Origin of the sequence: Rhodobacter xanthinilyticus (assembly GCF_001856665.1) — a bacterium.
Classification (GTDB): Bacteria; Pseudomonadota; Alphaproteobacteria; order Rhodobacterales; family Rhodobacteraceae; genus Rhodobacter; species Rhodobacter xanthinilyticus.
Genome location: NZ_CP017781.1, coordinates 1675494 through 1731024, shown reverse-complemented (window position 1 = coordinate 1731024; position 55531 = coordinate 1675494). Strand labels below are relative to the sequence as shown.

At 67.2% G+C, this 55531-nt stretch carries 52 protein-coding genes, 6 tRNA genes and 1 other RNA gene (2 of these 59 only partly in view); 32 read left to right on the top strand and 27 right to left on the bottom strand.

The annotated features are described in order from the left end of the window. Together LPB142_RS19030 and LPB142_RS08565 are read right to left on the bottom strand one after the other, a co-directional pair. On the bottom strand, positions 1-34 hold the 5' portion of the coding sequence (locus LPB142_RS19030) for a hypothetical protein (RefSeq protein WP_156894353.1). Its footprint begins 212 nt before the window's first position; the window shows 34 of its 246 coding nt (coding positions 1-34); it begins with the start codon at positions 32-34; its stop codon lies beyond the left edge, outside the window. Between the two features lie 78 nt (positions 35-112). Continuing rightward, positions 113-2362 (bottom strand): hypothetical protein, encoded by a 2250-nt coding sequence (locus tag LPB142_RS08565; RefSeq protein WP_071166120.1) that lies wholly within the window; start codon positions 2360-2362, stop codon positions 113-115. 390 nt (positions 2363-2752) lie between these two features. Here LPB142_RS08565 and LPB142_RS08560 point away from each other — a divergent pair, with 390 nt between their 5' ends. The 8 genes from LPB142_RS08560 (at position 2753) to LPB142_RS08525 (ending at position 12688) form a co-directional block, all read left to right on the top strand. Further along, positions 2753-3208, top strand: coding sequence for a DUF2924 domain-containing protein (locus LPB142_RS08560; protein ID WP_071166119.1), 456 nt, complete (start codon positions 2753-2755; stop codon positions 3206-3208). Continuing rightward, the gene (locus tag LPB142_RS08555) at positions 3205-4527 is read left to right on the top strand and encodes a recombinase family protein (protein WP_071166118.1); all 1323 of its coding nucleotides are present in this window, start codon (positions 3205-3207) and stop codon (positions 4525-4527) included. The genes LPB142_RS08560 and LPB142_RS08555 overlap by 4 nt, the downstream gene beginning before the upstream one ends. Beyond that, on the top strand, positions 4524-4910 hold the full coding sequence (locus LPB142_RS08550) for a hypothetical protein (RefSeq protein ID WP_071166117.1): 387 nt from the start codon (positions 4524-4526) through the stop codon (positions 4908-4910). The genes LPB142_RS08555 and LPB142_RS08550 overlap by 4 nt, the downstream gene beginning before the upstream one ends. A gap of 86 nt (positions 4911-4996) precedes the next feature. After that, entirely contained in the window at positions 4997-5200 is a 204-nt protein-coding gene (locus tag LPB142_RS08545; RefSeq protein ID WP_071166116.1) for a type II toxin-antitoxin system Phd/YefM family antitoxin, read from the top strand. Further along, complete coding sequence (locus tag LPB142_RS08540) at positions 5197-7299, top strand: class I SAM-dependent DNA methyltransferase (RefSeq protein WP_071166115.1); 2103 nt, start codon at positions 5197-5199, stop codon at positions 7297-7299. The genes LPB142_RS08545 and LPB142_RS08540 overlap by 4 nt, the downstream gene beginning before the upstream one ends. Continuing rightward, positions 7296-8453 carry a restriction endonuclease subunit S gene (locus tag LPB142_RS08535; RefSeq protein ID WP_071166114.1) on the top strand — a complete coding sequence of 386 codons (1158 nt, stop codon included), beginning with the start codon at positions 7296-7298 and terminating at the stop codon, positions 8451-8453. Before LPB142_RS08540 ends, LPB142_RS08535 begins: the two co-directional genes overlap by 4 nt. Then, positions 8450-9244, top strand: a complete 795-nt coding sequence (locus LPB142_RS08530; protein ID WP_071166113.1) for a hypothetical protein — start codon at positions 8450-8452, stop codon at positions 9242-9244. The genes LPB142_RS08535 and LPB142_RS08530 overlap by 4 nt, the downstream gene beginning before the upstream one ends. An 18-nt stretch (positions 9245-9262) precedes the next feature. Further along, the gene (locus LPB142_RS08525; protein WP_071166112.1) at positions 9263-12688 is read left to right on the top strand and encodes a type I restriction endonuclease subunit R; all 3426 of its coding nucleotides are present in this window, start codon (positions 9263-9265) and stop codon (positions 12686-12688) included. A 279-nt stretch (positions 12689-12967) separates the two neighbouring features. Here LPB142_RS08525 and LPB142_RS08520 read toward each other — a convergent pair. After that, a tRNA-Ser gene (locus LPB142_RS08520) sits at positions 12968-13057 on the bottom strand. A gap of 289 nt (positions 13058-13346) precedes the next feature. Between LPB142_RS08520 and istA the strand changes: the two genes are divergently transcribed. The 3 genes from istA to LPB142_RS08505 all read left to right on the top strand — a co-directional run bounded on the left by istA (position 13347) and on the right by LPB142_RS08505 (position 16844). Continuing rightward, the gene (gene istA, locus LPB142_RS08515; protein WP_071165182.1) at positions 13347-14834 is read left to right on the top strand and encodes an IS21 family transposase; all 1488 of its coding nucleotides are present in this window, start codon (positions 13347-13349) and stop codon (positions 14832-14834) included. Next, positions 14831-15595, top strand: a complete 765-nt coding sequence (gene istB, locus LPB142_RS08510) for an IS21-like element helper ATPase IstB (protein ID WP_071165181.1) — start codon at positions 14831-14833, stop codon at positions 15593-15595. The genes istA and istB overlap by 4 nt, the downstream gene beginning before the upstream one ends. A 259-nt stretch (positions 15596-15854) precedes the next feature. Continuing rightward, entirely contained in the window at positions 15855-16844 is a 990-nt protein-coding gene (locus tag LPB142_RS08505) for an AI-2E family transporter (RefSeq protein WP_232230998.1), read from the top strand. A gap of 29 nt (positions 16845-16873) precedes the next feature. On the opposite strand, the gene LPB142_RS08500 is transcribed toward LPB142_RS08505, so the two are convergent. The 7 genes from LPB142_RS08500 to LPB142_RS08470 all read right to left on the bottom strand — a co-directional run bounded on the left by LPB142_RS08500 (position 16874) and on the right by LPB142_RS08470 (position 25690). Further along, the gene (locus tag LPB142_RS08500) at positions 16874-19384 is read right to left on the bottom strand and encodes a DUF3772 domain-containing protein (RefSeq protein ID WP_071166110.1); all 2511 of its coding nucleotides are present in this window, start codon (positions 19382-19384) and stop codon (positions 16874-16876) included. Further along, entirely contained in the window at positions 19381-20412 is a 1032-nt protein-coding gene (locus tag LPB142_RS08495; RefSeq protein WP_068767849.1) for a cysteine synthase A, read from the bottom strand. Before LPB142_RS08495 ends, LPB142_RS08500 begins: the two co-directional genes overlap by 4 nt. 218 nt (positions 20413-20630) lie before the next feature. Then, complete coding sequence (locus LPB142_RS08490) at positions 20631-21821, bottom strand: NUDIX domain-containing protein (RefSeq protein ID WP_068767848.1); 1191 nt, start codon at positions 21819-21821, stop codon at positions 20631-20633. A 46-nt stretch (positions 21822-21867) separates the two neighbouring features. Further along, complete coding sequence (locus tag LPB142_RS08485) at positions 21868-22344, bottom strand: TrgA family protein (RefSeq protein WP_071166109.1); 477 nt, start codon at positions 22342-22344, stop codon at positions 21868-21870. A 58-nt stretch (positions 22345-22402) separates the two neighbouring features. Then, entirely contained in the window at positions 22403-23821 is a 1419-nt protein-coding gene (locus LPB142_RS08480) for a cryptochrome/photolyase family protein (protein WP_071166108.1), read from the bottom strand. A gap of 53 nt (positions 23822-23874) precedes the next feature. Next, on the bottom strand, positions 23875-25299 hold the full coding sequence (locus LPB142_RS08475; protein WP_068767845.1) for a pilus assembly protein TadG-related protein: 1425 nt from the start codon (positions 25297-25299) through the stop codon (positions 23875-23877). Further along, a complete protein-coding gene (locus LPB142_RS08470) occupies positions 25286-25690 on the bottom strand; it encodes a TadE/TadG family type IV pilus assembly protein (RefSeq protein WP_071166107.1) in 405 nt (134 codons plus the stop codon). Before LPB142_RS08470 ends, LPB142_RS08475 begins: the two co-directional genes overlap by 14 nt. Positions 25691-25894: 204 nt before the next feature. Between LPB142_RS08470 and ssrA the strand changes: the two genes are divergently transcribed. From ssrA to LPB142_RS08440, 6 genes are all read left to right on the top strand, one after another. Then, positions 25895-26249, top strand: a transfer-messenger RNA (tmRNA) gene (gene ssrA / locus LPB142_RS08465). A 104-nt stretch (positions 26250-26353) separates the two neighbouring features. Further along, the gene (locus LPB142_RS08460) at positions 26354-26779 is read left to right on the top strand and encodes an ester cyclase (RefSeq protein WP_198037881.1); all 426 of its coding nucleotides are present in this window, start codon (positions 26354-26356) and stop codon (positions 26777-26779) included. 93 nt (positions 26780-26872) lie between these two features. Then, positions 26873-27331 carry an SspB family protein gene (locus LPB142_RS08455; RefSeq protein WP_071166105.1) on the top strand — a complete coding sequence of 153 codons (459 nt, stop codon included), beginning with the start codon at positions 26873-26875 and terminating at the stop codon, positions 27329-27331. 130 nt (positions 27332-27461) lie between these two features. After that, a complete protein-coding gene (fumC, locus tag LPB142_RS08450) occupies positions 27462-28856 on the top strand; it encodes a class II fumarate hydratase (RefSeq protein WP_071166104.1) in 1395 nt (464 codons plus the stop codon). Between the two features lie 207 nt (positions 28857-29063). Then, the gene (locus LPB142_RS08445) at positions 29064-29258 is read left to right on the top strand and encodes a DUF4169 family protein (protein WP_071166103.1); all 195 of its coding nucleotides are present in this window, start codon (positions 29064-29066) and stop codon (positions 29256-29258) included. Further along, on the top strand, positions 29255-29479 hold the full coding sequence (locus LPB142_RS08440; RefSeq protein WP_068767839.1) for a ribbon-helix-helix domain-containing protein: 225 nt from the start codon (positions 29255-29257) through the stop codon (positions 29477-29479). The genes LPB142_RS08445 and LPB142_RS08440 overlap by 4 nt, the downstream gene beginning before the upstream one ends. On the opposite strand, the gene LPB142_RS08435 is transcribed toward LPB142_RS08440, so the two are convergent. The 3 genes from LPB142_RS08435 to LPB142_RS08425 form a co-directional block, all read right to left on the bottom strand. Beyond that, positions 29469-30290: a lysophospholipid acyltransferase family protein gene (locus tag LPB142_RS08435; protein WP_071166102.1), complete on the bottom strand. Its 822-nt coding sequence runs from the start codon at positions 30288-30290 to the stop codon at positions 29469-29471. The two genes, LPB142_RS08440 and LPB142_RS08435, sit on opposite strands and share 11 nt — an antisense overlap. Then, complete coding sequence (locus LPB142_RS08430; protein ID WP_071166101.1) at positions 30287-31072, bottom strand: GNAT family N-acetyltransferase; 786 nt, start codon at positions 31070-31072, stop codon at positions 30287-30289. The genes LPB142_RS08435 and LPB142_RS08430 overlap by 4 nt, the downstream gene beginning before the upstream one ends. 113 nt (positions 31073-31185) lie before the next feature. Then, entirely contained in the window at positions 31186-31365 is a 180-nt protein-coding gene (locus LPB142_RS08425) for a DUF3553 domain-containing protein (RefSeq protein WP_071166100.1), read from the bottom strand. Positions 31366-31391: 26 nt separating this feature from the next. Between LPB142_RS08425 and LPB142_RS08420 the strand changes: the two genes are divergently transcribed. Next, positions 31392-32009, top strand: coding sequence for a histidine phosphotransferase family protein (locus LPB142_RS08420; RefSeq protein ID WP_071166099.1), 618 nt, complete (start codon positions 31392-31394; stop codon positions 32007-32009). Positions 32010-32109: 100 nt separating this feature from the next. Here LPB142_RS08420 and LPB142_RS08415 read toward each other — a convergent pair whose 3' ends face one another. From LPB142_RS08415 to lon, 9 genes are all read right to left on the bottom strand, one after another. Next, entirely contained in the window at positions 32110-33375 is a 1266-nt protein-coding gene (locus tag LPB142_RS08415; RefSeq protein ID WP_071166098.1) for a glutamate-5-semialdehyde dehydrogenase, read from the bottom strand. A gap of 68 nt (positions 33376-33443) precedes the next feature. Further along, positions 33444-33662 carry an RND transporter gene (locus LPB142_RS08410; RefSeq protein ID WP_071166097.1) on the bottom strand — a complete coding sequence of 73 codons (219 nt, stop codon included), beginning with the start codon at positions 33660-33662 and terminating at the stop codon, positions 33444-33446. A gap of 24 nt (positions 33663-33686) precedes the next feature. Then, positions 33687-33763: transfer RNA gene (locus tag LPB142_RS08405), tRNA-Asp, on the bottom strand. 31 nt (positions 33764-33794) lie between these two features. Then, a tRNA-Asp gene (locus LPB142_RS08400) sits at positions 33795-33871 on the bottom strand. 183 nt (positions 33872-34054) lie between these two features. Beyond that, entirely contained in the window at positions 34055-34993 is a 939-nt protein-coding gene (locus LPB142_RS08395) for a pirin family protein (RefSeq protein WP_071166096.1), read from the bottom strand. Between the two features lie 128 nt (positions 34994-35121). Further along, positions 35122-35197: transfer RNA gene (locus LPB142_RS08390), tRNA-Val, on the bottom strand. A 112-nt stretch (positions 35198-35309) separates the two neighbouring features. Further along, a tRNA-Val gene (locus tag LPB142_RS08385) sits at positions 35310-35384 on the bottom strand. A 19-nt stretch (positions 35385-35403) separates the two neighbouring features. Beyond that, positions 35404-35796: an HU family DNA-binding protein gene (locus tag LPB142_RS18445; protein WP_198037880.1), complete on the bottom strand. Its 393-nt coding sequence runs from the start codon at positions 35794-35796 to the stop codon at positions 35404-35406. Between the two features lie 209 nt (positions 35797-36005). Beyond that, the gene (lon, locus tag LPB142_RS08375; protein WP_071167187.1) at positions 36006-38423 is read right to left on the bottom strand and encodes an endopeptidase La; all 2418 of its coding nucleotides are present in this window, start codon (positions 38421-38423) and stop codon (positions 36006-36008) included. A 343-nt stretch (positions 38424-38766) separates the two neighbouring features. Between lon and LPB142_RS19025 the strand changes: the two genes are divergently transcribed. Then, positions 38767-38907 (top strand): hypothetical protein, encoded by a 141-nt coding sequence (locus tag LPB142_RS19025; protein WP_156894352.1) that lies wholly within the window; start codon positions 38767-38769, stop codon positions 38905-38907. Between the two features lie 117 nt (positions 38908-39024). Here LPB142_RS19025 and LPB142_RS08370 read toward each other — a convergent pair whose 3' ends face one another. Next, positions 39025-40374, bottom strand: coding sequence for an ATP-binding protein (locus tag LPB142_RS08370; RefSeq protein WP_071166095.1), 1350 nt, complete (start codon positions 40372-40374; stop codon positions 39025-39027). A gap of 40 nt (positions 40375-40414) precedes the next feature. Here LPB142_RS08370 and LPB142_RS08365 point away from each other — a divergent pair, with 40 nt between their 5' ends. Both LPB142_RS08365 and LPB142_RS08360 read left to right on the top strand, forming a co-directional pair. Further along, on the top strand, positions 40415-41305 hold the full coding sequence (locus tag LPB142_RS08365) for an MBL fold metallo-hydrolase (RefSeq protein ID WP_071166094.1): 891 nt from the start codon (positions 40415-40417) through the stop codon (positions 41303-41305). A 63-nt stretch (positions 41306-41368) separates the two neighbouring features. Continuing rightward, positions 41369-41443, top strand: a tRNA-Asn gene (locus tag LPB142_RS08360). Positions 41444-41481: 38 nt separating this feature from the next. On the opposite strand, the gene LPB142_RS08355 is transcribed toward LPB142_RS08360, so the two are convergent. The 4 genes from LPB142_RS08355 to nikR form a co-directional block, all read right to left on the bottom strand. Continuing rightward, positions 41482-42435: an NAD(P)-dependent alcohol dehydrogenase gene (locus LPB142_RS08355; RefSeq protein WP_071166093.1), complete on the bottom strand. Its 954-nt coding sequence runs from the start codon at positions 42433-42435 to the stop codon at positions 41482-41484. Positions 42436-42492: 57 nt separating this feature from the next. Further along, on the bottom strand, positions 42493-42921 hold the full coding sequence (locus tag LPB142_RS08350) for a YqaA family protein (protein WP_071166092.1): 429 nt from the start codon (positions 42919-42921) through the stop codon (positions 42493-42495). A 136-nt stretch (positions 42922-43057) separates the two neighbouring features. Beyond that, entirely contained in the window at positions 43058-44968 is a 1911-nt protein-coding gene (locus LPB142_RS08345) for an elongation factor G (RefSeq protein ID WP_071166091.1), read from the bottom strand. Between the two features lie 68 nt (positions 44969-45036). Continuing rightward, positions 45037-45630, bottom strand: coding sequence for a nickel-responsive transcriptional regulator NikR (nikR, locus tag LPB142_RS08340; RefSeq protein ID WP_071166090.1), 594 nt, complete (start codon positions 45628-45630; stop codon positions 45037-45039). Between the two features lie 158 nt (positions 45631-45788). Here nikR and LPB142_RS08335 point away from each other — a divergent pair, with 158 nt between their 5' ends. The 11 genes from LPB142_RS08335 to LPB142_RS08285 all read left to right on the top strand — a co-directional run. Beyond that, on the top strand, positions 45789-46547 hold the full coding sequence (locus LPB142_RS08335) for a DUF4198 domain-containing protein (RefSeq protein ID WP_068765255.1): 759 nt from the start codon (positions 45789-45791) through the stop codon (positions 46545-46547). Between the two features lies 1 nt (position 46548). Then, positions 46549-47199 carry a cobalt transporter CbiM gene (cbiM, locus tag LPB142_RS08330; RefSeq protein WP_068765254.1) on the top strand — a complete coding sequence of 217 codons (651 nt, stop codon included), beginning with the start codon at positions 46549-46551 and terminating at the stop codon, positions 47197-47199. Further along, positions 47196-47720 (top strand): hypothetical protein, encoded by a 525-nt coding sequence (locus tag LPB142_RS08325; protein WP_071166089.1) that lies wholly within the window; start codon positions 47196-47198, stop codon positions 47718-47720. The genes cbiM and LPB142_RS08325 overlap by 4 nt, the downstream gene beginning before the upstream one ends. Next, positions 47717-48430, top strand: coding sequence for an energy-coupling factor transporter transmembrane component T family protein (locus tag LPB142_RS08320; protein ID WP_071166088.1), 714 nt, complete (start codon positions 47717-47719; stop codon positions 48428-48430). Before LPB142_RS08325 ends, LPB142_RS08320 begins: the two co-directional genes overlap by 4 nt. Then, positions 48427-49128 (top strand): energy-coupling factor ABC transporter ATP-binding protein, encoded by a 702-nt coding sequence (locus LPB142_RS08315; RefSeq protein WP_071166087.1) that lies wholly within the window; start codon positions 48427-48429, stop codon positions 49126-49128. Before LPB142_RS08320 ends, LPB142_RS08315 begins: the two co-directional genes overlap by 4 nt. Positions 49129-49184: 56 nt before the next feature. After that, positions 49185-49862: a class I SAM-dependent methyltransferase gene (locus LPB142_RS08310; RefSeq protein WP_071166086.1), complete on the top strand. Its 678-nt coding sequence runs from the start codon at positions 49185-49187 to the stop codon at positions 49860-49862. Positions 49863-49952: 90 nt separating this feature from the next. Then, positions 49953-50972: an NAD-dependent epimerase/dehydratase family protein gene (locus LPB142_RS08305; RefSeq protein WP_071166085.1), complete on the top strand. Its 1020-nt coding sequence runs from the start codon at positions 49953-49955 to the stop codon at positions 50970-50972. A gap of 46 nt (positions 50973-51018) precedes the next feature. Then, on the top strand, positions 51019-52413 hold the full coding sequence (locus LPB142_RS08300) for a phosphohexomutase domain-containing protein (RefSeq protein ID WP_068765249.1): 1395 nt from the start codon (positions 51019-51021) through the stop codon (positions 52411-52413). 198 nt (positions 52414-52611) lie between these two features. Continuing rightward, positions 52612-54045 (top strand): mannose-1-phosphate guanylyltransferase/mannose-6-phosphate isomerase, encoded by a 1434-nt coding sequence (locus LPB142_RS08295; protein WP_071166084.1) that lies wholly within the window; start codon positions 52612-52614, stop codon positions 54043-54045. A 3-nt stretch (positions 54046-54048) separates the two neighbouring features. Continuing rightward, positions 54049-55215: a nucleotide sugar dehydrogenase gene (locus LPB142_RS08290; protein WP_068765247.1), complete on the top strand. Its 1167-nt coding sequence runs from the start codon at positions 54049-54051 to the stop codon at positions 55213-55215. Between the two features lie 52 nt (positions 55216-55267). Further along, positions 55268-55531, top strand: the 5' portion of a protein-coding gene (locus LPB142_RS08285) for a glycosyltransferase (RefSeq protein WP_083392629.1). 891 nt of this gene lie beyond the right edge of the window; only the first 264 of its 1155 coding nucleotides appear in the window; its start codon is at positions 55268-55270; its stop codon lies beyond the right edge, outside the window.

Below are 55531 nucleotides of genomic sequence, written 5' to 3'. Positions count from 1 at the left end.
GGGCTGCCTGGCGCGAGGGGAAGGGAGTCGGCATGAAAAAGCTCCTCTATGTGGAGCCCTTCCAATAATCAGCGGTTTGTTAGACCGTCCCCCGTCGCATGTTAGACCGTTGTTAGACGGTCGCTTCCTCGGCTGGCTCGGCTACGGCTTCGGTCGGCTGCGCAGTGAGTAGCAGTCGCCAATATCCGTTCTTCGCACCCTTGCCGATATAGACGTCCCGGATGCTGTCCCAGGTCTCCTTCCGGAACGCCTGCTGGGGGCTTCTGGACTCGAAGCCTTCCATCAGCGCCTTTACCTGAACGTCGGGACTGCCTTTCGCGGCCGCGACCACCAGGCGCTCGAAGATCGTAAGTTGATCGTTCCCAGCGAGGTGAAGCGGCTCCCTGCCAGGAATGAACAGCGTGCCGGACTGCTTACCCGTCCGAACCACCCGCGGGGACACGCCCCCGCGTGCGAGTGAAAGACCGTCTCGGTACGCGAGTTCTATTCCGTCGCGCGCGAACAGCATGTTCTCGTCCGCCGATGCGAGATGGGACAGCAGCGGCATGACGACGTTAGGCCCAAGATGAGACGGCATCTCCTCGCTCGCGGCGAAGACGATGCCCACCCCAGCGGTGCCCCGCGCGCGCAGCATCAGATCCAGTCTCTGCGCCGCTTTGGGATCATTGAGCCGTCGGGCGAAATAGACGGGCACATCTGCCTCATCGATCTGGATCGCGCCGACGAGGGTCAGGTCTGGGTCCAGGATCTGCGCCGCCCGCCTGCTCAGCAGCGGCTTCATCAGGCGCATGAGCGTCTCGTGAAGCCACTGAGCGTTGACCGCGAACATCTCGACATCCGACGCGGGGCGCTTGCCGACATCTTCGCCGAAAGGACCGACAGCGTGGATCATGCCTTCGGTCGCCGACGGCTTGACGGCGCCTTCCCCGTCGACGTCGTCGTCCTCGATGAGAACCACGTCCTGACGGTCGCGGCGCTCAAGCAGGCCGCCTTCGATGAGACGCTTCGGGTCAAGCCCAAGTTCCAGCAGATAACTTCCGCTGACCTCGTCCTCGATGCGATCGTGGAGTTGAACAAGCTGGGGAAATATCGCGCGAAGGTCATCATGCGCGATTTGCCTGAACGCGCTCAGGATTCCCCATTCCTTGAGCAGCGCGAAGCCGAGGCTACGTTCCTCCGGATCTGGCTTGCTCTGCAGGTTGCAGCTCTTCGTGCCCGCAATCGTGATATTGAGCGTCCGCTGCTTCTCATCGCCAATCAGGTTGTAGGCCACCGCGATGGTGATCCGGCTGAACGCTTCGGCGCGCCGAAAGATGTTCCGCGCCCCGAAATATCGGTCGGCAACCTCCTGGATGTCATCGTCGACCGTCACCTTGAGCTGAAGCTTGCGGCGCCAGGTTCCCAGCCGGATCTCGGCTTCGATGACGCGCGCGAACTCGAACGCGTACCCTTCGATCTCAGGGGGCTGCAGGAAAAACGAAGAGCGGAAGCGCGAAAGATTATAGCGCTTCCAGGTCAGCGGTTTCTGGGAGATGTCGTGACCTAGCGCAACTTCGGCGAAGGAGTCGCTGACCGTCTGGCGCACCACGGGGCTGTCAGCGCAGACCTCGATCTGCCGCATCGAGGGCGTGTAGATCAACGTCGCCTCGTTCGGCGGGCGGTAGTAGATGGTTCCCCGCCGCCCATCTTGCCGGTGATCATAGACGCTCGAAAGCGGGCCACCATGCCGGACGATCAGCATGATGGACGCAGGGTGCGTGTCGGTGGCAGGCAGATCGACCGCCTTGACCGTGCAGGATATCTCGGGCTTCAGCTCGAGCATGCCCTTGACCTTGGACGCCAGCGCCTTTTCGTCGATTGCCGCTGCGTCGAGGGCTACCTGGTTCTCCAGTTCGACCTCGAAGGCGTCGTAGAGCTTGCCGTGGTCGCGGAACTGTCGGGCGAAGTGAAAGCTCTCCGCATCCTCGAAGGTTTCCCGTTCATGCAGGTATGCCCAGATGCTTCTGCAGAGCTCATCTGGCTGCCGGTGAAACTCCTGCGACCGTGTCTCATCGAGCTGTTGATCGACAATCGTAGTGAGAGAGGTGACGCCCTTTTTCTCGGCGAGGGCCCGGATCCTTCGTGATCGCTGCTCCGCAGGTCGCAGGTCATCGCGGTCGAAACCCGACAGCGTCTCGACAATTGCTTGCCGAAACGCCTCGACCGCTTCTTCGTCGGCGAGGTCCGGAACGTCCTCAGGCAGCTTGAATTCCGGCTCATTGTCGCCCTCGCGCACGGCAAGGGCAGCTCGGGCGAGGTCGACGCGCGCATCCTCGATCAGCGCCAGAACATGCGGACCGATCGGGGATGCTTTGCGCGCCATGAACTCACCTCAATGAACTACTGCTCTCGATTGATTCAACCTGCGATAATCATGGACAAATCCGTGATCGGCAAGCCCTGATGTTCTCTCCCTGTTCGCATTCCCGCATCCCGCTCCGCTGAGATGTCCCACCTCGGACGGCTGGGTGGCTTTTGATCGGTAGCACACCATCAAACACGGCCACCGAGACATGAACCGCCCCAATCCGCTACCTCCCGACCAGATGAGCGCCGCCGAGCGCCGCGCCGAGTTGTGCGGCCTGCTGGCGCTCGGGCTGGCTCGGTTACTCGGGCCGGATGGGCGTGAAGTATCTGACAATACTGGAGAACGTTGCCTACACTATCCCAACGACCAATGCCGTCATGCAACTCCAACTCACCGGAGAAATGCATGAACAAGCCCGATCCCATCCCCGCGCGCCTGGCGGCGCTGAAGACCACGCCAACGCCTGACCTGAAGCAACAGTGGCGCGACCTGTTCGATAGCGAACCGCCGCCGTTCAACCGCCGCTACCTTGAATCCCGGCTGGCCTACCGCATCCAGGAGCTCGCCTATGGCGGGCTGAAGCCCGAGACGATCCGGCGTTTGGAACGGCTGGGCGAGGAGCTCGACGGCGGTGACCGAAAGAAGCGCGGCATCCGCGGCGACCGCGACCGCCCCATCACGGGCACGCGCCTCCTGCGCGAGTGGCAGGGCGTCGAGCAAATCGTCACCGTGACCGCCGATGGCTTCGAGTGGCAGGGGCGCCCCTACAAGTCGCTGTCCGCCATCGCCCGCGCGATCACCGGCACCCGTTGGAACGGCTGGGTCTTCTTCGGCCTCAAGAACCACAGGGGGCGGAGATGACGAAGCCGCCGGAAAAATCGAAGGTCGTCCGCAAGCTGCGCTGTGCGATCTACACACGCAAATCCTCCGAGGAAGGGCTGGAGCAGGAGTTCAACAGCCTCCATGCCCAGCGGGAGGCCTGCGAGGCGTACATCGCCAGCCAGCGTTCCGAGGGCTGGGTGCTCGTCCGTGATCAGTATGACGACGGCGGTATTTCCGGCGGGACGCTTGAACGCCCCGGCCTGCAGCGGTTGCTGGACGACATCGAGGACGGGCTGGTCGACGTGGTCGTGGTCTATAAGATCGACCGCCTCAGCCGGTCGCTGGCCGACTTCGCCAAGCTGGTCGAGGTGTTCGACCGGAACGGTGTGACCTTCGTCTCGGTGACGCAGTCGTTCAACACGACGACCTCCATGGGGCGGCTGACGTTGAACATCCTGCTGTCCTTCGCCCAGTTCGAGCGCGAAGTCACGGCCGAGCGTATCCGCGACAAGGTCGCCGCCAGTCGGAAGAAGGGGATGTGGATGGGCGGGGTGCCGCCCTTCGGCTATCGGGTGGAAAACCGGAAGCTGCTGGTCGACGAGCAGAACTCCGAGCATGTGCGCTGGATCTTCGCCCGATTCATCGAAATCGGCTCCTGCACGCTGCTGGCCCGCGAAGTCGGCGCACGGGGCATTGCCACGCCGCGCGGCAATCGGATCGACAAGAAGTACCTCTATCGGATGCTGTCCAACCGCGCGTATATCGGCGAGGCTGTTCACAAGGGCGACAGCTATCCGGGCGAGCACAATGCGATCATCGACCGCGAGATTTGGGACAAGGTTCACGCCATCCTGCAGGAGAGTCCTCGCAAGCGCGCCGCCCGCACCCGCGCCGAGACGCCCGCGCTCCTGAAGGGGCTGCTGTTCGGGCCCGATGGCGCAGCGTTCTCGCCGACACACACCCGCAAGGGTGGTCGGCTCTATCGCTACTATGTCAGCCAGACGGTGCTGAAGCACGGGGCTGGGGCTTGCCCAGTCGGCCGCGTGCCTGCAGGCGAAATCGAGGCCGCCGTCATCGACCAGCTCGGCGCCGTGTTCCGGCAGCCCGAGATCGTGGCGGGGACATGGAAGGCGGCGCGGGCGCAGGACGGTGCCGTCAACGAGGCCGAAGCCCGCGAGGCGCTGACTCGGCTAGATCCGCTGTGGGACGAACTCTTCCCCGCCGAGCAGGCGCGTATCGTGGCCCTGCTGGTCGAGCGAGTCGAGATCGGCACCGAAGGCCTGAATGTGCGGCTCCGCATGGACGGGTTTGCGGCGCTGGCGCGCGAAATCACCACCGATGTTGGAGCAGCTGCATGACCCGTGCCACACCGATCCCCGAGACCGTCACCATCCATGTCCCGTTCCGCATCGTGAAGCGCGGCGGGCGAAAGGAGATGCTGCTGCCCGCAAGCGCTTCCACCCAGCGCCGCCCTGATAATGCCCTCATCAAGGCGTTGGCTCGGGCTTTCCGCTGGAAGCGGATGCTGCAATCCGGGGATTTCGCCACGGTCGCCGATCTGGCCGCACGCGAGGGCATCGCGGTCTCCTACCTCACGCGGGTGCTTCGGCTGACGCAGCTCGCCCCCGATCTCGTCGAGGCGATCCTCGACGGCCGTCAGCCTCACGACTTGACGTTGGAATCGCTGCGGGCGCAGTTCCCGGTGGATTGGATCAGTCAGCGCGCACTGCTGCGAGTCTGAACGCCGCCGGCCACCGTCGATCCGAAGAAACACTTGTGCTTTTAGCCAATTTGGCCAAAGTAAGCCCCGCACGAGCGGAGGCGCATTTGCAGACCCTTACGGCGAAAGACGCGAAGTACGGCTTCGGACGGCTGATCGATCTCGCACGAGCGGAGCCAGTGGCTGTGGCCAAGCACGGGCGCCCTGTCGTCGTCGTGCTTGCAGTCGAGGAATACGAGCGATTGAAGGCGTTGGACAAGCCCGGCGTCGCTCACGACGAGAAGAACGCAGGAAAGAACACGAGCGAATGATTGCAGACCACCTCACGGGAATCGAACAGTTCGGTGCCGACCTCTGGAAACTCGCCGACGACCTGCGGGCCAATTCCGGCCTCGCGTCGAACGAGTATTTCATGCCCATCATGGGGCTCCTTTTCCTGCGCCAGGCCACGAACCGCTACTATGCCGCGCTCGCCACGATCGAAGCCGACAAGGCCGCCGGAAAAATGCCGGATCGTCCGCTGGTCGACGCCGATTTCCGCCGCCGCCGCGCGATGCTGCTGCCCGAGGCGGCCCGGTACGACGTGATCCTCGACATGCCCAAGGATGGACAGATCGGCGCAGCGCTCACCGCCGCCATGGAGGAGGTGGAGAGGCATTTTCCTCCGCTCGCGGGTCAGCTGCCGAAGGATTACGAGCGTTTCGACGATGAACTCCTCGAAAGCATGATGCGCAAGTTCGACACCGAGGCACTGCGAAATGCCTTTGGCGACGTATTTGGCCGCATCTACGAGTATTTCCTTGCCGAGTTCTCCAAGCAGGGCGCGCATGACAACGGCGAGTTCTTCACCCCGCCGTCTATCGTTCAGACCATCGTCAACGTGATCGAGCCCGACCACGGCATCGTCTTCGACCCGGCCTGCGGCTCAGGCGGCATGTTCGTGCAGTCCAGCCACTTCATCGAGGACGCTGGCCAGGATACGATGAAGCGCGTCACCTTCTACGGCCATGAGAAGAACGAGACGACGGCGAAACTCGCCCAGATCAACTTGGCGGTCCACGGCCTGCAGGGCACGATCCGGGCCGGGAACGAAGCGATCACCTATTACAAGGACCCGCACGAACTGGTCGGCAAGTGCGACTTCGTGATGGCCAATCCGCCGTTCAACGTGGACGAGGTCGACGCCGACAAGGTCAAGGGTGACAAGCGGCTACCCTTCGGGCTGCCGGGCGTGAACAAGGCCAAGAAGGTCTCGAACGCCAACTACCTGTGGATGTCCTACTTCTACAGCTATCTGAACGAGAACGGCCGCGCCGGTGTCGTCATGTCCAGCCAGGCATCCAGCGCAGGGCGGGACGAGGCGATCGTGCGCCAGAAGCTGGTCGAGACCGGCGCCGTCGACGTGATGATCGATATCCGCGGCAACTTCTTCTACACGCGCACGGTGCCCTGCCAGCTGTGGTTCTTCGACCGGGCGAAGGAACGTGACCCCCAGCGCGCCGATCACGTCCTGATGCTCGATGCGCGCAACATCTACCGGAAGGTGTCACGCGCCATCTACGATTTCGCGCCCGAGCAGCAGAAGAACATCGCCGCCATCGTCTGGCTCTATCGCGGGCAAGCGGACCGGTTCCTGAAACTCGTCGAAAGCTACATTGCGCAGGCCATTGCAGAGGGCCGGGCAACGGCGGAGCCACTGGCCGACTATGACAAGGCGCTCGGTAAGCTCATCAATCTGGTGCAGCCCTTCGTTACGGAAAACCGCGATCCGGATCCGCTGGCGGAGACCTGGAGCGAACTGACCGGCGTGCGCGCAACGCTGGCGGCGGATATCGCGGGGTTCGACGCAGAGGTGTCGGCGCGTGCGGCGGACTGGGCGGGCGCCGCGCGCGACAATGCCGGGCTGCACGCGGCGCGCGCCGGGCTGCACCCCATGGCCGAGCGCTGCCGTGACATGACCAAGCAGATCGACTTGGCCGCCAAGCTGGCCGGCCGGGTGGTGGATACCGCCATCAAGGAACTGGACGCCCGCGACCACGCCCTCTGGCCCAATGCCGAGGTCACGCGCGCCCGCAAGGCGCTGGAGGCGGCGCGGGCCGCGGCGGTGGAGGCGCTGCGGACGGCGCGGTATTTCGTGAAACAGGCCGACTGGTTGCAGGAGCGGTTTCCCGACGCCGCGCTGCGCGATGTCGAGGGGCTGGTGAAGCTGGTCAGCCGGGCCGAGATCGCGGCCCATGACCACAGCCTGACGCCCGGCCGCTATGTCGGCGTCGCGCCCGAGGAGGTGGACGAGGATTTCGACTTCGAGGAGGCGCTGCGGTCGATCCACATCGACCTGAAGGGGCTGAACGAGGAGGCTGCGGAGTTGGCGGCGCGGATCGCCCGGAACTTCGAGGAGTTGGGGGTGTGAGTTGGCGCGAATGCACCCTCGGAGAGGTCGTTCGCTTTCAGCGGGGGCATGACCTCCCCGATCAGGACCGAAAACCTGGCGATGTTCCTGTAATCGGTTCTGCCGGCCCGAACGGGTGGCACAACGAAGCTAAGGCAAGGGGCCCAGGAGTTTCTATAGGTCGCAGCGGTGCCTCCATCGGTAAGGTCACCTACACGCCTACAGACTATTGGCCGCATAACGCCTGCCTTTTTGTCACGGACTTTCTCGGCAACGATCCTCGCTTCGTATACTACTTCTTGAAAACCAAGGACCTGACATCGCTAAATTCCGGAGCGGCTCAGCCATCGCTGAACCGGAATTTTGTGCACCTCGTCCCGGTGCGGGTTCCCGGCGGAAACGAGCAAAGGGCAATCGCCGATATCCTCTCAGCCTACGACGACCTTATCGAGACCAACCGGCGGCGGATTGCGCTGTTGGAGGAGGCGGCGCGGCTGCTCTACCGCGAGTGGTTCGTCCACTTCCGCTTCCCCGGCCACGAACACGTCCCCCGCACCGATGGCCTACCCGAGGGGTGGGAGCGGCGAGCGATTACTGACCTAGCCGATATCTATCGTGGCAAGAGCTACAAGAGTTCGGAATTGGTGGAAGACGGTGGCCAGCCTTTCATCAACCTGAAATGCTTTGAACGTGGAGGTGGGTTCCGCGTATCTGGACTGAAGTGGTTCAGAGGCGAGCACAAGGAGCATCACCGCGCCGAGGCGGGCGATATTGTGATCGCCGTTACCGATATGACGCGGGATGCGATGATCGTGGCGCAAGCAGCGCGCGTTCCCCGGACTGTTGGGGAGAACGCGATCTACTCGATGGATCTGGTGAAGGCTGCACCGAAGGAAGGGATCGACCCGCTCTGGTTCTACGGAATGCTGCGCTTCTCCCGCTTCTCGGCGGAGGTCCGTGAAGAGGCCACGGGTGCAACCGTCCTCCACCTGAAGCCCAAGCACATTGAGGCTTGGCACGCGCTGGTTGCCCCTCGGGTTTTGCGGGGACTGTTCTCGGAACAATTCAGTGCGATCCTCGATCAGGTGGACAATCTCGAACTTCAGAACGAGAAACTCGCCCAAACCCGCGACCTCCTCCTGCCGCGCCTCATGAACGGGGATATCGCGGTATGACGGAAGGTGACCGCCCAACCCTGTTCGGTGATGACCCGGCCGCCGCAGCTCGGCTTTTCCTCGAAATGCTGTCGCCAGAAGTCCATGTCACCCAGCTGCTTGGTGAATGGCTTCCGGGCGATCAATTGAAAGCGATAAAGGAGCTACTGCATCGGAACCACCAAGCCGCGGAAGCGTCCCGCATCAAATTTGATGAGCTCAGGCAACAGCTGACCGCCAACCCGTACGATGAGCAATTGGACCGGCTTCACGATGACCGCTTCTGGTCACGGGTCTTCATGGATTCCGCGCATAGCATGTCCGCGGTTGGAATGCTCGCACCCTTCATGGAGTCCCTGTTTGTTGCCATCTTCGCGGGGCTGAGGAGGTGGCAAGTTGAGGACATGGGCGACACGCGGCGGCAACGCGCAGACGATCAGTTCTGGAACCCGCAGATCTACTTCGAAAAGGACGTGCCCAAGACGAACCTCGTGAAAGGCATCGAGCAGTTGGCAGGTTCATGTGGGCTGCAGCCATACTTGCCTGCTGGGTATGAAAAAACTCTGGCTGCTCTTTTCGCCTATCGAAACAACATGTTTCACAACGGGTTTCTGTGGCCCGCCGAGACCATCGCCAAGTTCTCGAACCGTGTCGCATCCGAGAAGTGGCCGGACGCCTGGTTCACAAGCGTGGATAAGGGGGGAAGACCTGGGCTATATTACATGTCTCCGGAATTCTGCGATCATTGCGTCAAGCTGATAGATGAAATTATGGACGGCACTGGGCGGTATCTGAAAGATCGTGGTTTGTGATGTCATAAAGGGCATTTGATGGCAGTAACGGGTATCAACAGCGAGGACAGACTGGTCCAGGCCACCTTCGCCGAGCATTTGGAAACAGTGCTTGGCTGGGAAAACGTCTACGCCTGGAACCACGAGACCTTCGGACCGGACGGCACGCTGGGGCGCAAGGACACGACGGAGGCGGTCCTGACCCGCGACCTGCGCGCAGCGCTGCGTCGCCTCAACCCCGACTTGCCGGACGCGGCCATCGAGGACGCGATCCGCGCCCTGACCGTCTTTGACGTCAGCCGCTCGATGGTGCAGCACAACCGCGACTTCTACCGCATGCTGCGCAGTGGCGTGCCCGTCACCTATCGCGACGCGCAGGGCCGCCAGAAATCCGCCCGCGCCCGGGTGCTCGACTTCGACAACACGCCCGGTGCCAACCGCTTCCTCGCCGTGCGCGAGTTGAAGCTGACCGGCATCCGCTCGCCCAATTACAACCGCCGCGCCGATCTGGTCTGCTTCGTCAACGGCCTGCCACTGGTCTTCATCGAGCTGAAGGCCGTCTACAAGAACATCCGTGCGGGATTCGACGGCAACCTGCGCGACTACATGGACGAAAATGTCATCGCCCATGCGTTCCACCACAACGCCTTCCTGATCGTCTCGAACGGCGACCGCGCCCGCTATGGCTCGATCACCAGCGAATGGGAGCATTTTTACGAGTGGAAGCGTCTGCATGAGGCGGATGAAGGCAGCGTCGATGCGGAACGGCTCCTGAACGGCATGCTGGCGCATGACCGGCTGCTCGATCTGGTCGAGAACTTCATCCTGTTCGACGAAAGCAAGCCGGGGGCCACCCGTAAGGTGGTGGCGCGGAACCATCAGGTCCTGGGTGTGAACCGCGCTGTGGTCTCGGTCGCGCGGCAGGAGGCGATCAAGGCAGAGATCCCGCCCGGAGAACGCCTGCGGCATCGCGTGGTGGAACTGCCGCTGGAACGCAAGCCGCCGGCGAAACGCAAGACGGGCGACCAGGCGCTTGTCGCAGCGGAAACTGCCTTGCCGTCCTTCATCCCCGAAGGTCCCGTCGACATAATCGAGCGGGCACACCCCGATCTGGGCCGGCTGGGGGTGTTCTGGCACACGCAGGGCAGCGGCAAGTCCTATTCGATGGCATTCTTCGCCGAGAAGGTAAGGCGCAAGGTGCCGGGCAATTTCACCTTCCTGCTGATGACCGACCGGAACGATCTCGACAGCCAGATCTACAAGACCTTCGTGGGCTGTGGCGTTGCCGGAAACGAGACCCCGCGCGCGGCATCCGGCGATGATCTGGAACGCATCCTGAAGGAGAACAACCAGTACATCTTCAGCCTGATCCACAAGTTCAACAAGGACGTGGACCCGAAGAAGCCCTACAGCGAGCGTGACGACATCATCGTGATCTCGGACGAGGCGCATCGCACGCAGGCCGGACGGCTAGCGCGCAACATGCGCCTGGCGCTGCCCAATGCCGCCTTCATCGGCTTCACCGGCACGCCGCTGTTCAAGCAGGACGAGATCACCAAGCGCATCTTCGGTGAGTATGTCTCGCGCTACGACTTCAAGCGATCCGAGGAGGACGGCGCCACCGTCAAACTGGTCTACGAGAACCGGGGCGAGAAGCTCGGCGTCGCCAAGACCGACCTGAACGACCGGATCGCCGAGAAGATTGAGCAGGCCGAGCTCGACCCCGATCAGGCGGCACTTCTCGATAAGCTGCTCGGCAAGGACTATGAGGTCATCACTGCCGATGAGCGGCTCGACAGGATCGCCGCCGATTTCGTGGAGCACTGCGCGACGAGGTGGGAATCGGGCAAATCCCTGTTCGTGTGCATCGACAAGATCACCTGCGCTCGGATGTACCAGATGATCGCCCCACGCTGGCGGGCCAAGGCTGCGGACGTCAGGGCGGCGGCGGATGCCAAGCAGACCGAAGCGGATGCCGCCGCTGATGAATCCCTACGCGCCGCGCTCACAGAGCAAGCCCAAGAATTAAGTGCGCAGGCTTTCTGGCTCGAGGAAACCATCGTCGAGATCATCATCAGCGAGGCACAGAACGAAGTTGCGGACTTCAAGAAATGGGGGTTCGACATCATCCCGCATCGCGCCTTGATGAAGCAGGGCTTCGATACCGGGAACGGCGAGCGGGTCGATGTCGAGACGGCCTTCAAGAATCCCAAGCACCCGTTCCGCGTCGCTATTGTCTGCGCAATGTGGCTGACCGGTTTCGACGTGGAATGCTTGTCGACGCTCTACATCGACAAGCCGATGAAAGCGCATACGCTGATGCAGGCCATAGCGCGGGCAAACAGGGTGTATCCGGGCAAGGACTTCGGCCTGATCGTCGACTACAACGGAATGCTTGCCAGCCTGCGTGCCGCGCTCGCCCAGTACGCGCTCGGCGATGATGGCACAGGTGACGAAGAGATCATCGCGCCCATCGAGGAGCGGGTTCAGGCCTTTCTCGAAGCCATCGAAGCGACTGAGGCGCATTTGCGCGATCTCGGCTTCGACCCTAGCGTTCTTCTCGGCTCGAAGGGATTTGTGCGCATCAAGGGCCTGAAGGACGCCGTGGAAGCCGTCTATTCGACGGACGACGCCAAGCGTCGTTTCGAGATCCTTGCGCGGCAGGTATTCATCAGGTTCAAGGCGCTGCTGATGGAACCGAGCACGTGGGCGCATGCCGAGCGGCACGACAACATCGAGGCGATCTACAAGAAGCTGACCGAGCGACGCGACACGGCTGACGTTACAGAGCTGTTGAAGGAGTTGCACCGGATCGTCAACGAGGCCATCCGCACGCAGACGCCGGGGGACGACCAGGCCGAAGGCCTGACATTCGACCTGAGTCAGATCGACCTTGAAAAACTGCGGGATGAGTTCGCAAAGAAGGTCCGGCGCAAAGCAACCGCGCTCCAGGACATCCGCGACATCGTCGAACAGAAACTCGCCGAGATGCTGGCGCGCAATCCCGCCAGGATGGACTATCAGGTAAAATACGAGGCGATCATCGCCGACTACAATCGGGAGAAAGACCGGACCACCATCGAGGAGACGTTCCGCCGACTGGTTGAGCTCGTGAACAGTCTGGACGAGGAACAGAAGCGCGCAGCGAAGGAAGGGCTTGGCGAGGATGAACTCGCGCTCTTCGACCTGCTGCTCAAGGATAATCTGGACAAGCCGTCCCGTGAGCGGGTGAAGCAGGCCAGCCGCGACCTCTTGGCGTCTATAAAGGCGCGTCTGGCTGAGCTCGATCGCTTCTGGGAGAAGGAGCAGACCAAGGCCGATATCGAGGTCTTCATCTTGGATGAGGTCTTCGCAAGCCTACCGTCACCGCCCTTCACGCCCGACGAAAAGAAGGCTCTTGCTGCAAACGTCTACGCACATGTGTGGCAGCAGGCCGTGCATGGTGGCTTCGCGCAGGCGGCATAGGGCAGATCGTGGAACGTTCGATCCGGGTTCCATGAGGTTGGCGAACGGATTTGCGAACCGTCGCGACTGCGCGTTTAGAATAAGTTGCACGATATCAATGCGATGGGACTCTGAACCGGAACGCGCGCGGTTAACAGGTTCGGAGAATATCGGCCCGGAGAGAACGCTTTCGGGCCTCCTAACGCCGGGGTCGGTTAACAGCCCCACCCGCATAACCCTCGAAAATAACGAGAAAATCCGGCCGCAGCCGGATCGGGAGAACGCTTTCGCTGGGGTAAGTGGCGGACGGGAAGGGATTCGAACCCTCGAGACGGTTCCCCGCCTACACACTTTCCAGGCGTGCGCCTTCGACCACTCGGCCACCCGTCCGGGGCCGGGTTTAGCCGCAAAGCGGGGGCGGATGCAAGGGGGCAATCGCGCGGAGTTTTCTCGCCCCGCCCCGGGCCCCTTGCAAGCCCCGCGGGGGCTCCGTAAGCTGCGCCCACATCCGAAGAAAAGGACCGCCGAGCGATGACGGAAAGCCCCCGCGGCATCCCGCCTGGAAACGGCGGTGCAAAATTAGGCCACGGTAGCGGCGGGATCGTCTCGCTGCGGGCGGAGTAAAATCCTGCCACTTTTCCCTTCTTGCGGCAGCAGGGAGGGTGGGGAGATTTATACCGTGGAACTTTACAAGAAGGTTCGCTTGGCGTGTGCCGAGGGCATGAGCGCGCGGGCGGCGGCGAAGCATTTCAACATTTCGCGCGGGACGGTTGAGAAGATGTTGGCCTTCTCGGTGCCGCCTGGCTACCGGCGGGACAAGCCGATCAGGCGGCCGAAGCTGGACGGGTTCACCGAGTTCATTGACGCCTGGCTTGAAGCCGACAAGGCGGTGCATCGCAAGCAGCGTCATACGGCCAAGCGGATATGGGAACGGCTTCAGGCCGAGCATGGCTTCACCGGCGGCTATACGATCGTCAAGGATTACGTGCGTGAGCGTGAGCGGCGGACACGGGAGATGTTCGTGCCACTGGCCCATCCGCCGGGCCATGCTCAGGCCGATTTTGGCGAAGCGGTCGTCGTCATCGCCGGTGTCGAGCAGAAGGCGCATTTCTTTGTCATCGACCTGCCGCACAGCGATGCCTATTTCGTCCGGGCCTATCCGGCGGCGACGGCGGAGGCCTGGATAGACGGGCATGTCCGCGCCTTTGCCTTCTTCGGCGGGGTGCCGCAGTCGGTGCTCTACGATAACGACCGCTGCCTGGTCTCGAAGATCCAGCCAGATGGCACGCGCATCCGCGCCACGCTGTTCAGCGGCTTGCAGTCGCATTACCTGTTTCGGGATCGCTATGGTCGGCCCGGGAAGGGGAACGACAAGGGCGCTGTCGAGGGGATGGTCGGCTACGCCCGCCGCAACCACATGGTGCCGATCCCCCACTTTGCCAGTTGGGACGCCTTCAACGCCGACCTTGAAGGGCAGTGCTGCGCACGCCTCACGCGCATTCTTCGGGGTCACAAGGAGACGATCGGCGAGAGGCTGCAGCGCGATCTGGCGGCGATGCGCCCATTGCCTACTGCCCCGTTCGACGCCTGCGACCAAGCGAGCGGCAGGGTCAGCTCGCAGTCGCTCGTGCGCTATGACACCAACGATTACTCGGTCCCGGTCGCCTATGGCCATCAGGATGTCTGGATCCGCGGCTATGTCGATGAGGTCGTGATCGGCTGTCGCGGGGAGGTGATCGCCCGACACCCGCGCTGTTACGATCGCGAGGACATGATCTTCGACCCGGTTCACTACCTCCCGCTGATCGAGCGCAAGATCAATGCCTTGGACCAGGCTGCGCCTCTGGCGGAATGGGACCTGCCCGAAGAGTTCCAGACTTTGCGCCGCCTGATGGAGGCGCGCATGCTCAAGATGGGGCGCCGCGAGTATGTGCAGGTGCTGCGGCTGCTTGAGACCTTTGGCATGGATGACCTGCATGCCGCCGTGAAGAAGGCCCTGAAGCTGGGCGCGGTCGGCTTTGACGCCGTGAAGCACCTCGTGCTTTGCCAGGTCGAGAAGCGCCCCCCAAGGCTTGATCTCGATGTCTACCCCTACCTGCCGCGGGCGAACGTCGAGACGACGCGTGCGGCCAGCTACATGGCCTTGATGTCGGAGGCGGCGGAATGAGCGAGGCTCCGAAGATCCTGCTTGCCCACCATCTGAAGACGCTGAAGCTGCCCACCTTCCTGCGGGAACACGAGAAGGTTGCGCGCCAATGCGCCGCCGAAGGGTTGGACCATGTCCAATTCCTGTCGCGCCTCGTTGAACTGGAACTCATTGACCGCGAGCGGCGGATGGTCGAGCGCCGCATCAAGGCTGCGAAGTTCCCGGCCACCAAAAGCCTCGACAGCTTCGACTTCAAGGCGATCCCGAAGCTGAACAAGATGCAGGTGCTGGAACTGGCGCGCTGCGAATGGATCGAACGGCGTGAGAACGTGATCGCCCTTGGCCCCAGCGGAACCGGCAAGACCCACATTGCCTTGGGCCTCGGGTTGGCGGCCTGCCAGAAGGGCATGTCTGTCAGCTTCACCACCGCCGCCGCGCTGGTCAACGAGCTGATGGAGGCGCGAGACGAACGTCGGCTGCTGCGCGTCCAGAAGCAGATGGCTGCCGTCAAGCTGCTGATCATCGACGAGCTCGGGTTCGTGCCCCTGTCAAAGACCGGCGCCGAGCTGCTTTTTGAGATGATCTCCCAGCGCTACGAGCGCGGTGCCACGCTGATCACCAGCAATCTGCCCTTCGATGAATGGACCGAGACCTTCGGCACCGAGCGGCTGACCGGCGCGCTCCTCGACCGGTTGACCCACCACGTCAACATCCTCGAGATGAACGGCGAAAGCTATCGCCTCGCGCAAAGTCGCGCGCGCAAGACCGGCGACAACACCTGATCCAAAGTATCAGACTTGGACCTGACGGTCCAAGGCGGCCAGTCACCCGCAAGCTATATGGAGAGCGCGGCTGACTGGCCGCCGCCCATCAGCCGCGTCTCGCGCAAACCCAAAGTGGCCCAATTTTGCGCCGCCCCGTGGCCCAATTTTACTCCGCCGTTGACACCCGCCCCTGACCGAGGAACGCCGCCGCGAGCCGCGCCAGCTCACCAATCTGCTGCTCGGCATCATCGCTTTCGCGCTCGTGCTGTTCTTGCTCGTGCAGGCACGCTTCGTGCTGATCTCGCTCGCCATCGCGATCATCCTGTTCTCGCTGACCTCCGAGGCAATCAACGCGATCGCGCGGCTCCATATCGGGCCGGTGCGGGTGCCCAACTGGCTGGCCTCGCTCGCGGCGCTGGTGCTGATCGCCTCGGGGCTCTTCACCGCCTCCGCGGTGCTCTTGGCGCAGGCCAATGAGGTGGTCACGATGATCCTCGCCTATGCCGGCCCCGCCCAGAAAGCGATCGCGGGGCTCTTTGGCTGGATGGGCGCCGATGTCGAGGCCGCGGTGCTCGCCTCGATCCAGCAAGTCGAACTCGCAGGCTATCTCTCCGCGCTCGCCAGCCAGGCCTCGAGCCTGCTCTCCGCGGCGGTGCTGATCACGCTTTTCGTGGGCTTTCTCTTTGCCGAGCGGGTGTTCTTCCAGGCGAAACTCGAGAGCCTGATGGGCGAGCCCGAGCGCGCCCATAACGTCGCGCGCACGGTGGGTCGGATCATGCGCCGGGTGAACCACTACCTGCTGGTGAAGGCGGCGGTGTCGGTGGTCACCGGCGCGGCCGTCTACGGCGTCTTCAAGACCGGCGGCTATGAGCTCGCGCTGCCCGTCGCGGTGCTGACCTTCGCGCTCAATTTCATCCCCTCGATCGGCTCGATCATCGCGACGGTGATCGCGGGGCTTGCGGTCTATGTGCTGACCCAGGATGCGGCGGATGCGACCGGCGTCTTCGCGGTCTGCGGGGCGCTGCAATTCGTGATCGGCAATGTCATCGACCCGATGCTGATGGGGCGCGCGCTCCGGCTCTCGAGCTTCGGGATCATCATCTCGCTGGCCTTCTGGGGCGCGGTCTGGGGCCTGCCCGGCATGTTCCTCGCGGTGCCGATCATGGTCGCGCTGATGATCATCTGCGCGCAATCGGAAACCCTGCGCCCGCTTGCGGTGATGCTCTCGCGCGAGGGGCTCCCCGACGATCCGCCCGCGCAAGGGTGAGGCCGAGGGGGCGCTGCCCCCGGCTTTGGTCAGCGCGCGTCGCCGTCCTCGGCGCCATCGTTGTCGGAGAGCAGCAGCCGCTCCTCGGGGGTAAGCGGCTGACCGGCATGGGCGGGCGGCTCGGGCGGGGCGGCGGGCGCGTGCGGGGCGACGGGGCTTGCGGGATTCGGACGGGCGCGCCCGAGCGCCTCGGGGTTGCGCAGCCAGATGTCGCGCTGTGCGAAGGGGATCTCGATCCCTTCGGCGGCGAAGCGCGCGGCGATCGTATGGTTCATTTCCGACAGCACGCGGGCCTTGAAATTCACATCCGACAGGATCGCGCGGATTTCGAAATTCAGGCTGTCGGCGCCGAAGGTGGTGAAGAGCACGAAGGGCTCGGGCGAGAGCATGACGAGCGGGTGGCCTTGGGCGATCTCGAGCAGGATCTGCTCCACCCGCCGGGTATCGGAGCCATAGGCCACGCCCACCGGCAAGATCAGCCGGCCCATCTTGTTGCCGCGCGTCCAGTTCGTCACCTGCCCCGAGACCAGATCGGCGTTGGGCACGATCACATCGGTGCGGTCGAAGGTTTCGATGATCGTCGAGCGCACCGAGATCGCGCGCACCACGCCCTGTTGGCCGCCGACCTCGATCCAGTCGCCCTCGGAGATCGGCCGTTCGATCAGCAAGATGATCCCGGAGACGAAGTTCTGCACGATGTTTTGCAGGCCAAAGCCGATGCCCACCGAGAGCGCGCCGGCGACGATGGCGAGCGAGCTGAGGTCGATCCCCGCGGCCGAGATCGCCAGCACGGCGGCGGCGAAGATGCCGACATAGCCGACGCCCGAGACGATCGCATTCTGGCCGCCCTTGTCGATCGTGGTCTTCGGCAGGATCGAGTTCTTCAGCGCCGCCTGCATCAGCCGCGTGGCGGTATAGCCGGCGGCAAAGATCACCGCGAAGGTCAGGAACACCGCGGGCGAGATCTGCACCCCGCCCATCGAGAAGCCCGCGCGGAAGCGGGTCCAGAGTTCGAGCAGATCCTCGGGCCGCGCGCCCCAGACCAGCGCCAGCACCGGCAGCGCCGCCAGCGTCAGCACGAACCCCGCCAGCACCGGCACCAGCGCCTCGCGCCGGCTTTCATCGGAGCGGGTGATGACGATGTAGAATTCTGCGATGAAGCCTTGCAGGATCGTCACGAGGCCAAGCACGCCAAGCGTCACGATCGCGGGCCACAAGAGCGCATCGGCCGCCGAGACATAGCCGATCGCGCCGAGCGCGGGGGCCACGACCGCCACCGCGATCGCGGCCGAGCCGAGCCAGCGCATCAGGCTGTCGCGGAAGGCGGTGTCTTGATCGGTGGCGCCGCCATGGGTGGCGCCGCGGCGCAGAAGCTGGCCCATGCGGAACAGCATCAGCGCAGCGAAGACCAGAAGCGGCGCGGCCAGCACCGCGATTGCGGCATCGGCGCGGGCGGCGACCTCGGCGGCCTTGTCGGCCGCGAGCGTGCCCGAGCCGCCGAGGAAATCCTGCGCGCGCGGGGTGATCCATTCGGTGAGAAGCTGTTGCAGCGCCACCGCGACGCCCATCAGGAGCGCATGGAAGCGGCCCTCGGCGCGGGCCTGATCGCTCAGGCCAAAGCCCGCCCGCCCCTCGACCTGCGCCGGAAAGATCCGCCGCCCGATCCACCAGCTGAGCAAGATCACGAAGAAGAGCCCCGGCGCCATCTCGATGAATTGCGTCAGGATCGGCCCGAAGAAGGCGGTGTTGATCGCCGCCGTGGTCAGCATCACCGCGCCCACCACCGGCAGCAAGATCTCGCCCAGCGACACGATCCCGAGGATCAGCCGATAGCCGCGCATCGCGGTTTTCTTGACCGCCCAGCCCGCGATCCCGGAAAGCCACCGCGAGCCGCGCAAGACCAGCACCCCCGCGATCACCAGCAGCACCGCGATCAGGGGCGCGTTGTTCCGCAGCGTTTCCCAGTTGATCGGCCGGGTGAAGCGCCAGATCGTCTCGTCGTAGATCCACGCCCCCATCCAGCGGATGAGCGAGGCGCCCGCGGTCCAGTTGATCGGGTTCAGGGGCGAGGGCGAGAGCCGCAGGAGCTTGTCGGCCTGCCGCTCGCGCACGATCTTGTCGATGGTGCGAATGAGCCCGTCGGCGCGGCTCGAGGCCTCGCTCGCGGCCAGATCGGGGGCTTGCAGCGTCGAGAGCGTCTCGGTGAGCTCGGCGCGGCGCTTCGCGATCGCGGGGTCCTCGCTCGCACCTTCGGCGGGCGCGGGGCCGAGCGCGGCGATCTGGCCCTTCACGGTGGCGATCTGGTCGGCGTTGGTGCCCTGCGCCTCGGTGAAGGTGTTGCGCCATTTCACCATCTCGGCGCGCAGATCGGAGAGTTTCTCATCCGAGATCTTCGCTGCGCCGATCGCCTCCTGCACGGCGGCGGCCTGCTTTTCCCAGGCTTTGTAATCGGGCGCATCCTCGGCAAAGCCGGGGCCCGCCGCGACGACAACGAGAAGCGCGAGCGTGAGGCACAGAGCCCGGGCGAGGCGCGCGATCATTCGGTGAAGACCTCCGGCACCGTGCGGCCCGGCCCGTCGAGCCAGCCCGGAACCGGCAGGCCCTTGGCCTTGAGGAACTCGGGGTTGAAGAGTTTGGATTGATAGCGGTTGCCGTAATCGCACAGGATGGTGACGATGGTATGGCCCGGGCCCATCTCGCGCGCCATGCGGATCGCGCCGGCGACGTTCACGCCCGACGAGCCGCCAAGGCACAGCCCCTCCTCGGAGAGCAGATCGAAGACGATCGGCAGCGCCTCGGCATCGGGCACGTTGAAGCTCATGTCGGGGGTGAAGCCCTCGAGGTTGGCGGTGATCCGGCCCTGGCCGATGCCCTCGGTGATCGAGGAGCCGGAGGCGGCGAGCTCGCCCCTGGTGTAGAAGCTGTGCAGCGCCGCGCCGTCCGGGTCGGCAAGCGCGATCTTCACGCCCTTGGGTTGCAGCGCGAGCCCCGTGCCCGCGAAGGTGCCGCCCGAGCCCACCGAGCAGACGAAGCCATCGACCTTGCCGCCCGTCTGCTCCCAGATCTCGGGGCCGGTGGTCTCGATATGGGCCTGACGGTTGGCGATATTGTCGAACTGATTGGCCCAGATCACGCCGTTCGGGTCGGTCTTGGCGAGCGCCTCGGCCAGCCGGCCGGAATAGCGGACGTAATTGTTCGGGTTCGAGTAAGGCGCCGCGGGCACCTGCACGAGCTCGGCGCCCGCCAGCCGCAGCATGTCCTTCTTTTCCTGGCTTTGCGTTTCCGGGATCACGATCACCGTGCGAAAGCCCATCGAGGCGCCGACCAGCGCAAGCCCGATGCCGGTGTTGCCCGCCGTGCCCTCGACGATCGTGCCGCCGGGCTTGAGCGCGCCGCGCGCGATCGCATCGCGGATGATGAAGAGCGCCGCGCGGTCCTTGACCGATTGGCCGGGGTTCATGAACTCGGCCTTGCCGAGGATCTCGCAGCCGGTGATCTCCGAGGCTTTCTTGAGCCGGATCAACGGGGTGTTGCCCACGGCGGCGGCCAAATCCTTGCTGATACGCATGTCACTCCCTCGCGTCGGATCACTTGCCCCAGACTTAGGCCGCATCGGCGCGCGCCTCAACCCCTCTCGAGAGCCGCGCGGGGCCGCACGGGCCGCGCGGCGCAGGACGCGCGCGCCGCGCAGGCGCCCGGGCGCGCAACAGCCGCCCTGCCCGGCCGGCCTTGCCAAAACGCCCGGTCCGGCGCGGCGCCCCCGCGGCCCCGGTCGTCCTTTTTGGCTCAGCCCGCGCCCGCCGCGAAAGCCTCCGCGCGCAGCCCCGGCCGAAGCCGCGACAGCCAGAGCGTCAGCACGATCAGCGGGCCGTTCTCGAACTCGCCCGCACTCATCCGCGCCATCAGCTCGTCAAAGGAGAGCAGATGCGGGCGGATATCCTCGCCCTCCTCCGCGACCCCGCCGGGGCGCGCCGCGCCCTCGGGCAGATCGCACAAGGCTATGAAACTATAGATATATTCGGTCTTCGCCCCAGGCGAGGGGTAGAAATTCGGCGCCGCGATCAGCCGCCCGAGCGTGAGCCCCGCCTCCTCGCCCGCCTCACGCCGCGCGGCGTCTTCGGGGCGCTCGCCCGGGTCGATCCGCCCCGCGATCGTCTCGAGCGACCAGGGGTTGCGATCGCCCCGCGCGAAGGGGCCGGCGCGGAATTGCTCGACCAGAAGCACCCGGTCGCGCAGCGGATCATAAGGCAGAACCACCGTCGCATCGGCCGAGACAAAGGCCGCGCGCTCGAGCGGTTCGGTCATCGCGCCGCCGAATTTGCGATGCCGCAGACGATATTCCTCGACCGCGAAAAACCGCGCATAGGCCGGGGTCATCGCCTCGACGACGACATCGCCGGGCGCGGGCGCGTGGCGCAGCGCGGGGGCGCGCGGGGCCTCGGGGGCGGCGGTTTCGGGGGCGGTTTCGGGGCCGAAGGCCTCGCCGCGCGCGCGCAGCCGCGAGGCGGCGCGCACCAGAAGGCTCGGATAGCGCGCCAGCGCCTGCTCGGCCGGGATATGCCCAAAGCCCGCCATGAAATCCGCCGCCGTTTCGCGCGCAAGCGCGCCCCAGCGCGCCTGCCAGGCGGCGAAATCGAAGAGCTCGCCCGCCTGCCAGCGGCCCGCCTGCGGCAGATAGACCTGCGCACGCAGCCCGCCCGCCGCCGTCTCCACCGGGCAGATCTTGCGGCTGTAACCCGCCTCGTAATAATCGAGCCGCGCCGCCTCGGCCGGGCTCACGCTGACGAGCACGCCTTCGGCGCGCGCGCCCGCCTCGGCCACCAGCACCGGAAAGCCCTGCGCGCGCCCGCCGACCCGCGCCGCGCGCACCGCATGGCCCGCGATCGCGGCCGCGCGGGCCCGCGGGGCGCGGCCCAAGACGCGCGCGAGAAGCGCCTCATCGCGCAGGGTTCCGTAAAAGAAATACTGATCGGTCAATGCCTTGCCTCTCGTCGCCGCGGTCCGCGCCGGCGCCGGGCCGCCCTCAGGGGAAGCGGCGCGCAGCGGCCTCGGCCAGCATAGCGCCGAGCACCCCGCCGATAAAGAGCGTTGCCAGAACATCGAGCTGCAAGACCGCGACGCCGATCTGCGCGGCCTCGAGAACCAGCCCGCCGAGCGCCTCGCCCGGGCCATCATAGCGCAAGATCAACAGCTTGCGCAGCGTTTGCAGCGCGCCGAGATAGAGCAGGATGCTGCCAAGCGAGAGCAGCGCCGCCTGCGTGCCGATGCCGAATTGCGCCCCCCAGCCGCGGCCGCGCGCCCGCCCGATGACCCGCCAGCCGACCCACATGCCGCCGATCGCGGAGACCCCGATGAGCCCGGTCGCGCGGGTGCCGGGCGGCAGATAGGGTTCGAGCCGGCTCGCCATCAGCGCCGCCACCGCGCTGAGCGCAAAGCCGCCCACCAATTTCGCCATCGTCGGCAGCTCGGCAACCGTGCTGCGCACGCGCATCCGTTCCATGCTGATCTCCCTGCGTCGCGATCTGATCTGCCACGTTTAACAGGGGATTATGGCGAAATCAGGACCCCGCGCGCCAGGCCTGATAGGCGGCCAGCGCCGCCTCGCGACCGGCGGCGAGCCCGACAAGCGGGCGCGGGCGCGCCCCCCCGGGCGCGAGCCCCCAGGCGCGCGGCGCAGCGTCGAGGAAATCTTGCGCGAGGCTCGGCACGGGCGTCGCCTCATACATGAACTTCCGCCGGTAAGTGCCTTTCGGATCGAACTTTTCCGCCTGCCCGTCCGGGTTGAAGATGCGGAAATAGGGCGCCGCATCGGGCCCCGAGCCCGCCACCCATTGCCAGCCCATCGCATTCGAAGCCGGATCCCAGTCGATCAGACACTCGGCAAACCACGCCAGCCCGATCCGCCAATCGGTGCGCAGATGTTTGGTCAGGTAGGAGGCCGCGACCATCCGTGCGCGGTTGTGGATGAACCCGGTGGCGAAGAGCTCGCGCAGCGCCGCGTCGACGAAGGGCTCGCCCGTCTGGCCGCGCCGCCAGGCCTCCGCCACGGGGCTCTCGCCCTGCCATTCGAAGCTCGCCCACTCCGGGCGCCAACTCTCGCGATCCATCGCGGGGAAGTGGAAAAACAGGTGCCAGGCGAATTCGCGCCAGACGAGCTCCTTGAGGAAGGTCTCGGCGCCGGGGGCTCCCGCGATCATCCGGGCGCGGCCCGCGTGCCAGATGCGCCGCGGGCTGATCTCGCCCAGCGTGAGGTGCTCGGAGAGGCGCGAGGTGGCGGGCTCGGCGGGGAAATCGCGCCGCTCGGCATAGGCCTCGACCGGGCCGACGAGGAAGGCCGCGAGGCGATCGAGCGCGGCCGCCTCGCCCGGGCGGGCATGTTTGGCAAGCACCGCGGCGCCGCGGTTCATCGCCGCGCCGAGGCGCCAATCCTCAAGATTATCGCTTTGAATATCGAGGCTTGCGGGGCGAAGTTCATGTATTTCCGGGGCCTCGGCGCCCGGGTCGCGGTCGCGCACCGCGCGCCAATACGGGGTGTAGACCTTGTAGGGCCCGCCGGTTTTCGTCTCGATCACCAGGGGCTCATGGAGGAGAAAGCCCGGAAAGCTCTGCGCCGCGATCCCGGCCGATTTCAGCGCCGATTTGATCTCGGTGTCGCGCGCGCGGGCGGGGGCGTCATAGAGGCGCGACCAGAACACCGCCTCGGCGCCGGTCTCGGCGATCAGCGCCTCGAGCACCGCGCGCGCGGGGCCGCGGCGCAAGATCAGGGGCGCGCCGGCCCGGGCCAGACGCGCGGCAAAGGCCGCAAGCCCCGCGCCGAGGCGCCATTTCGGCGCCGCGCCGAGCGTCTCGAAGCTCTCGTCGAGGATGAACAGCGGCACGATCGGCCGCCCCGTCGCCACCGCCGCCGCGAGGCCGGGGTGATCATGGAGCCGCAGATCGCGGCGGAACCAGAAAATCAGGGGTTTGAGCGCGGACATGGAGCCTCCTTTCGCCCCAACCTAGCCGCCCGCGCGCCGATTTCCAGCCCGGCTCAGCGTTTGAGCCGCCCGGCTTCGGTGCGCTTGGCCGCGCCTTGCGGGAGGGCCTGATCATAGAAGGCCTCGAGGCGGGTGCCGCAGCCCTGAAACTTCAGATTGCCGCCGAGATAGGCGTTGTTGCTCGATTCGAAATAGAGCCCGCCGGAGTTCTGCATCGCCCCGCCCGGCGAGAAGGTCGCCGCCGCGCCGAAGAGCCCATGCGCCCCCGAGCCGCCCCCCCAGCCGCCAAGCGACACGGTGTTATAGGCGAAGGCGTAGACCGAATAGCGCCCCGTGGCGCAATAATTGCCGGTATCGCCCCAGTAGATCGAGCCGCCGGTGTTGATCGTGCCGGTCGAGAAGAAATAATCGTTGGTGTAATGCAGGTTGGTGCCGCCGCCGACGCCGATGTCGCCGCGCGCGATGATCGCGGCATTTTGCACCTGCACGCCGCCCGAAATCTGCATGCCGTGGTTCACCAGATAGATCGTATAGGGCTTGATCTGGCCGGGCTGAGCGCTCCACCAGCCGTAGTTATCCACATAAACAATGGCTGTCTTGCCGTTGGAATCCTTGAGGAAATCCGGCAGGAGCTTGCCAGTGTAATAACCGTCGACGATGAGATCCTTGCCGTTCGGGCTGGCGAGGTTCTTGGAGATATCGCTCCAGAGCGCCTCGAACATCGTCTTGAGCTTGGGCAGCACCACGGGCGCGAGATCGGAGCCGCGCGCGACCTCGTCGGCGGTGGCCGAGCCCGGCACGGTATAGTTCACCGTGACCTGCCCCTTGGTCGCGGCGGAGAGCTGCACGCCGCCCGCATAATAATCGCCGCCGCCGGTATGCAGCCCGGTCTTGCCATGCAGACAGATGTTGCCCTTGAGCGTATTGCCGCCGCCGGTATCCATATAGGCCGAGGTCAGGATCATCGCATCCTCGCAGCCAAGCGCGCCGCCCGCGCTCTCGGTCGAGGCGGAGACCGCGATCGCGCTCGCGCCCGGCTCGAGCGCATCGACCCCGACGAGCGGCATCATCACCGTCTCGAGCGCATTGCCGCGCGCGGTGGTGCGGGCGGCGGTGACGCGCACCGCATTGGCCTCGCCCTCGGTTTCGGCAAAGCCCTGCCCCTCGACCCATGTGCCGAAGCGGACATCCTCGGCGCTGAGCGCCGCCTCGCCCGCGCCGAGGTTCTTTTGCGCAACCTCGAGCGCAAGGGCGCGCGCGGCCGCGGTATCGGGCAGCTTCGCCGCCGCCGCGAGCGCCGCCGCATCGGCGGTGATCTGGAGCTGATTGCGCACCCGCCAGCCGTTCGCCGCATCAATCGTCAGCGCGCCGAGCACCATGGTGATCAGCACCATGTAGATCGCCCAGACGCTCGCCGCGCCCTGCTCCGCCGCCAGCCGCTGCGCCAGCCGCCAGATCTTGCCCTCAACTCGCATCATCTTGCTCCACCCACATGGTCACCGCCGCGCCGAGCGTCCAATCGCCCGCCATTGGCCCGCCGAGCACGAGAACCTTGGTGTAAGGCACGCTCAGATCGGCGCGCACGAATTCGCCCGAGATCGCGACATCGGCGCTCACGCCCATCGCGGCCTGAAACCGCGCCTGAGCCGCGCTCGCCGCCTCGGCGGTGGTGGCCGCGCCCGTCGCCACCTGCCGCGCCGCATCGCGCGCCGCATCATAAAGGAGCGTCTGCGTATGCATCAGCACGGCCGCATTGACCGAGAGGAAGAGCAACACGAGCAGAAACGGCAACCAGATCACGAATTCGATCGTGGCGGCGCCGCTCTCATCGGCCCCGAAGCGTTTTGAAAGCAGACCGAATTGCGGCATCTTTCCTCCAGCGATGCCCCCACCGCTGCCCTTCATATCTTGCTCATCTTTGTGTCGATATTGTGGCGCAACCGCTTTGAATATCGCCCCTCACCCTACGTCATGCATGGTTTTGAATGTGTTGCCGCCACAATCGCGCCACAATCGCCCGCGGGCGCGGCTCAAAGCGCCTCGGGCGCCGCCCCCCTTGCCGACCGCCGCCCCCCCCTTGCAGCCGCCCCGCCCCGCCCCTATATTGAGCCTGTTCGGGTTCGCCCGGACTATGGACATAAACGCGCACGGAATAACCGGATCGGACCCGGGGGCGGTACCCGGCGGCTCCACCATCCATCCCTCGTTGGGGGCGAATGGGGCCGAAACAGGATCGACGAACGTCTAAAGGTGTTTGCTTTGTCTCGGTGAGCTACCACCGTTATCGGTGCAAATTGTACAGTTGCCAACGACAACCGTGCTCCGGTGGCTCTGGCTGCGTAAGCAGCTCGGGTAACCGAAACTTAAGTCCTTACGCTTAGCCGCCTAAGGCGGGGCCCGCAGGAGCCTGGCAACAGAATCCTGCACCTCCCCCCTTCCGTCAGGTCATCGCGCTCAAAGCGGTTTTGTTCACGCTTTATTCACGGCGGAATGCGACTCTCGGCCCGCGGCAGGATCGAAATGGAGGCGCGCATGAGCAAGCTGGCCTTTCTCAACGACTGGTTCGAACAGGTCTGGATCGGGGGCGATCTCGATCAGATCGAGCGGTTCTATGCGCCGCAGGCGGAGGCCTGCGGGGTGATGCGGGATTTCTCGATGGGGCCGGAGGATTTCCGGGCGCTGATCCCGGCGATGATGCGGCTGATCGACGGGCTCGAGATCGAGGTGTTGCGCCATATCGAGACGGAGGAGTGGCTCTGGGTCTTGCTGCGGGTGCGCGCGCGCGTCCGGGCGACGGCCGCGCCGGTCGAATTCACCGCGCAGATCTCGACGAAGTTTCAGGACGGCAAGATCCGCGAGGCCTATAACCACTTCGACATGCTCGGGTTTTTCGAGCAGATCGGGGCGCTGCCGGATCAGTCTCTGGCGCTTGTGATGATTGGGGAAACCTTCTCGTGAGGCGCGACGCGGACCCCGGCGGGGCGAATTTCGCGCCCCCCCTTCCCTTGCGCGACGAATCTCCTATGCTGGGCCAAAACGAGGGAAGGCCCGATGACCCGCAGCATTGATTACGGAAACCTGATGCACCGCGCGATGCGGAGCCTGATCCAGAGCGTGCTGACCGATGTGTCGGAAAACGGCCTGCCGGGCGCGCATCACTTCTTCATCACCTTCAACACCCATCACCCCGATGCCGAGCTCGCCGACTGGCTGCGCGAACGCTATCCCGATGAGATGACGATCGTGATCCAGCACTGGTTCGAGAATCTCACCGTCGATGACGAGGGCTTCGCGATCACGCTGAATTTCGGCAATGCGCCCGAGCCGCTCTATATCCCCTTCGATGCGATCACCACCTTCGTCGACCCCTCGGTCGAATTCGGCCTGCGCTTCGAGACGCAGGATTACGATGACGACGAGGAGGAGGAGGAAGACGAGGAGGAGCCGGTGGTCGAGGAGAAGCCGCGCGGCGAGGCCGAGGTGGTCAGCCTCGACAAGTGGCGCAAGTAACCCCGACGGAGCGATGATTGCGCTAAACCGGCCCGCGGGCGCGGTATACCGCGGCATGCCGATTGCAAAACCGCTTCCGCCCCCTTATGACGCGGGGGACGACATCGCCTGATTGTGCACGGAGGCAAGCATGACCGCGACCCGCACCGAGACCGACAGCTTCGGCCCGCTCGAAGTCCCCGCCGACAAATATTGGGGCGCCCAGACCCAGCGCTCGATCATGAACTTCCCGATCGGCTGGGAACGTCAGCCCAAGCCGATCATTCGCGCGCTCGGCGTGATCAAGAAGGCCTGCGCGCTGGTCAACAAGGCGCAGGGCGACATGGAGGCCGAGATCGCCGATGCGATCGCCGCCGCCGCGACCGAGGTGATCGAGGGCAAGTTCGACGACAACTTCCCGCTTGTCGTGTGGCAAACCGGCTCCGGCACCCAGTCGAACATGAACGCCAACGAGGTGATCTCGAACCGCGCGATCGAGATGCTGGGCGGCGTGATGGGCTCGAAAAAGCCCGTCCACCCGAACGATCACTGCAACATGGGCCAGTCCTCGAACGACACCTTCCCGACCGCCATGCATGTCGCGATCGCGATGCAGGCGCGCGACGTGCTGATCCCCGGCCTCGAAAAGCTGCAAAAAGCGCTCGCCGCGAAATCGGAAGAGTTCAAGGATATCATCAAGATCGGCCGCACCCATACGCAGGATGCGACGCCGCTCACCCTCGGCCAGGAATTCTCGGGCTATGCCAAGCAGGTCGAGCGCGGCATCGAGCGGGTGAAAATGTGCCTGCCGCATATCTATGAACTCGCGCAAGGCGGCACCGCCGTCGGCACCGGGCTGAACACCCGCGTGGGTTGGGATACCCGCGTGGCGGCCCAGATCGCCGAGATCACCGGCCTGCCCTTCGTCACCGCGCCGAACAAATTCGAAGCACTCGCCGCCCATGACGCGATGGTGATGTTCTCGGGCGCGCTGAAAACCGTCGCGGCCTCGCTCTTCAAGATCGCCAACGACCTGCGCCTCCTCGGCTCGGGGCCGCGCTCGGGGCTGGGCGAGCTGATCTTGCCGGAAAACGAGCCCGGCTCGTCGATCATGCCGGGCAAGGTCAACCCGACCCAGGCCGAAGCGCTGACCATGGTCTGCGCCCATGTCATGGGCAATGACGCGGCGGTGGGCTTTGCCGGCTCGCAAGGGCATTTCGAGCTCAACGTCTACAACCCGATGATGAGCTACAACGTGCTGCAATCGATGCAGCTCCTGGGCGACAGCGCCTCGGCCTTCACCGATAACATGGTGGTGGGCACCCAGGCCAATGTGGCGCGGATCGACAAGCTGATGAAGGAGAGCCTGATGCTGGTCACCGCGCTCGCGCCGACCATCGGCTACGACGCCGCGACCAAGGTCGCCAAGACCGCGCACAAGAACGGCACCACGCTGAAGGAAGAGGCGATCGCGCTCGGCTATGTCGACGAAGAGACCTTCGACCGGATCGTGCGCCCGGAGGACATGATCGGCCCGAAAGGCTGATTGCCCCCGCCGAAGGAAAAGACAGAGGGCGGTCCATGCGGCCGCCCTCTCGCCTTCGGGGGGCCAGCCCCCCGAGCCCCCCGGGATATTTGGGGCAAGATGAAGAGAACGACTTTCATCTTGCTCGAAATATCCCGGGGGAGAGGCCGAAGGCCGAGGGGGCAGCGCCCCCTAGCGCGGCGCGCCAAAGCGTGCCAGATTGCGCCCATGTCGAACGTCACCAACCTCACCCAGTTCCGCAAGCAAAAGGCCCGCGCCGAGAAGCGCACCGAGGCCGACGCCAATGCCGCGAAATTCGGCCGCACCAAGGCGCAACGGCTGCGCGAGGAGGCAGAGGCCGCGCGCGCGGCGGCCACGCTGGAGGGGCACAAGCGCGACAGTGACGCGCCCGAGGCCGAATGAGCCGGCCGGTCAAGCGCTCTCTCACCCTTGGCGGGCACCGCACGTCGGTGTCTCTCGAGGAGGAATTCTGGCAAGAGTTCCGCCGGATCGCCGAGGAAGATGGCAAGGGGATCAACGCCTTGGCGGCCGAAATTGATGTGGCGCGCGGGGTCGAGACCGGGCTTGCGACGGCGATCCGGCTTTATGTGTTGCGGGCGCTGCGGGCGCGGCTCAGCCGTTGAAGGGCAGCGCGCCGCGCACATCGGCCTCGCAGGCGGCGCAAAGATCCTTGCGCGAGGGATAGTCGGCGACATTGCGCGGCGGATGGAACACCACCTCGACCGAGCCGCGCCGCGGGCAGGCCAGCACCTTCACCAGATGGCGCGCAAATCCCATGCTCCCCCACCAGCCGTAGAACTGCGGGTTCTCGCCCGCGGGCGCGCGATAGATCACCGTGACCGGCTGGATCTGCATCACCTTGTCGAGCCCGTGGCTGTAGAAGGCGGCAAAGAGCGTGCTTTTGAAGGGCAGCACGCGCAGCCCGTCGGTCGAGGTGCCCTCGGGGAAGAACAGCAGATGGTGCCCCGCCCGGATCCGCGCCTCGAACATCGCCTGTTGGGCCTTCGCCTCTTTCGGGTCGCGGCGGATGAAGAGCGTGCCGGTCGCGCGGGCAAGCCAACCGATCCCCGCCCAGGAGGCGACCTCGGCCTTGGCGACGAAGAACACCTCCTGGCAGGCATTGAGCGCGAAAATATCGAGCCAGGAGCCATGGTTGGCGACCACCGCCCCGATCGCGCGCAAGGGCGTGCCGCGGACCTTGTAGCGCAGCCCGAGGATCGGCAGCGCCACGCGACAGGCCGCGCGGGAGAGTTTCGGCGTCCAGGGCCGCGCCGCGCCGAAGAGCGGGCGCTCGATCAGCCGCAGCACGAGCAGGAGCAGGAGCCCGCCGTAGAGCACCCCGACCAGCGCCGCGCCGCGCAGCGCGATCAGCAGCGCCCCCAGCGGCCCGATCGGCCGCCCCGGCGGCGGCAGCGGCCCCTCCCAGGTGCTCATGCCCGCCCCTCATGGCGGCGCGCGTAGAACTCGCGGTGCTTCTCGCTCATCTGGCTGGTATCCATCAAGAGCATCACATCGGTGGTGTTGAACGGCACGTCGATGAAGGCGCCCTCGCCCACGAACCCGCCGAGCCGCAGATAGGCCTTGATCAGGTTCGGCATCGCCGCCATCGCCGCGCGGCGGTCGAGCTCGGCCTCGGGCACGAGGTCCATGCTCTGGAAATGCGCCGCGAGCGCGCGCGGGCGCAGCCCCTCGGGCGCGAGATGGTGGCGGTGCAGCCAGCTCAGCGGCTGCGCGAGCGGCGCCGGGTCGATACCGTGGAACGAGGCCACGCCGAAGAGAATTTCGATCCCGTTTTCAAGCACATAATCGGCAAGCCCGTTCCAGAGTATCAGCATCGCCGCGCCGCCCCGGTGATCGGGGTGGACACAGGAGCGGCCGAGCTCCAGGAGCTTGCGCCCCGAGGCGCGCAGCGGCGCCAGATCATATTCGCCGTCGCAGTAAAACCGCCCGAAGGCCGCCGCGCGCTCGCCCGGCAGCAGCCGATAGACCCCCACGACATGATCGAGCGCGGCCGCGTCGCGGGTGCGGTCGACGAGGATCAGATGGTCATAGATCGCGTCGAATTCATCCACTTCGAGGCGGTTTTCATGGTCCACCAGCGGCCCGTCGCCGCCCAGTTCGGCCACGAACACCTCATAGCGCAACCGCTGCGCGGCGCGCAGATCGCGCGGGTCCGTCGCCAGCCGGGTCTCGTAAACTGCTGAATCGGAAGCCATAAGCCCTGCCCTAGATGCTCTAGCGGTTCTAGCCTTGCGCCGGGGGGCTTGGCAACGGGTCGGAGCCCGTGACGCGGTGACTTGTCAGCGAGGGGAAAGCCGTTAACCTTTCATCAACCCTGATCGGGCAAAACCATAAGGAGCTGGACCCTGCGTCCGTCAATCACCTGTTTGCCGGCATGTTCGAAATTGACCGTGATCCTCTCGCCGATGCGCGACTGCACCTGCCCCAGACCCCAATCGGGCGCCAGAGGGTTGCGCACCATCATGCCCGGCTCCAGAAATTCGTTCATCCTGCCCTCTTTCTCGGGAAGTCCCCATGACCTCTGATCTTTCGCCGCCCCCCGCCCTCACCGAGGCCGATCTCGTGGCGCTCGTGGGGTCGCGACTCTGTCATGATCTTATCAGCCCTTTGGGCGCGATCGGCAACGGGGTCGAGCTGCTGGCGATGTCGGGGCATGGCGCGAGCCCGGAGGTGCAGCTGATCGCCGAGAGCGTCGCGGCGGCGAATGCGCGGATCAAGTTCTTCCGGCTGGCCTTTGGTCAGGCCTCGGCCGAGCAACGGCTTGGGCGCAATGAGGTCGCGGCGGTGATGCGCGAGGTTTCGGCCTCGGGGCGGCTCGAGATCGACTGGCAGGCCGAGGGCGATCAGCCGCGGCGGATGGTGAAGCTCGTGTTCCTGGCGATCCTCTGTCTCGAGGTGGCGCTGCCCTGGGGGGGCACGGTCGCGGTGCGCGAGCGCGACGGCATGTGGGAGATCGCGGCCGAGGCGCGGCGCACCAAGGCCGATCCGGGGCTCTGGGCGGGGCTTGAGGGCGCAGGCGGGCCGGTCGGCGCGGCGCAGGTGCAATTTGCGCTCCTGCCGCGCGAGGCGCGTGCCGCGGGGCGGGCGATTTCGTGGGAGATTGGCGAGACCGGCGCGCGGATCGTGTTCTGAGCGCTGCACGGCGGAGAGAGAGGGGTCCGAGGCGCGGCCTTGGCGCCCTCGGCCAAGGGGCGGCGCTAAAATGGCGCCGCCCCGCTTTTTGGGCGCGGCCTTACTTGCGGCAGGTGCCGTCGCCGGTGACCAGGTATTTGAACGAGGTCAGTTGCTCGGCGCCGACGGGCCCGCGGGCATGGAGCTTGCCGGTGGCGATGCCGATCTCGGCGCCCATTCCGAACTCGCCGCCATCGGCGAATTGGGTCGAGGCATTGCGCATCAGGATCGCCGAATCGAGCCGCTGGAAGAAGCGCGCGGCCGCCGCATCATCCTCGGTGAGGATCGATTCGGTGTGGTTCGAGCCATAGCGGCGGATATGGGCGATGGCGCCATCGACGCCGTCGACGATCCGCGCCGCGCAGATCATGTCGAGGAATTCACGGCCGAAATCCTCGGGCGCGGCGGGGACGGTGCCGACGACGTTCAAGAGATCGCCCTCGGTGCGCACCTCGACCCCGGCTTTCACCAGATCCTCGACGAGCACCGCGCCGTGGCGCGCGTAAAACGCGCGGTCGATCAGCAGACATTCCATCGCGCCGCAGATCCCGGTGCGCCGGGTCTTGGCGTTGAGCACCACCGCGCGCGCCTTCTCGAGATCGGCCGCGCCATCGGCATAGACGTGGCAGATGCCCTCGAGATGGGCGAAGACCGGCACCCGCGCCTCGGCCTGCACGAGGCCGACGAGGCCCTTGCCGCCGCGCGGCACGATCACGTCGATATGGGCCACCGCGCGCAGCATCTCGGCCACCGCGGCGCGCTCGCGCGTCGGCACGAGCTGGATCGCGGCCTCGGGCAGGCCCGCCGCGCGCAGCCCCTCGACCATGCAGGCATGGATCGCGCGCGAGGAATGGAAGCTTTCCGAGCCGCCGCGCAGGATCACCGCGTTCCCCGCCTTGAGGCAGAGCGCGCCGGCATCGGCCGTCACATTCGGGCGCGATTCATAGATCACCCCGATGACGCCCAGCGGCGTGCGCACGCGCTGGATATGCAGCCCCGTCGGGCGATCCCATTCCGAGATCACCTGGCCCACCGGGTCGGGTTGCGCCGCAACCGCGCGCAGGCCCTCGACGATCGCCTTGATGCGCCCCTCATCGAGCGCGAGGCGGTCCATCATCGCCGGGCTCAGCCCCTTGTTCGCGCCGTAGGCCAGATCCTCGCCATTGGCGGCCATGATCTCGACCCGGCGCGCCCAGACGGCCTCGGCCGCCGCGGTCAGCGCCGCCTCCTTCGCCGCCGCTGGCGCGAAAGCAAGCTCCGCCGCCGCCGCACGGGCGCGAGTTCCCAGATCGTCGATCAAGGCTTTGGCGTCGAATTGCTCGCTCATGGCGCTCTCCTTCTCTTCGCCGCCATATAGGCGCGAGAGCGGCGGCGCGGCAAGCCTTTGCGGCCCGCTCAGCGGGTTTGCGCGACGCGCAGGAGTTTCGCGGCAAGGAGCGCCCAGGGCGCGGCATGCAGGCAGAGGTCGAAGATGTCGATCGGGCGGGTGAGCGTGCCGGCGGCCAGCATCCGCAGTTTCTCGACGAGATGGGGCTCGGGGGTGAAGGGCGCGAGGCCGAGGAGCGCCGCGATCAGCACCGCATGGAGAAGCGAGATCTTGTCGAGGAAAGCCATGATGCCCTGAAACTGGAGGGAAAATGGCGCGGTTGACGGGGCTCGAACCCGCGACCCCCGGCGTGACAGGCCGGTACTCTAACCAACTGAGCTACAACCGCGCATTTTCAGCGCTCGGGCGATCCTGCGAAGTGGCGCGGTTGACGGGGCTCGAACCCGCGACCCCCGGCGTGACAGGCCGGTACTCTAACCAACTGAGCTACAACCGCTCACCGCTTCGCCGGATCGCCATCCGAGCGTGGGGCCGGTATTACGCAGCCCCGGGGGCGCCGTCAAGCGGGGGGCGCGCGAAAACTTCGACATTTGCGAGAAATTTTCACGCGGGCGCCGGTCGGGGCCGGGGAATGCGTATTTTTGCCAAGAAGAAACGCAAGGAATCAAGGGGTTGGAGATCAGCGCTCGGGCGCGGGGATGAATTCGGCATGATCGTTGGGCGGCAGCTTGAAGCGGCCATGCGCCCAATCGCCCGCCCGCCAGGCCTCGCGCGCGGCGTCGATCTTCTCGCGCGAGGAGGCGACGAAGTTCCACCAGATATAGCGCGGGCCGTCGAGGGTGGCGCCGCCGAGGACGAGGAGTCGCGCGCCCTGCCCGCCCGCCCGCAGCGCGAGGGAATCGCCCGGGCGGAAGACGAGCATCCGCCCCGCCGCGAAGCTCTGGCCGCCCTGGGAGACCTCGCCCGCGATCACATAGACCGCGCGGTCTTCGTGGGTATCGGGCAAGGGCAACATCGCGCCCGGCGCGAGATCGGCATCGGCGAGCATCATCTCGGAGGGGATCGGCAGCGGCGCGCGCGCGCCCCAGGCCGCGCCGAGGATCAGCCGCACCCGCGTGCCATGGGCGTCGAAGAGCGGCTGCGCGGCGCGCTCGGAATGGAGGAAGCTGGCCGGGGCCTCCTCGAGCGCCTTGGGCAGCGCCGCCCAGATCTGCACCCCGGAGAGCGCCTGGCCCGAGGCGCGCACCGCGCCATCGGTGCGCTCGGAATGGGTGATGCCGTGGCCCGCGCTCATCCAGTTGACCGCGCCGGGGGTGATCCATTGATCGGAGCCGAGGCTGTCGCGGTGATGGAGGCGGCCGTTGAAGAGATAGGTGATGGTGGCGAGGCCGATATGGGGATGCGGGCGGATGTCGATGCCTTCGCCGGAGAGGAATTCGACCGGGCCGATCTGGTCGAAGAAGATGAAGGGGCCGACCATCTGGCGTTTCGTCGAAGGCAGCGCGCGGCGCACCTCGAAGCCGCCCAGATCGCGCGCGCGGGGCACGATGACGGTCTCGATCCGGTCGACGGCGTCGCCGATCGGCAGGCTCGGGTCAAGCAACGGGTTCCAGCTCATGGCGCTCTCCTTCCTGGGTTTCGTGCAGGATAGGCACCGAATCGCCGCACTTATAGCCCGATGACCGCAGGGCGGCGGTGCGCTGGTGCACCGAATCGGCGGGAAGCTGGGGGATTTCGCGGGGGGAATGGTGGGCGGTGAGGGACTCGAACCCCCGACATCCTCGGTGTAAACGAGGCGCTCTACCAACTGAGCTAACCGCCCGGATGCCCGGCAGGCGGGGTTCTAGCGCCCGGCGGGGGCCGGCGCAAGCACCCCGCGGCCCGGCGCCCCCGAAAAGCGAAAACGCGCCCCGTGGGACGCGTTTTCTGAATGATGGTGGGCGATAACGGATTTGAACCGCTGACATCTTCGATGTGAACGAAGCGCTCTACCGCTGAGCTAATCGCCCGGTGGAGCGGTGTTTAGCGTCACTCCTCCCCCTCTGCAAGGGGGGTGTCGTCAGTTTTTTCATCCTTTTTCTCGGGGCCGGTCAGACGCTTGATCTTGACCTGCAAGACCTCGCCGCCCTGCTTGTCGAGATGTTTGGTCACCCGGATCTTGCCCAAGGGCGGCAGGGTCATGGTTTCGCCCGCGTCGAGCGCCTCGCCGAGCACCTTGAGCACGGCTTCGGAGACATCGCGCGCCACCGGCTTCTTGACGCCGCTCGCGATCATCACGCGCTCGACGAAATCCTTCTTGCGCAGCACGAGGCTCGCCTCGCCCTCGGCGCCCGCCTCCGGTTCCGCGCCCGTCTCCGCCTCCGCCTCCGCCTCGAGCGCCGCGGCCGCCGCCTCTTCGGCCTTCACAACAGCCAGTTTCACAGGGGCTTTCGCCGCTTGGGTCGGGGATTTCGACGACGTGCTCATTTTGCTCCGGGGTTTCTTGGATCTCGGCATGGATGCCCTCATCTCACTGATTCCGGGCAAGATTAGTGCCGAAATGGTTAACAATCCACAGGCGCCGCAGAAACAATCCGCCAAAAGCAAGACGCGCCCCCCGAGGGAGGCGCGTCTGTCGCAAAATCAGGCACTCAATGCGCGGTGGCGGCGCCGCGGCCCTCGCGCGCAGCGGCGGCGGCAGCGGCGGCCGCAGCCTCCTCGGCCGCCTCGTCCCAGTCGATCGCTTCGGGCATCCGCACGAGCGCGCGCGGCAGAACCTCGCGCACATGGCTCACCGGGATGATCTCGAGCCCCGCCTTGACGTTATCGGGGATCTCGGCGAGGTCTTTCTCGTTCTCGACCGGGATCAGCACGGTCTTGATCCCGCCGCGCAGCGCCGCGAGCAGCTTCTCCTTCAACCCCCCGATCGGCATCGCATTGCCGCGCAAGGACACCTCGCCGGTCATCGCGATATCCTTGCGCACCGGGATGCCGGTCAGCACCGAGACGATCGAGGTGACCATGGCAAGGCCCGCCGAGGGGCCGTCCTTGGGCGTCGCGCCGTCGGGCACATGGACGTGGATGTCGATCTTGTCGAAGACCGGCGGCTTCACGCCGATCTGCGGGGCGACCGAGCGCACATAACTCGCCGCCGCCTCGATCGATTCCTTCATCACATCGCCGAGCTTGCCGGTGGTCTTCATCCGCCCCTTGCCGGGCAGTTTCAGCGCCTCGATATGCAGAAGATCGCCGCCGACGCTCGTCCAGGCGAGGCCCGTCACCACGCCGACCTGATCCTCGGCCTCCGCCAGCCCGTAGCGGTGGCGGCGCACGCCCAGATAGGCCTCGACCTTCGCCCCGTCGACCGTCACCGATTTCACCGCGCCCTTGGCCTTGAGGATCTCGGTCACCGCCTTGCGGGCGAGCTTGGCGATCTCGCGCTCGAGGTTCCGCACCCCGGCCTCGCGGGTATAGTAGCGGATCACGTCGCTCAGGCCCTCGTCGGTGAGCGTGAACTCGCCCTTCTTGAGCCCATGCGCCTTGACCTGTTTCGGGATCAGGTGCTGGCGCGCGATCTCGCGTTTCTCGTCCTCGGTATAGCCCGCGAGCGAGATGATCTCCATCCGGTCGAGAAGCGGCCCGGGCATGTTGTAGCTGTTGGCCGTGGTCAGGAACATCACGTTCGAGAGGTCATATTCCACCTCGAGGTAATGGTCGACGAAGCTCGCGTTTTGTTCGGGGTCGAGCACCTCGAGCATGGCCGAGGCCGGGTCGCCGCGGAAATCCTGCCCCATCTTGTCGATTTCATCGAGCAAGATCAGCGGGTTGGTGGTCTTGGCCTTTTTCAGCGCCTGAATGATCTTGCCGGGCATGGAGCCGATATAGGTGCGCCGGTGGCCGCGGATCTCGCTCTCGTCGCGCACCCCGCCAAGCGAGATGCGGATGAATTCGCGCCCCGTGGCCTTGGCGACCGAGCGGCCAAGCGAGGTCTTGCCGACGCCGGGCGGGCCGACGAGGCACAGGATCGGGCCCTTGAGCTTGTCCGAACGCGCCTGCACGGCGAGATATTCGACGATCCGCTCCTTGACCTTCTCGAGGCCATAATGATCGGTGTCGAGCACCTTTTCGGCGGCGCCGAGGTCTTTCTTGACGCGGCTCTTCACCCCCCAGGGCAGGCTCAAGAGCCAGTCGAGATAATTGCGCACGACGGTGGCCTCGGCCGACATCGGGCTCATCGACTTGAGCTTCTTGATCTCGCCCTCGACCTTGTCGCGGGCCTCTTTCGAGAACTTGGTCCTGGCGATGCGCTCCTCGAGCTCGGCGATCTCGTTCTGCCCGTCCTCGCCGTCGCCCAGCTCCTTCTGAATGGCCTTCATCTGCTCATTCAGATAATATTCGCGCTGGGTCTTCTCCATCTGCGATTTGACGCGGCTCTTGATCTTCTTCTCGACCTGGAGAACCGAGACCTCGCCCTGCATCAGCCCATAGACCTTCTCGAGGCGCTGGCTGACATCGAGGGTTTCGAGCAGCTCCTGCTTGGCGCTGACCTCGAGGCCGAGATGGCCCGAGACCAGATCGGCGAGCTTGTCGGCCTCGCGGGTCTCGGCGACCGCGCCGAGCGCCTCCTCGGGGATGTTCTTCTTGATCTTGGCGTAGCGCTCGAATTCCTCCGCGACCGAGCGCAACAGCGCCCGGATCGTGTCGAGATCGCCCTCGGTTTCGGTCAGAACCTCGGCATGGGCCTCGAAATAGGCGTCATTGGGCAGGAATTCGGTGATTTTCACCCGCGTCTTGCCCTCGACGAGCACTTTCACCGTGCCATCGGGCAGTTTCAGCAGCTGCAGCACATTGGCCAGCACGCCGACGCGGAAGATGCCCTCGGCGCTCGGCTCGTCGACCGAGGGGTCGATCTGGCTGGCGAGCAGGATCTGGCGGTCCTCGGCCATCACCTCCTCGAGCGCGCGCACGGATTTCTCGCGTCCGACGAACAGCGGCACGATCATGTGGGGGAACACCACGATATCGCGCAGCGGCAGCACCGGATAGGAAGTCGAGAGTTGCTCGGTCATCATTGGTCCTTTTGTGGCGAAAGGTCTCCGCCCCGCCCCTGCGGCAGCTCGAGCCCTTCCCGTTTGCACCAATCTAGGGGCGCTGCGGGCCGGGTGCAACCTGACGCGGGGTCATCTGCCTGTTACTTGCCTCCACAATGCGCGCAGCCGCGCCCGCAGGCAAGCGCGCGGCGCGATTTGCCCGGCGATCGGGGGGGCGGAATTCAGAAAGTCTTAATCTTTTTCCCTGAAGCTGACGCAAAGCGGCCATGCAGCCGCCGGGATCACAAGGCTGATTTATATCAATGCACGAAGGCGATCAGAGCTGCAGACTGTCCGTAACCCATCAGAAGGAGGGAAGCACATGATGACGCATAGCCTGACGAAAGTTTCGGCGCCGCAAATCGCGCTCCACCTGCCGCTGCCGTCCGGGTGGTGGCTCCTGCCCGCGCTCGCGCTCGGCGCCGGGATTTGGGGCTTGGTAATCGCCGCGCTGATCGGCTGAGGCCGGCGCAGCGCCCGCGCCCGGCGCGCCCGCAGGCCCGCGGGCCTGATTGCCCGCGCCCATGTCGCCGCCTGAGCCCCACCGCGCTCGCCCGCGCCCCTGCCCGGGCGCGCCGCCTCAGAGCGGCAGACGCATCTCCACCCGCAACCCGCCCATCCGCGCGCTGCGCCCGAGTTTCAGCCCCCCGCCATGGCCGCGCGCGATATCGGCCGCGATCGAGAGGCCGAGCCCGACGCCTTGGCCACGATCTTGGTTGCGGGCCGGATCTAGGCGCGTGAAAGGCTTGAGCGCCTCTTCATAGCGCTCCTCTGGGATCCCCGGCCCGTCATCTTCCACCGTGATCACCGCCCAATCGCCCGCCCGGCGCAGCGAGACCTCGGCCTTGCGGCCATAGCGCATCGCATTGCCGATCAGGTTTTCGAGCGCGCGGCGCAGGCTGTCGGGGCGGCAGGTGAGCAGAACCTGCCCCGGCGCCGGGCGCGCGATGAGCCGCACCGCCTGCCCGCCGCGCCCCGCATCCTCGACGATCAGCCCGACGAGAGCGCCCAGATCGACCTCCTCGGAGGGGCCCTGCGTCGCCTCGTCGCGCACCGAGGCGAGGAAGGCGTCGACGAGCTTGCCCATCTCGGCCACGTCGCGCTCCATCGCGGCGATCTCGTCGCGCGTCTCGGGGTCGTCGGGCAGGATCGAGAGCCCGAGCCGCATCCGGGTGAGGGGCGTGCGCAGATCGTGGCTGATGCCCGAGAGCATCAGCCGCCGGCTCTCGGTCTGGCGCTCGATGCGCGCGCGCATCTCGAGAAAGGCGCGCCCCGCGGCCCGCACCTCGAGCGCGCCCGCCGGCCGGTAGGGCACCACCTGGCCGCGCCCGAAGGCCTCGGCCGCGCGCGCCAGCCGCCGGATCGGACGGAGCTGATTGCGCAAGAAAAGATAGGCGATCACCGTCATCAGCAGGCTCACCACCAGCATCAGCACCAGCAATTGATGCGGGTTCGAGGCCGAGACCCGGTCGCGCGGGAATTCGAGCGCGAGCACCCCCTGCCCCGTCGTCAGCGTCAGCCGCACCCGCGCGCCGCGGCTCAGATCGACCGCGCGCAGCGCCGGCAGCGCGGCGCGCAGCGTGTCGATCACCACGATGCCGGTGAAATCGAACGCGCCGCGCGCATCGCCCGTCGCCTCGGCCTCGGCCCCGCGCACCGGCAGCGTGAAGCCAAGCCCGAGCGGCGCGGCCAGCTCGAGCCCCTCGATCTCGGCGCGCGCGGCATCGGGGGCGGTGTTGACGCGCGCCTCGATCAGCACGATCTCGCGCAGCATGGTCGCGGTCATCTGGCGGGTGACGCGCTCGAAATGGCGCTGGATGAAGACCACCGAGACGACGAGCTGGATCGTCACGATCGGCACAACGAGGATCAGCGCGGCCCGCCCGTAGAGCCCGCGCGGCATGATCTGTTTGAGCCAGCCGAAATTCATGGCTAAACCCTAGCGGGATGGCGCGCGGAGGAAAAGGGCGATGCAGGGGCGGATGGTCGATCTCGAGGCGGGGCTGCGGCGGATCAGGGCGCCGAACCCCTCGCCGATGACGCTTTCGGGCACGAATACCTATATTCTGGGCACCGGCGCGGTGGCGGTGGTGGACCCGGGACCGGCGGATGCGGGCCATATCGGGGCGATTCTGGCCGGGCTCGCGCCGGGCGAGCGGGTCAGCCATATCCTCGTCACCCATGCCCATCTCGATCATTCGCCCGGCGCGCGGCTGTTGGCGGCGGCGACCGGGGCGCCGGTGGTGGCGTTCGGGGCGCCCGAGGCGGGGCGCTCGGCGGTGATGGCGGGGCTCGCGGCGGCGGGGCTTGCGGGCGGCGGCGAGGGGGTGGACCGGGCGTTTCGCCCCGATCTGACGCTCGCCGATGGCGCCGAGATCGGCGCGGGCGACTGGTCGGTGCGGGCGCTGCACACGCCGGGGCATTTCTGCAACCACCTCTGTTTCGTCATCGGCGATGCGGTGCTCAGCGGCGATCATGTGATGGGCTGGGCCTCGACGCTGATCTCGCCGCCCGATGGGGATTTGGGCGATTATTTCCGCTCGCTCGCGGCGCTCGATGCGGTCAATGCGCGGGTGTTCTACCCCGGCCATGGCGATCCGGTGACGGGCTGCCGCGCGCGGATCGCCGAGCTCGCCGCCCATCGGCGCGAGCGCTCGGCCCAGATCCGCGCCCATCTCGCGCAGGGCCCGGCGGATATCGCGGGCCTCGTCGCGGCGATCTACACCGAGGTGCCGCCCACGCTGCACGCCGCCGCCGCGCGCAATGTCTTCGCGCATCTCGTTGAAATGACAGAGCAAAACGAGGTCGCGCCGGAGGGCCCGCTGCACCCGGGCGCGGTCTTTGCGCTCCGCGGTGGCTGAGGCGAAAAACTTCGCCCGCCCCCCTTGCGCGGGCGCGCGGGCATTTGTATAGACCGCCCATGGTCCGGCGTAGCTCAGCGGTAGAGCAGTTGACTGTTAATCAATTGGTCGTAGGTTCGATCCCTACCGCCGGAGCCAAATCCCCCGTAAATCTTTGATCTGACGACGAAAGTCGCTCACATCAGCACCACCACCGCGCCGCGTTTGTGGGGGCTGTCGGCCCGCGCATGGGCCTGTGCGATCGCATCGAAGGGCAGGCGTGCGCCGACCACGGGGCGCAGCGCACCGCGCTCGCATAGCGCGAGCACGCGCGCCATCGCGGCGGGCCCCTCGGCGGTCGTGGTCGCGCTGATCCGCCGCCCGCCCGCGCGGTGCGGGCGCAGGCCGGCGCCGAGCATCGTGCCGAGCGAGGCGGTGACCGGCGCGAGCATCCCGCCCGGCGCCACGATCGCGCGCGCCGCGGGCCAGGGCAGCGTGCCGGCGATATCAAGGACCAGATCCCAGGCGCCGCGCGGCGGGCCGTCGCGGTAATCGAGCACCCGATGCGCGCCCAGATCGCGGGCGAGATCATGGTTCTCGGCGCGCCCGCGCGCGGTGATCTCGGCGCCGAGAAACCGCGCGATCTGCAGCGCCGCGCAGCCGACCTCGCCGGTTGCGCCGTTGATCAGCACCCGCGCGCCGGGCGCAAGCCGCGCCTTGTCGATCAGGAAATCCGCCGCCGTCAGCGCGCCAAAGAGAAGCGCCGCGGCTTCGGCATCGTCCCAGCCCTCGGGCACCGCGAAAAGCCGCTCGGGCGCGATCACCAGCCGCTCGGCATGCGCGCCCATCGCGAGGCCGGTGTTGCCAAGCACCCGCGCGCCCGCCGCAAACCCCGCCACCGGCGCGCAGAGCGTGCCGCAAAACATCATGCCGAGCACCGGCTTGCGCGGCCGGCGCAGCCCAAAGGCGAGCCGTAGCCCCGCCGAAAGCCCGGGCGGCGCCGCGGCCGCGCGGATCCGTGCATCGCCCCGGGTCACGGCGGCGGCGCGCACCGCAACCTCGGCCCAGCCGGGCGGCGCCACCGGGGCGGGGATCTCTTCGAGGCTGATCACATCGGGGCCGCCATAGGCGCGCGCAAGGGCTGCTTTCATCGTCGCTCCGGGAGGTTGCGCGCCGATCGGGCCCCCGCCCCGCCGCGCCCGCAAGCCTTACTCGACGAACGCCCGCACCCCGGCGGCGAGCACCAGATAGCGCCCGCCCTTCGTCGCCGTCACGATCACGAGAAACCGCCAGAACGGCTCACGCAGCACGCCCGCGACGAAGGTCAGCGGATCGCCGATGAGCGGCATCCAGGCGGCAAAAAGGCTCCAATGGCCAAAGCGGGCATACCAGCGCTCGGCCCGGGCGCGCGCCTTGGGCGGCACCGGGAACCAGCGCCGATCGGCGAAGCGCAGCAAGAACCGCCCGAGCGCCCAGTTCACGCAAGAGCCGAGCACATTGCCCGCCGTCGCGACGGCGAGGAGCGCCCAGAGCGGGTGCCCGCCCGCGACGATGAGCCCCGCGAGCACCGCCTCGGATTGCGCGGGGATCAGCGTGGCGGCCAGAAGGGCCGCGAAAAAGAGCCCGGCGAGCGCCATTCAGCACGCCCCCGAAGGGGCGGGACGGCGGGCGAAGGGGGCAAGGCCGGGCAACATGGGCGCGACCCTAGCCGAGGCCGCGCGGCGCGAAAAGCCCCCGCCGGGCGGGCGGGGGCCTGGGCCGATCACTCGGCGCTCACTCGGCGAGCAGATCGGCGAGCTCTTCTCGGCGCGCCTCCTGATAATGGTCGAAGCGGCTCTCGAACCAGGCCGTGCCGCGCGTCGCGCCGGCCAGCGCGGCAAAGAGCGCGTCCTCCGCCGCCATCGGCAGTTCAAGCTGGAACACATCCCAGCCCGCCGCAGTCGGATGCGCCTCAAAGCCCAGCACCTGCCCCTTCAGCCCCGACACAAGCGGCACCAGCGCCCCCGAAAAGACCGAAGGCACATGGATGTCGATGCGCATGATCGGCTGCAAGAGCACCGTGCCGATCTCGGCGAAGGCCTCGCGCAGCGCCGATTTGCCCGCCGTGCGGAAGGCGAAATCGGAGCTGTCGACGGCGTGGCTCTTGCCGTCCTTCAGCTCGACCGCGAGATCGACGACGGGGAAGCCCTGCGGCCCCTCGATCAGCGCCTCGCGCACCCCCGCCTCGACCGAGGGGATGTAGTTGCGCGGCACGGCGCCGCCCTTGACCGTCTCGGTGAAGGCAAAACCCTCGCCGCGGCCCTGCGGCGCGACCGCGATCACGACATCGGCGAATTGCCCCGCGCCGCCGGTCTGCTTGCGGTGGCGATGGTGGATCTCGGTGCCGCGGCGGATGGTTTCGCACAGGCTCGGCGGCACCGGCGCCTCGGTCACCGCCACGCCGAAATCCTCTGCGAGCTTGGCGAGGATCCGGCGCAGATGCAGCGGGCCCTGGCTCGAGACGACGGGCTTGCCGGTCTTGACATCGGGGGCGACGCGCAGCCCCGGGTCGATCTCGGCGAGGCGCTCGAGCGCGGTGATCAGGCGGGTGTCGTCCTTCTCATGCACGGGGCTGAGCACGCGGCGGAAGCTCGCGGCATGGGCGCGCGCCCAGGGCGGCAGATCGGCGCCCGCGCCGGGCTCAAACGCGCGCGCGGCGGCGAGCTGATCGGATTTCACCGCAAGGCCCACGGCGCCCGGCGCCAGCGTGCCGAGCGCGGTCTTCGCGTCGAGCTCGGTCACCGAGCCGAGCCCCGCCCCGCCGAGCTGCGCGCCCTGCGCCACCGGCGCGCCGAGCGCGCGCAGCACCACGACCTTGCCCAGATGCTTGATCACATCGGCGAGCGCGCCGACCGCCGCCGCGCCGCCGAGCCGCTCGGCCGCGACCGCGACCTCGGGCGCATCATGGCGCAGCGATTTCATCAGCCGGGTGATGCCATGGCCCTCCGAGGCCGAGCCGAGGAAACAGGCCACGAGATCATGCGCCTGCAGCGTGCGCGCGGCGACCTCATAGATCTCCTCGGCCACGGGGCGGCGATCCTCGATCAGCTCCTCCATCAGCGTGTCATCGAAATCGGCATAGGATTCAAGGAGTTCCGCCCGCGCCTCGGCCTCGCGCGCCTTCACGCTCTCGGGCATCTCGATCAGCGAGGAATGTTTGCCCTTCTCGAATTTCCAGGCCCGTTCGGAGACCAGATCGACGAAGCCGGTGATCTGATCGCCCTCGCGGATCGGCACTTCGCGCAGGACGATATGGTGGCGCGAATAGGCCTGCAGGGCGGCGACGACCTCCGAGATGCGGTTGGCGGGCGCATCGACGCGGTTGACGAAGAGAATGCAGGGCAGCCCCGCCTCCTCGACCATCCGCAGATAGGGCGCGGCGAGCACGGCCGCCTCGGCATCGGCGGGCACGCAGACGAGCGCGATATCGGAGGCCGCGAGCGCCGCGCCCACCGGCCCGAGGTTTTCCGAGCCGCCCGCAATGTCGAGCGCGGCCCAGTCCTCGCCCATGAAGCCGAAGGTGGTGACCGCCGCGACGCCGGGCACGGTGAAGCTCTTGCCCGCCCCGCCCTCGAGCGCGGCGAGCGCCTGGACGAGGGTGGATTTGCCGGAATTCGAGGGCCCGAGGACGGTGAACACGCGCATGGTCTTGCTCCTGACGTTCATTTTCCGGGCCAGATTAGACCTTTGCGCGCGCCCGACCTTGAGCGAAATCAACCTTTGCCGGGCTTTGGCGGCGGGTGCGGGTGGAAATGCGGGTGCGGGTGGGGGTGCGGGTGGCTGTGGGGGCCGGCGAAGGGCTGCGCATGGCCGAAGGGATGCGCCGGCGCGGAGGCGCCAAAGCCTGATTGCACGGTGATATGGCTGTGTTCATCGCCCGCGTGGGCGTGGCTGTGGCGCGGCCCGGCCTCGGCGATCGGGATCAGCGCGAGCTGGCCATGGGCCACGCCGCGCTCGGCAAAGAGCGCCTCGGCCGCGGCGCTGAGCGCGCCGACCGGGCCGCGGGTGACCGAAACCTCGAGCGAGGTGGTGTGATCGAGCGGGATCGAGAGCGCGGCGAGGTGGTGGTCATGGGCGTCGAGCCGCGCCCGCGAGAGCCGCGCGCCAAGGTTGCGCATCGTCAGATCGACCGTCGCCGTCACCACCCCGAGCGCGGGCGCCTCGGGGGCGACATCGGCGCGCGAGGAGAGCGCCCGGCGCACCAGATCGCGGATCGCCTCGGAGCGGTTCTGCGCCCCGCTTTGCGCCATGAATCGGTCGATCTCCTCGGCGATCTCATCGGGGAGGGTGATGGTGATGCGGCGCATGGCAGCCTCGCTTGCAGCGCTGGAAAGAAGTTTACCAGCTTGATTTTCCTATAAAATCTCTCGCCACGCCAGAGATATTTGCGCTTTCCCCGCGGCCCCTGCGGGCGTATGATAAATTCTTGCAATTATCATACGCCACAGAAGCATCAGCCACCATCATGATCCGTCCCACCCTCCTCTGCCTCGCGCTCCTCGCCCCGCTGCCGGCGGGCGCGCATTTTCTCGAGATCCTGCCGCAGGCGGATGTGCTGCCCGAGGGCGGCCGGGTCGAGCTGGATCTCGTCTTCACCCACCCGTTCGAGGGCGGCCCGGTGATGGCGCTCGCCCGCCCCGTCGAGGTCGGCGTGCTCACCCAGAGCGGGCGCGAGACCCTGACCGACCGGCTCGTCGAAACCCCGCGCGAGGGGCGCTCCGCCTGGCATCTCTCCTATGATCTCCCCGCCCCGGGCGGCGCGATTTTCTATGTCACGCCAGAGCCTTACTGGGAGGCGGCGGAGGGCAAATACATCCGCCACCACGCCAAGGTCGCGGTCGATGCCTGGGCCTCGGGCGAGGGGCTCGAGGCGGCGGTGGGGCTGCCGGTCGAGATCGTGCCCCTGATGCGGCCGACCGGGCTTTGGGCGGGCAACCTGTTTCGCGGCGTGGTGCTGCGCGACGGCGTGCCGGTGCCCGGCGCCGAGATCGAGGTCGAATTCGTCAATACCGCCGGGATCGAGGCACCGAACGACGCCTATGTGACGCAGGTGATCCGCGCCGATGCGGCGGGGGTGTTCGCCTATGCGATGCCGTTTGCGGGCTGGTGGGGGTTTGCCGCGCTCCTCGAGGGGGCGGCGCTGCCCGGCCCCGATGGCGCGCCCGCGCCGGTCGAGGAGGGTGGGCTGATCTGGGTCGAGACGCGCGCGCCGGGGGGGCTCTGAGATGGCGCATATTCCCGACGGGATCCTGTCGCTGCCGGTTCTGCTCGGCGGGGCGGCGGTTGCGGTGGCGGGGGTCGGCGCGGGGCTGCGCGGGCTCGATGACCGGGCGATTCCGCGCATCGCGATGCTCTCGGCGGCGTTTTTCGCAAGCGCGCTGATCGCGATCCCGCTCGGGCCGACGAGCGTGCATCTGATGCTCGGGGGCTTGATGGGGGTGATGCTCGGGCGGCAGGTGTTCGCGGCGGTGCTGGTGGCGCTGGTGCTGCAGGCGCTTCTGTTCGGGGTCGGCGGGGTGACGACGCTGGGCGTCAACACGATGAATATCGCGGGGCCGGCGGCGGCGGTTGGGGCGGTGCTCGGGCCCTGGGTGCGGCGCGCGCCGCCCGCCCGCGCGGGCATGATCGCGGGGCTTGGCGCGGGGGCGGCGGTGCTCGCCACCGGCGGGCTCGTGGCGGTCGAGCTGTGGCTCTCGGCGCCCGAGTTTCTGCCCGTCGCGCGGGTGATGGGGCTGACCTATCTGCCGCTCGCGGCGGTCGAGGCGGCGGTGACCGGCGCGATCGTGAGCTTCCTTGCGCGCGTGGCGCCCGAGGCGCTCGCGCCCGCCCTGCCCCCCGCGCCAGAGCCCGCGCCCGCAGCGGAGCCCGCCGAATGACCCGCCTCGCGCTCCTCGTTCTCCTCCTCCTCGCCCCCGGCCTGGCCTGCGCGCATGGGGTCCGGCTCTTTGCCACCGTCGAGGGCCAAGAGGTTGTGGGATATGGGTTTTTCATCGGCGGCGGGCGGCCAGAGGGCGCCCGATGGCGCGCCGAGGCGGGCGGTGAGACCTTGGCCGAAGGGCGCACCGACACCGCGGGCGGCTTCCGCCTGCCCGCCCCCGCGGCGGGGCCGCTCACCCTCACGCTCGACACCGGCGACGGGCATATGGCCGAGCTGACACTCGGCCCCGAGCGCTTTGGCGCGCCCGCCGCCCCGGCCCCCGCGCCCGCGCCCGCCGCCGCCACGCCCGCCCCCGATACCGCCGCGCTCGAGGCCGCGCTCGCGCGCCAGATCGCCCCGCTCAGCGCGCAGATCGCCGAGCTCGAAGCCCGGCTGCGGCTCACCGATCTCGTCTCGGCGCTGTGCCTGATCTTCGGCCTCGCGGGGCTCGCGCTCTGGGCGCGGGGCGCGCGCAAATGACCCCGCGGCCGGCCGATCTGCGCGCTCGGATCCTCACCGCCATCGCCGTGCTCCTCCTCGTCGCGCCGATCACCGCGCCGGGGCCGGCGGCGGCCTTCCTCGGCGGGGTCGTGGCGCTGCTCGCGGCGGCCCGCGCCCGCCCCGATTGGCACCGGCTCCTCCATCTCGAGGCCTTCCTCGTGCTCCTCCTCGCCACCCTACCCTTCACGCTGCCCGGCACGCCGATCGCCCGCCTCGGACCCTTGGAGGCGAGCCGCGAGGGGCTGACGCGCGCGCTGGTTCTGGGGCTCAAACTCTCCGGCGCGGGGCTCCTCGCGGGGCATTTCTTCGGCCGCGAAGAGCCCGAGCGGATCGGCGCGGCGCTGCGCGCGCTGGGCTGCCCCGAGGCGCTGGTGCGGATCTTCCTCGGGCTTGCGCGCTATCAGGGCCTGCTGCGGGCCGAGGCGCGCCGGCTTTCGGAGGCGATGAAATTGCGCGGCTTTCGGCCGGGCCTCGGGCCGCGGACCTGGCGGGCCTATGGCAATCTCGTCGGCATGCTGATGCTGCGCGCGCTCGACCGCGCCGAACGGGTCAGCGAGGCGATGCGCGCGCGCGGCTATGCGGGGCGGTTTCCGGGCGCGGCGGCGCGGCCCTTGGCGCGCGCCGATCTGGCCGCGGGCGCGGCGCTCAGCCTCGGCGCCGCCGCGCTTTTGCTCTGGGACCGGCTATGATCGACCCGGTGACGCTCGAGAACCTCGAGATCGCACGCGACGGGCGGGCGGTGCTCTCCGGCGCCTCGTTCCGGCTCGGCGCGCGCGAGCGGCTGGCGATCCTCGGGCCCAATGGCGCGGGCAAGACCACGCTTTTGCGCGCGCTGATCGGGCTTGCGCCGCGCGCGGGCGGGCGGCTGCGGCTCTTTGGTCAGGACTGCGCCCGCGAGGCCGAGTTCCGCGCCGCGCGCCGCCGGATCGGCTTTCTCTTTCAGGACAGTGATGACCAGCTCTTCTGCCCCACCGTGCTCGAGGATGTGGCCTTCGGGCCGCTCAACCTCGGGCTGAGCGAGGCCGCCGCGCGCGCCCGCGCCGAGGCCGAGCTCGCGCGGCTCGGGCTCGAGCATCTCGGCCCCCGCGTCACCCATCGGCTCTCGGGGGGCGAGAAACGCCTCGTCTGCCTCGCCGGGCTTTTGGCGATGGAGCCCGATCTTCTGCTCCTTGACGAGCCCACCAACGGCGTCGATGCGGCGAACGGCGCGCGGCTGCGCGCGGCGCTTGGCGCCTATCAGGGCGCGATGATCCTCGTCTCGCATGATGACCGCTTCATCGCCGAGCTCGCCACCCGCGCGCTCGTGCTCGAGGGCGGCCAGCTCCATGAAGCGCAGATCCACGCCCATCCGCATATGCATTTCCACCCCCATATCCACGGGCTCTGACGCTTGACAGGGCCGCCCCGGCGGCGCTACTCGGGCGGGCCTGCAAGGAGAGCGCGATGGCCGTCCTGCCCTATCAGAAACCCGGGTTTTACGACACCGCGCTCGCCGCGGGCCAGCATCGCGCGATCGTCGGCGGGCGCTGGGAGGAGACGGGCGAGGCGCAGATGCGCGCGCTCGAGGATATCGGGCTCGCGCCCCATCATCACCTGCTCGACATCGGCGCGGGCTCGCTACGGCTCGGCTGCAAGGCGGTCGAGTATCTCGCGCCGGGCCATTACTGGGCGACCGATGCCTCGCGCGCCATTCTGCTCGCGGGCCATGCGGCCGAGCTCTCGGACCCCGCGCGCCTCGACCCCGCGCAGCTCATCGAGGACGCCGATTTCGCCTTCCCCGGCGTGCCCGAGACCATCACCCACGCCATCGCCTTCGCGGTTTTCCCGCATCTGCCCATGGCTTACCTGCGCCGCGCGCTGGCCAATCTGCGCGCCTTCCCGGCGCTTGAATGCTTCCTCTTCACCGTCTTTCTGGCCCCCGATGCCGCCACCGCCGCGCGCCCCTTCCGCCAAAACGACGGCGTCGTGACCCATGATATCCGCGCGCCCTATCACATGCTCGCCGAGGAGGTCGCGACGATGGCCGCCGCGACCGGCTGGCATCTCACCCGCGATGACCGGGTCTTGCCGCGCGGCCAGGTGCTGTTTCTCGCCCGCCCGGCCCCGCGCGAGGCGCGCTGAGGCGCCAAATCTCTGGTCAAATCGCGGGCCAAATCTCTGGCCAAGCCCCCGCGCGCATGGCACAAACCGAGGCAACGACAGGAGCCTCGCATGACCCAAACGCCCCGCACCGCCCTGATCACCGGCTCGGCCGGGTTCATCGGCTTTCACCTCGCCCGCCGGCTGCTCGCGGAGGGCTGGCGCGTCGTCGGGCTCGACAATCTCTCCGATTACTACGAGGTCGCGCTGAAGGAGCGCCGCCACGAGATCCTCGCCGAGGAGGCGAATTTCCGCCCGGTGATCGGCGCGGTCGAGGCGCCGGGGCTGTTGCGCGCGCTTTTCGAGGAAGAACGCCCCGCGGTCGTCGTCCATCTCGCGGCGCAAGCGGGGGTGCGCTATTCGATCGAGAACCCGCGCAGCTATCTCGAGAGCAATATCGTCGGCACGTTTGAGCTTCTGGAGGCCGCGCGCGCCTTCCCGCCGGCGCATCTGCTCCTCGCCTCGACCTCCTCGGCCTATGGCGCCAACAGCGAGATGCCCTATGTCGAGACGGTGAAGGCCGATCATCAGATGAGCTTTTACGCCGCCACCAAGAAGGCCACCGAGAACATGGCGCACAGCTATGCCCATCTCTTCGGGCTGCCGGTGACGATGTTTCGGTTCTTCACGGTCTACGGACCCTGGGGGCGGCCGGATATGGCGCTCTTCAAATTCACCCGCGCGATCCTCGAGGGCCAGCCGATCGACGTGTACAACTTCGGCGACATGAAGCGCGATTTCACCTATATCGACGATCTCGTCGAGGGGATCCGGCTCCTGATCGATGCGGTGCCGATGCGCCCCGAGGGCGCGGTGCCGGCGGGCGACAGCCTGTCGCCGGTGGCGCCCTGGCGGGTGGTCAATATCGGCAATTCGGCGCCGGTGCAGCTCACCGATTTCATCGCCGCGATCGAGGCCGCGACCGGGCGGGTGGCCACGCGCAACCTGATGCCGATGCAGGCGGGCGATGTGCCCGCGACCTGGGCCGATACGAGCCTTCTGACCGCGCTGACCGGCTATCAGCCGAAGACCCCGGTGGCCGAGGGCGTGGCGGCTTTCGTCGAATGGTATCGCGGCTACTACCGCGTCTGATTACCTCAACTTCACCCCATAACCAACGGATTGAAAAGGGTTTTACATGGCTCCCAAATTCGGAACGAGCGGCCTGCGCGGGCTGGTGAGCGAGCTCACGCCCGAGCTTGTCGCCGATTACACCCGCGCTTTTGTGGCGAGCTGCCCGGTCGGCACGGGGCTCTATATCGGCCAGGATCTGCGCCCCTCCTCGCCCGCGATCGCAGCGGCGGTGAGCGGGGCGGCGCGGGCGGCGGGGGTTGCGGTGACCGACTGCGGCGTGCTGCCGACGCCGGCGCTCGCGGCCGCGGCGATGGCGGCGGGCGCGGGCGCGGTGATGGTCACCGGCAGCCATATCCCGGCCGATCGCAACGGGCTGAAATTCTACCTGCCCACGGGCGAGATCGCCAAATCCGACGAGGCGGCGATCAACGCGGCCTATGGCGCGCGCGCAACCCCCGTCGCGGCGGCGGTGGGGGCGCTGGGCGCGGCGCCCGGGGCCGGGGCGGCCTATGTGGCGCGCTATGTCTCGGCCTTCGGGGCGCAGGCGCTGGCCGGGTTGCGGCTCGGCATCTATCAGCACAGCTCGGTCGCGCGCGATCTGCTCGTCGATCTGGTCACCGGGCTTGGCGCGACGGCGGTGCCGCTTGCGCGCTCCGAGGTGTTCATCCCCGTCGATACCGAGGCCGTCGACCCCGAGACGCGTGCGATGCTGGCCGCGCTTTGCGCCGAGCACCGGCTCGATGCGGTGCTCTCGACCGATGGAGATGCCGACCGGCCGATGCTGACCGATGACGCCGGGCGGGTGATCGCGGGCGATATCCTGGGCGTCTTGAGCGCGGCGCAGCTTGGCGCCGAGGTGATCTGCACGCCGGTTTCGTCGAATTCGATGGTGGGGGAGCTGCCGGCCTTCCGGGCGGTGCATCTGACCAAGATCGGCTCGCCCTTCGTGATCGCGGCGATGGAGGCGGTGCGGGCGGCGGAGCCGGGGGCGAAGGTGGTGGGCTTCGAGGCCAATGGCGGGTTCTTGCTCGGCTTTGCGGCCGAGGGCCCGGCGGGGCCGCTCGCGGCGCTGATGACGCGCGATGCGGTCTTGCCGATGATCGCGCCGCTGGTGATGGCGCGGATGGCGGGCTGCGGGCTGAGCGATCTGGTGGCGGGGCTGCCCGCGCGGTTCACCGCCGCCGACCGGCTGACCGAGACGCCCCCCGAGGCCTCGGCGGCGCTCCTGGCGCGGCTCGCCGAGCCCACCGCGCGGGCGGAGTTTCTGGCGCCCTTCGGCCGCGAGGCGGGCCTCGATCAGACCGACGGGCTGCGGATGCGGCTCGAGACCGGGCGGGTCGTGCATCTGCGCCCCTCGGGCAATGCGCCCGAATTCCGCGTCTATGCCGAGGCCGAGAGCGCGGCGGCGGTGGCGGAGCTGCTGGCGGGGGCGCTCGCGCGGGTGCGTGCCGCGCTCTGAGCCGGGGGCAGCGGCGGCGCCCCGGCCCGCCGATGTGCAGTCGCAGAAAATTCGCTTTTCCGCTCGGCAGAAGGCCGATAACGTGCCGAAAATTTGCCCGTTCGGCGCATGATCCGGCGGCAGGTCGGCCCGGATCGGGTTGCGACTTGTGACCTTTGGGAAAGCGTGTTTGGGTTTTCGTCTGATCTGAGAGGCAACATGATTTACCCGACTATCCTGTGCGGCGGTTCCGGCACCCGGCTCTGGCCGCTTTCGCGGCAATCCTACCCCAAGCAATTCGTGCCGCTTCTGGGCGACGAGACGCTGTTTCAGGCGGCCGCGCGGCGGCTCACCGGGCCGGGATTTGCCGCGCCTTTGGTGCTGACCAATTCCGATTTCCGCTTCATCGTGACCGAGCAGTTGCAGGCCGCGGGCGTCGAGCCCGGCGCGATCTTGATCGAGCCGCAGGGGCGCAACACCGCGCCCGCGGTGCTTGCGGCGGCGCTCACGGTGGCGGCGCGCGACCCGGCGGGGGTGGTGCTTGTCGCGCCCTCGGACCATGTGATCCCCGATGCCGAGGCCTTCCGCGCGGCGGTCGCGCGCGGGCTCGCGGCGGTCGAGGCGGGCGATATCGTGACCTTCGGGATCACCCCCGATCACCCGGAAACCGGCTATGGCTATCTCGAGCTCGCCGCCGCCCCGGAGGCCTCGGGCGCGCCGGTGAAGCTTGCGCGGTTCGTCGAGAAACCGGCCCGCACGGCGGCCGAGGAGATGCTCGCGGCGGGGAATTTCCTGTGGAATGCGGGGATCTTCCTGTTCCGCGCGGCCGATATGATCGCGGCCTTCGAGACCCATGCGCCGGAGCTGAGCGCGGCGGTGCGTGCGGCGGTCGATGAGGCGGTGCCGGATCTGGGCTTCTTGCGCCTCGCGCCCGGGCCTTGGGCGAAAGCACCTGATATTTCCGTCGATTACGCGGTGATGGAGCGGGCGGAGAACCTCTCGGTCGTGCCGTTTTCGGCGCATTGGTCGGATCTGGGCGGCTGGGGCGCGGTGCTGTCCGAGGGCGCGCGCGATGCGCGTGGGGTGGGCACCTTCGGCGCCGCGACGGCGATTGATTGCACCGACAGCCTGCTGCGCTCGGAGAGCGAGGGGGTCGAGCTCGTCGGCATCGGGCTCGAGAATATCGTCGCGGTGGCGATGAATGATGCGGTTCTGGTGGCCGATGCGCGGCGTACGCAAGATGTCAAGAAAGCGGTCGATGCGCTGAAGGCCAAGGGCGCCAAACAGGCGACGCAATTCCCCAAGGATCACCGGCCCTGGGGCTGGTTCGAGACGCTCGCGCTCGGGCCGCGGTTCCAGGTCAAGCGGATCGTGGTGGCGCCCGGCGCGGCGCTGAGCCTGCAAAGCCATCACCACCGCTCCGAGCATTGGATCGTGGTGCAGGGCACCGCCGAGGTGACGATCGACGACAAGATCCAGCTCGTGACCGAGAATCAGTCGGTCTATATCCCGCTCGGCGCGGTGCACCGGATGAAGAACCCGGGCAAGCTGCCGATGGTGCTGATCGAGGTGCAGACCGGCGCCTATCTCGGCGAGGATGACATCATCCGTTACGAGGATGTCTATTCGCGCGGCCAGGGCGCGAAGGGGTAAGCCATGAAGATCGCCGTTTTCGGGCTCGGCTATGTCGGGCTCTCGAATGCCGTGTTGCTGGCGCAACATCACGCGGTCTGGGCGGTGGATATCTCGCCCGAGCGCGTGGCGCAGGTGAACGCCGGCCAGAGCCCGATCGTCGATGCGGAGATCGAGGCGTTCTTGGCGCGCGGCGGGCTCGATCTGCGCGCCACGACCGACCCGGCCGCCGCGCTCGAAGGCGCCGAATTCGTGATCGTCGCGACGCCGACGAATTACGACCCGGCGAGCAATTACTTCGACACCTCCTCGGTGAAAGCGGTGGTCGAGACGGTCGGCGCGCTGAACCCGGCGGCGACGGTGGTGATCAAATCGACGATCCCGGTGGGCTATGTCGAGCGGCTGCGCGCCGAGACCGGGGCCGATCAGGTGATCTTCAGCCCCGAATTCCTGCGCGAGGGGCGCGCGCTGCATGACAACCTCCACCCGAGCCGAATCATCGTCGGCGAGCGCTCCGAGCGGGCGCGCCGCTTTGCCGATCTGTTGATCGAGGGGGCGGTGCGCAAGGATGTGCCGGTGCTGTTCACCGACCCCTCCGAGGCCGAGGCGATCAAGCTCTTCGCCAATACCTATCTCGCGATGCGGGTGGCGTTCTTCAACGAGCTCGACAGCTATGCGATGGCGCGCGGGCTCGACAGCCGCCAGATCATCGACGGGGTCGGGCTCGATCCGCGGATCGGGGCGCATTACAACAACCCCTCCTTCGGCTATGGCGGCTATTGCCTGCCCAAGGATACCAAGCAGCTTCTGGCGAATTACTCGGAGGTGCCGCAAAACCTGATCGCGGCGATCGTCGAGGCCAACCGCACCCGCAAGGATTTCCTCGCCGATCAGATCCTCGCGCGGGGCCCGAAGGTGGTCGGCGTCTATCGGCTGGTGATGAAGGCGGGGTCGGACAATTTCCGGCAAAGCTCGATTCAGGGGATCATGAAGCGGATCAAGGCCAAGGGGATCGAGGTCGTGGTCTATGAGCCCGCCCTCGCCGAGGCGAGTTTCTTCGGCTCGCGCGTCGTGCGCGATCTGGCCGCGTTCAAGGCCGAGGCCGATCTGATCCTCGCCAACCGTCAGACCGAAGACCTCGCGGATGTGGCGCAAAAGGTGTTCACGCGCGATCTGTTCGGCGCCGATTGAGGCCAGCCCGGGCGGGCCCGCCCGCCAAGAGAGAATTCGAAGGAGAGCCAAGATGTCCCCAAGCGCCCTGCCCCCGCATGGCTCCGCGCGCGATGTCGCGATCGTGCATGACTGGCTGCCCACGATCGCGGGCGGCGAGAAGGTGGTGGCCGAAATGGTCCGCGCCTTCCCCAAAAGCGAGATCTACACGCTCTTCGATTTCCTGACCGAGGAGGAGCGGCGCGGGCTGACCGGCGGGCGCCCGGTGCATGTCAGCGCGCTCAACCGCCTGCCCGGGGTGCGCCGCTATTACCGCTACCTGCTGTTGCAATGCACC

Bases quoted from the DNA above. Each gene is read 5' to 3' on its own strand.
- LPB142_RS08565 (WP_071166120.1), bottom strand. From the start codon at position 2,362: ATGGCGCGCAAAGCATCCCCGATCGGTCCGCATGTTCTGGCGCTGATC.
- LPB142_RS08560 (WP_071166119.1), top strand. From the start codon at position 2,753: ATGAACAAGCCCGATCCCATCCCCGCGCGCCTGGCGGCGCTGAAGACC.
- LPB142_RS08555 (WP_071166118.1), top strand. From the start codon at position 3,205: ATGACGAAGCCGCCGGAAAAATCGAAGGTCGTCCGCAAGCTGCGCTGT.
- LPB142_RS08550 (WP_071166117.1), top strand. From the start codon at position 4,524: ATGACCCGTGCCACACCGATCCCCGAGACCGTCACCATCCATGTCCCG.
- LPB142_RS08540 (WP_071166115.1), top strand. From the start codon at position 5,197: ATGATTGCAGACCACCTCACGGGAATCGAACAGTTCGGTGCCGACCTC.
- LPB142_RS08530 (WP_071166113.1), top strand. From the start codon at position 8,450: ATGACGGAAGGTGACCGCCCAACCCTGTTCGGTGATGACCCGGCCGCC.
- LPB142_RS08525 (WP_071166112.1), top strand. From the start codon at position 9,263: ATGGCAGTAACGGGTATCAACAGCGAGGACAGACTGGTCCAGGCCACC.
- istB (WP_071165181.1), top strand. From the start codon at position 14,831: ATGAGCGAGGCTCCGAAGATCCTGCTTGCCCACCATCTGAAGACGCTG.
- LPB142_RS08500 (WP_071166110.1), bottom strand. From the start codon at position 19,384: ATGATCGCGCGCCTCGCCCGGGCTCTGTGCCTCACGCTCGCGCTTCTC.
- LPB142_RS08495 (WP_068767849.1), bottom strand. From the start codon at position 20,412: ATGCGTATCAGCAAGGATTTGGCCGCCGCCGTGGGCAACACCCCGTTG.
- LPB142_RS08485 (WP_071166109.1), bottom strand. From the start codon at position 22,344: ATGGAACGGATGCGCGTGCGCAGCACGGTTGCCGAGCTGCCGACGATG.
- LPB142_RS08480 (WP_071166108.1), bottom strand. From the start codon at position 23,821: ATGTCCGCGCTCAAACCCCTGATTTTCTGGTTCCGCCGCGATCTGCGG.
- LPB142_RS08475 (WP_068767845.1), bottom strand. From the start codon at position 25,299: ATGATGCGAGTTGAGGGCAAGATCTGGCGGCTGGCGCAGCGGCTGGCG.
- LPB142_RS08470 (WP_071166107.1), bottom strand. From the start codon at position 25,690: ATGCCGCAATTCGGTCTGCTTTCAAAACGCTTCGGGGCCGATGAGAGC.
- LPB142_RS08460 (WP_198037881.1), top strand. From the start codon at position 26,354: ATGAGCAAGCTGGCCTTTCTCAACGACTGGTTCGAACAGGTCTGGATC.
- LPB142_RS08455 (WP_071166105.1), top strand. From the start codon at position 26,873: ATGACCCGCAGCATTGATTACGGAAACCTGATGCACCGCGCGATGCGG.
- fumC (WP_071166104.1), top strand. From the start codon at position 27,462: ATGACCGCGACCCGCACCGAGACCGACAGCTTCGGCCCGCTCGAAGTC.
- LPB142_RS08445 (WP_071166103.1), top strand. From the start codon at position 29,064: ATGTCGAACGTCACCAACCTCACCCAGTTCCGCAAGCAAAAGGCCCGC.
- LPB142_RS08440 (WP_068767839.1), top strand. From the start codon at position 29,255: ATGAGCCGGCCGGTCAAGCGCTCTCTCACCCTTGGCGGGCACCGCACG.
- LPB142_RS08435 (WP_071166102.1), bottom strand. From the start codon at position 30,290: ATGAGCACCTGGGAGGGGCCGCTGCCGCCGCCGGGGCGGCCGATCGGG.
- LPB142_RS08430 (WP_071166101.1), bottom strand. From the start codon at position 31,072: ATGGCTTCCGATTCAGCAGTTTACGAGACCCGGCTGGCGACGGACCCG.
- LPB142_RS08425 (WP_071166100.1), bottom strand. From the start codon at position 31,365: ATGAACGAATTTCTGGAGCCGGGCATGATGGTGCGCAACCCTCTGGCG.
- LPB142_RS08420 (WP_071166099.1), top strand. From the start codon at position 31,392: ATGACCTCTGATCTTTCGCCGCCCCCCGCCCTCACCGAGGCCGATCTC.
- LPB142_RS08415 (WP_071166098.1), bottom strand. From the start codon at position 33,375: ATGAGCGAGCAATTCGACGCCAAAGCCTTGATCGACGATCTGGGAACT.
- LPB142_RS08410 (WP_071166097.1), bottom strand. From the start codon at position 33,662: ATGGCTTTCCTCGACAAGATCTCGCTTCTCCATGCGGTGCTGATCGCG.
- LPB142_RS08395 (WP_071166096.1), bottom strand. From the start codon at position 34,993: ATGAGCTGGAACCCGTTGCTTGACCCGAGCCTGCCGATCGGCGACGCC.
- lon (WP_071167187.1), bottom strand. From the start codon at position 38,423: ATGACCGAGCAACTCTCGACTTCCTATCCGGTGCTGCCGCTGCGCGAT.
- LPB142_RS19025 (WP_156894352.1), top strand. From the start codon at position 38,767: ATGATGACGCATAGCCTGACGAAAGTTTCGGCGCCGCAAATCGCGCTC.
- LPB142_RS08370 (WP_071166095.1), bottom strand. From the start codon at position 40,374: ATGAATTTCGGCTGGCTCAAACAGATCATGCCGCGCGGGCTCTACGGG.
- LPB142_RS08365 (WP_071166094.1), top strand. From the start codon at position 40,415: ATGCAGGGGCGGATGGTCGATCTCGAGGCGGGGCTGCGGCGGATCAGG.
- LPB142_RS08355 (WP_071166093.1), bottom strand. From the start codon at position 42,435: ATGAAAGCAGCCCTTGCGCGCGCCTATGGCGGCCCCGATGTGATCAGC.
- LPB142_RS08350 (WP_071166092.1), bottom strand. From the start codon at position 42,921: ATGGCGCTCGCCGGGCTCTTTTTCGCGGCCCTTCTGGCCGCCACGCTG.
- LPB142_RS08345 (WP_071166091.1), bottom strand. From the start codon at position 44,968: ATGCGCGTGTTCACCGTCCTCGGGCCCTCGAATTCCGGCAAATCCACC.
- nikR (WP_071166090.1), bottom strand. From the start codon at position 45,630: ATGCGCCGCATCACCATCACCCTCCCCGATGAGATCGCCGAGGAGATC.
- LPB142_RS08335 (WP_068765255.1), top strand. From the start codon at position 45,789: ATGATCCGTCCCACCCTCCTCTGCCTCGCGCTCCTCGCCCCGCTGCCG.
- cbiM (WP_068765254.1), top strand. From the start codon at position 46,549: ATGGCGCATATTCCCGACGGGATCCTGTCGCTGCCGGTTCTGCTCGGC.
- LPB142_RS08325 (WP_071166089.1), top strand. From the start codon at position 47,196: ATGACCCGCCTCGCGCTCCTCGTTCTCCTCCTCCTCGCCCCCGGCCTG.
- LPB142_RS08320 (WP_071166088.1), top strand. From the start codon at position 47,717: ATGACCCCGCGGCCGGCCGATCTGCGCGCTCGGATCCTCACCGCCATC.
- LPB142_RS08315 (WP_071166087.1), top strand. From the start codon at position 48,427: ATGATCGACCCGGTGACGCTCGAGAACCTCGAGATCGCACGCGACGGG.
- LPB142_RS08310 (WP_071166086.1), top strand. From the start codon at position 49,185: ATGGCCGTCCTGCCCTATCAGAAACCCGGGTTTTACGACACCGCGCTC.
- LPB142_RS08305 (WP_071166085.1), top strand. From the start codon at position 49,953: ATGACCCAAACGCCCCGCACCGCCCTGATCACCGGCTCGGCCGGGTTC.
- LPB142_RS08300 (WP_068765249.1), top strand. From the start codon at position 51,019: ATGGCTCCCAAATTCGGAACGAGCGGCCTGCGCGGGCTGGTGAGCGAG.
- LPB142_RS08295 (WP_071166084.1), top strand. From the start codon at position 52,612: ATGATTTACCCGACTATCCTGTGCGGCGGTTCCGGCACCCGGCTCTGG.
- LPB142_RS08290 (WP_068765247.1), top strand. From the start codon at position 54,049: ATGAAGATCGCCGTTTTCGGGCTCGGCTATGTCGGGCTCTCGAATGCC.